At 71.5% G+C, this 56,850-nt stretch carries 50 protein-coding genes and 1 riboswitch (2 of these 51 only partly in view); of the genes, 24 read left to right on the plus strand and 26 right to left on the minus strand.

Annotated elements, in window-relative coordinates:
- A protein-coding gene (locus tag AB0K52_RS08595; RefSeq protein ID WP_363528118.1) for a hypothetical protein crosses the window boundary here: on the minus strand, nt 1-293 show its 5' portion. Its footprint begins 40 nt before the window's first position; 293 of the gene's 333 nt are visible here — the first part of the coding sequence; its start codon is at nt 291-293; its stop codon lies off the left edge, out of view.
- Nucleotides 294-456: 163 nt separating this feature from the next.
- Here AB0K52_RS08595 and AB0K52_RS08600 point away from each other — a divergent pair, with 163 nt between their 5' ends.
- Both AB0K52_RS08600 and hisS read left to right on the plus strand, forming a co-directional pair.
- On the plus strand, nt 457-1,131 hold the full coding sequence (locus AB0K52_RS08600; RefSeq protein WP_363528120.1) for an MBL fold metallo-hydrolase: 675 nt from the start codon (nt 457-459) through the stop codon (nt 1,129-1,131).
- A 52-nt stretch (nt 1,132-1,183) separates the two neighbouring features.
- The gene (gene hisS, locus AB0K52_RS08605; RefSeq protein ID WP_363528123.1) at nt 1,184-2,512 is read left to right on the plus strand and encodes a histidine--tRNA ligase; all 1,329 of its coding nucleotides are present in this window, start codon (nt 1,184-1,186) and stop codon (nt 2,510-2,512) included.
- A 59-nt stretch (nt 2,513-2,571) separates the two neighbouring features.
- On the opposite strand, the gene AB0K52_RS08610 is transcribed toward hisS, so the two are convergent.
- The 5 genes from AB0K52_RS08610 to AB0K52_RS08630 all read right to left on the minus strand — a co-directional run bounded on the left by AB0K52_RS08610 (nt 2,572) and on the right by AB0K52_RS08630 (nt 7,725).
- A complete protein-coding gene (locus AB0K52_RS08610; protein ID WP_363528125.1) occupies nt 2,572-3,417 on the minus strand; it encodes a hypothetical protein in 846 nt (281 codons plus the stop codon).
- A 123-nt stretch (nt 3,418-3,540) separates the two neighbouring features.
- Nucleotides 3,541-4,734: an FAD-dependent oxidoreductase gene (locus AB0K52_RS08615; RefSeq protein WP_363528128.1), complete on the minus strand. Its 1,194-nt coding sequence runs from the start codon at nt 4,732-4,734 to the stop codon at nt 3,541-3,543.
- Nucleotides 4,735-4,826: 92 nt separating this feature from the next.
- Nucleotides 4,827-5,774, minus strand: a complete 948-nt coding sequence (locus AB0K52_RS08620) for an RNA polymerase sigma-70 factor (protein ID WP_363528130.1) — start codon at nt 5,772-5,774, stop codon at nt 4,827-4,829.
- A 61-nt stretch (nt 5,775-5,835) separates the two neighbouring features.
- A complete protein-coding gene (locus AB0K52_RS08625; RefSeq protein ID WP_363528131.1) occupies nt 5,836-6,600 on the minus strand; it encodes a hypothetical protein in 765 nt (254 codons plus the stop codon).
- A gap of 162 nt (nt 6,601-6,762) precedes the next feature.
- On the minus strand, nt 6,763-7,725 hold the full coding sequence (locus AB0K52_RS08630) for a hypothetical protein (protein ID WP_363528133.1): 963 nt from the start codon (nt 7,723-7,725) through the stop codon (nt 6,763-6,765).
- 361 nt (nt 7,726-8,086) lie between these two features.
- On the opposite strand from AB0K52_RS08630, the gene gltB reads away from it, so the two are divergent.
- The 6 genes from gltB (at nt 8,087) to AB0K52_RS08660 (ending at nt 20,308) form a co-directional block, all read left to right on the plus strand.
- On the plus strand, nt 8,087-12,598 hold the full coding sequence (gltB, locus tag AB0K52_RS08635) for a glutamate synthase large subunit (protein WP_363528136.1): 4,512 nt from the start codon (nt 8,087-8,089) through the stop codon (nt 12,596-12,598).
- Entirely contained in the window at nt 12,591-14,060 is a 1,470-nt protein-coding gene (locus AB0K52_RS08640) for a glutamate synthase subunit beta (protein WP_363528139.1), read from the plus strand. The genes gltB and AB0K52_RS08640 overlap by 8 nt, the downstream gene beginning before the upstream one ends.
- Before the next feature lie 146 nt (nt 14,061-14,206).
- The gene (pyk, locus tag AB0K52_RS08645) at nt 14,207-15,616 is read left to right on the plus strand and encodes a pyruvate kinase (RefSeq protein ID WP_363528142.1); all 1,410 of its coding nucleotides are present in this window, start codon (nt 14,207-14,209) and stop codon (nt 15,614-15,616) included.
- Nucleotides 15,617-16,513, plus strand: coding sequence for an acyl-CoA thioesterase II (locus AB0K52_RS08650; RefSeq protein ID WP_363528145.1), 897 nt, complete (start codon nt 15,617-15,619; stop codon nt 16,511-16,513).
- A gap of 252 nt (nt 16,514-16,765) precedes the next feature.
- Nucleotides 16,766-19,006 (plus strand): acyltransferase family protein, encoded by a 2,241-nt coding sequence (locus AB0K52_RS08655; RefSeq protein ID WP_363528147.1) that lies wholly within the window; start codon nt 16,766-16,768, stop codon nt 19,004-19,006.
- 123 nt (nt 19,007-19,129) lie between these two features.
- Complete coding sequence (locus AB0K52_RS08660) at nt 19,130-20,308, plus strand: sulfotransferase (RefSeq protein ID WP_363528150.1); 1,179 nt, start codon at nt 19,130-19,132, stop codon at nt 20,306-20,308.
- On the opposite strand, the gene AB0K52_RS08665 is transcribed toward AB0K52_RS08660, so the two are convergent.
- Nucleotides 20,305-20,811, minus strand: a complete 507-nt coding sequence (locus tag AB0K52_RS08665) for a GNAT family N-acetyltransferase (RefSeq protein ID WP_363528152.1) — start codon at nt 20,809-20,811, stop codon at nt 20,305-20,307. The two genes, AB0K52_RS08660 and AB0K52_RS08665, sit on opposite strands and share 4 nt — an antisense overlap.
- 82 nt (nt 20,812-20,893) lie before the next feature.
- On the opposite strand from AB0K52_RS08665, the gene AB0K52_RS08670 reads away from it, so the two are divergent.
- Nucleotides 20,894-22,495 (plus strand): family 43 glycosylhydrolase, encoded by a 1,602-nt coding sequence (locus AB0K52_RS08670; RefSeq protein WP_363528155.1) that lies wholly within the window; start codon nt 20,894-20,896, stop codon nt 22,493-22,495.
- A 73-nt stretch (nt 22,496-22,568) separates the two neighbouring features.
- On the plus strand, nt 22,569-22,784 hold the full coding sequence (locus AB0K52_RS08675) for a CsbD family protein (RefSeq protein WP_363528158.1): 216 nt from the start codon (nt 22,569-22,571) through the stop codon (nt 22,782-22,784).
- An 81-nt stretch (nt 22,785-22,865) separates the two neighbouring features.
- Here AB0K52_RS08675 and AB0K52_RS08680 read toward each other — a convergent pair whose 3' ends face one another.
- The 3 genes from AB0K52_RS08680 to AB0K52_RS08690 form a co-directional block, all read right to left on the minus strand.
- Nucleotides 22,866-23,927, minus strand: a complete 1,062-nt coding sequence (locus AB0K52_RS08680) for a LacI family DNA-binding transcriptional regulator (protein WP_363528161.1) — start codon at nt 23,925-23,927, stop codon at nt 22,866-22,868.
- Nucleotides 23,928-24,040: 113 nt separating this feature from the next.
- Nucleotides 24,041-26,956 (minus strand): glycoside hydrolase family 2 TIM barrel-domain containing protein, encoded by a 2,916-nt coding sequence (locus AB0K52_RS08685; RefSeq protein WP_363528164.1) that lies wholly within the window; start codon nt 26,954-26,956, stop codon nt 24,041-24,043.
- 377 nt (nt 26,957-27,333) lie between these two features.
- On the minus strand, nt 27,334-28,002 hold the full coding sequence (locus AB0K52_RS08690) for a hypothetical protein (RefSeq protein WP_363528167.1): 669 nt from the start codon (nt 28,000-28,002) through the stop codon (nt 27,334-27,336).
- A gap of 239 nt (nt 28,003-28,241) precedes the next feature.
- On the opposite strand from AB0K52_RS08690, the gene AB0K52_RS08695 reads away from it, so the two are divergent.
- The 4 genes from AB0K52_RS08695 to AB0K52_RS08710 all read left to right on the plus strand — a co-directional run bounded on the left by AB0K52_RS08695 (nt 28,242) and on the right by AB0K52_RS08710 (nt 31,671).
- On the plus strand, nt 28,242-29,180 hold the full coding sequence (locus AB0K52_RS08695) for a DMT family transporter (protein ID WP_363528170.1): 939 nt from the start codon (nt 28,242-28,244) through the stop codon (nt 29,178-29,180).
- A gap of 82 nt (nt 29,181-29,262) precedes the next feature.
- A complete protein-coding gene (locus AB0K52_RS08700) occupies nt 29,263-29,541 on the plus strand; it encodes a hypothetical protein (protein WP_363528173.1) in 279 nt (92 codons plus the stop codon).
- A gap of 376 nt (nt 29,542-29,917) precedes the next feature.
- Nucleotides 29,918-30,709, plus strand: a complete 792-nt coding sequence (locus AB0K52_RS08705) for an SGNH/GDSL hydrolase family protein (RefSeq protein WP_363528176.1) — start codon at nt 29,918-29,920, stop codon at nt 30,707-30,709.
- Between the two features lie 182 nt (nt 30,710-30,891).
- On the plus strand, nt 30,892-31,671 hold the full coding sequence (locus tag AB0K52_RS08710; protein ID WP_363528179.1) for an SGNH/GDSL hydrolase family protein: 780 nt from the start codon (nt 30,892-30,894) through the stop codon (nt 31,669-31,671).
- A 61-nt stretch (nt 31,672-31,732) separates the two neighbouring features.
- Here the strand turns inward: AB0K52_RS08710 and AB0K52_RS08715 are convergent, their stop codons facing one another.
- Nucleotides 31,733-31,963: a hypothetical protein gene (locus AB0K52_RS08715; protein WP_363528182.1), complete on the minus strand. Its 231-nt coding sequence runs from the start codon at nt 31,961-31,963 to the stop codon at nt 31,733-31,735.
- A gap of 105 nt (nt 31,964-32,068) precedes the next feature.
- Entirely contained in the window at nt 32,069-34,177 is a 2,109-nt protein-coding gene (locus AB0K52_RS08720) for a DEAD/DEAH box helicase (RefSeq protein ID WP_363528184.1), read from the minus strand.
- Nucleotides 34,178-34,233: 56 nt separating this feature from the next.
- On the opposite strand from AB0K52_RS08720, the gene AB0K52_RS08725 reads away from it, so the two are divergent.
- Nucleotides 34,234-34,827, plus strand: coding sequence for a DUF1349 domain-containing protein (locus tag AB0K52_RS08725; protein WP_363528187.1), 594 nt, complete (start codon nt 34,234-34,236; stop codon nt 34,825-34,827).
- A gap of 96 nt (nt 34,828-34,923) precedes the next feature.
- On the opposite strand, the gene AB0K52_RS08730 is transcribed toward AB0K52_RS08725, so the two are convergent.
- Nucleotides 34,924-35,301: an MGMT family protein gene (locus tag AB0K52_RS08730; RefSeq protein ID WP_363528190.1), complete on the minus strand. Its 378-nt coding sequence runs from the start codon at nt 35,299-35,301 to the stop codon at nt 34,924-34,926.
- 98 nt (nt 35,302-35,399) lie between these two features.
- Nucleotides 35,400-35,502, plus strand: a riboswitch (TPP riboswitch).
- A gap of 31 nt (nt 35,503-35,533) precedes the next feature.
- Here AB0K52_RS08730 and AB0K52_RS08735 point away from each other — a divergent pair.
- The 3 genes from AB0K52_RS08735 to AB0K52_RS08745 are packed head-to-tail and all read left to right on the plus strand — an operon-like array spanning nt 35,534 to nt 38,374.
- On the plus strand, nt 35,534-36,136 hold the full coding sequence (locus AB0K52_RS08735; RefSeq protein ID WP_363528193.1) for an ECF transporter S component: 603 nt from the start codon (nt 35,534-35,536) through the stop codon (nt 36,134-36,136).
- Between the two features lie 7 nt (nt 36,137-36,143).
- Nucleotides 36,144-37,583: an ATP-binding cassette domain-containing protein gene (locus AB0K52_RS08740; protein WP_363528195.1), complete on the plus strand. Its 1,440-nt coding sequence runs from the start codon at nt 36,144-36,146 to the stop codon at nt 37,581-37,583.
- On the plus strand, nt 37,580-38,374 hold the full coding sequence (locus tag AB0K52_RS08745; RefSeq protein WP_363528198.1) for an energy-coupling factor transporter transmembrane component T: 795 nt from the start codon (nt 37,580-37,582) through the stop codon (nt 38,372-38,374). Before AB0K52_RS08740 ends, AB0K52_RS08745 begins: the two co-directional genes overlap by 4 nt.
- A gap of 89 nt (nt 38,375-38,463) precedes the next feature.
- Here the strand turns inward: AB0K52_RS08745 and AB0K52_RS08750 are convergent, their stop codons facing one another.
- Nucleotides 38,464-40,422, minus strand: coding sequence for a hypothetical protein (locus AB0K52_RS08750; protein WP_363528201.1), 1,959 nt, complete (start codon nt 40,420-40,422; stop codon nt 38,464-38,466).
- Nucleotides 40,423-40,668: 246 nt separating this feature from the next.
- On the opposite strand from AB0K52_RS08750, the gene AB0K52_RS08755 reads away from it, so the two are divergent.
- On the plus strand, nt 40,669-41,361 hold the full coding sequence (locus AB0K52_RS08755) for an MBL fold metallo-hydrolase (protein ID WP_363528203.1): 693 nt from the start codon (nt 40,669-40,671) through the stop codon (nt 41,359-41,361).
- Nucleotides 41,362-41,453: 92 nt separating this feature from the next.
- On the opposite strand, the gene AB0K52_RS08760 is transcribed toward AB0K52_RS08755, so the two are convergent.
- Entirely contained in the window at nt 41,454-43,277 is a 1,824-nt protein-coding gene (locus AB0K52_RS08760; protein WP_363528206.1) for an ABC transporter ATP-binding protein, read from the minus strand.
- Nucleotides 43,278-43,288: 11 nt separating this feature from the next.
- Nucleotides 43,289-45,088 (minus strand): ABC transporter ATP-binding protein, encoded by a 1,800-nt coding sequence (locus AB0K52_RS08765; protein ID WP_363528209.1) that lies wholly within the window; start codon nt 45,086-45,088, stop codon nt 43,289-43,291.
- A 78-nt stretch (nt 45,089-45,166) separates the two neighbouring features.
- Between AB0K52_RS08765 and AB0K52_RS08770 the strand changes: the two genes are divergently transcribed.
- Both AB0K52_RS08770 and AB0K52_RS08775 read left to right on the plus strand, forming a co-directional pair.
- Nucleotides 45,167-45,979, plus strand: coding sequence for a TetR/AcrR family transcriptional regulator (locus AB0K52_RS08770; RefSeq protein ID WP_363528212.1), 813 nt, complete (start codon nt 45,167-45,169; stop codon nt 45,977-45,979).
- Nucleotides 45,980-46,030: 51 nt separating this feature from the next.
- Nucleotides 46,031-46,651: a VOC family protein gene (locus tag AB0K52_RS08775; RefSeq protein WP_363528215.1), complete on the plus strand. Its 621-nt coding sequence runs from the start codon at nt 46,031-46,033 to the stop codon at nt 46,649-46,651.
- A 47-nt stretch (nt 46,652-46,698) separates the two neighbouring features.
- Here AB0K52_RS08775 and AB0K52_RS08780 read toward each other — a convergent pair whose 3' ends face one another.
- The 3 genes from AB0K52_RS08780 to AB0K52_RS08790 all read right to left on the minus strand — a co-directional run bounded on the left by AB0K52_RS08780 (nt 46,699) and on the right by AB0K52_RS08790 (nt 49,289).
- Nucleotides 46,699-47,655 carry an intradiol ring-cleavage dioxygenase gene (locus AB0K52_RS08780; RefSeq protein WP_363528218.1) on the minus strand — a complete coding sequence of 319 codons (957 nt, stop codon included), beginning with the start codon at nt 47,653-47,655 and terminating at the stop codon, nt 46,699-46,701.
- A 104-nt stretch (nt 47,656-47,759) separates the two neighbouring features.
- Entirely contained in the window at nt 47,760-48,590 is an 831-nt protein-coding gene (locus AB0K52_RS08785) for a class I SAM-dependent methyltransferase (RefSeq protein ID WP_363528221.1), read from the minus strand.
- A gap of 45 nt (nt 48,591-48,635) precedes the next feature.
- A complete protein-coding gene (locus tag AB0K52_RS08790; RefSeq protein ID WP_363528224.1) occupies nt 48,636-49,289 on the minus strand; it encodes a GNAT family N-acetyltransferase in 654 nt (217 codons plus the stop codon).
- A 136-nt stretch (nt 49,290-49,425) separates the two neighbouring features.
- Between AB0K52_RS08790 and AB0K52_RS08795 the strand changes: the two genes are divergently transcribed.
- Nucleotides 49,426-49,998, plus strand: coding sequence for a DNA-3-methyladenine glycosylase I (locus AB0K52_RS08795; protein ID WP_363528227.1), 573 nt, complete (start codon nt 49,426-49,428; stop codon nt 49,996-49,998).
- Here the strand turns inward: AB0K52_RS08795 and AB0K52_RS08800 are convergent.
- Both AB0K52_RS08800 and AB0K52_RS08805 read right to left on the minus strand, forming a co-directional pair.
- Entirely contained in the window at nt 49,995-51,023 is a 1,029-nt protein-coding gene (locus AB0K52_RS08800; protein ID WP_363528229.1) for a LacI family DNA-binding transcriptional regulator, read from the minus strand. The two genes, AB0K52_RS08795 and AB0K52_RS08800, sit on opposite strands and share 4 nt — an antisense overlap.
- 94 nt (nt 51,024-51,117) lie before the next feature.
- The gene (locus AB0K52_RS08805; RefSeq protein ID WP_363528232.1) at nt 51,118-51,462 is read right to left on the minus strand and encodes a hypothetical protein; all 345 of its coding nucleotides are present in this window, start codon (nt 51,460-51,462) and stop codon (nt 51,118-51,120) included.
- Between the two features lie 220 nt (nt 51,463-51,682).
- Here AB0K52_RS08805 and AB0K52_RS08810 point away from each other — a divergent pair, with 220 nt between their 5' ends.
- The gene (locus AB0K52_RS08810; protein ID WP_363528234.1) at nt 51,683-52,471 is read left to right on the plus strand and encodes an inositol monophosphatase family protein; all 789 of its coding nucleotides are present in this window, start codon (nt 51,683-51,685) and stop codon (nt 52,469-52,471) included.
- A 178-nt stretch (nt 52,472-52,649) separates the two neighbouring features.
- Here AB0K52_RS08810 and AB0K52_RS08815 read toward each other — a convergent pair whose 3' ends face one another.
- Nucleotides 52,650-53,036 carry a helix-turn-helix domain-containing protein gene (locus AB0K52_RS08815; protein ID WP_363528237.1) on the minus strand — a complete coding sequence of 129 codons (387 nt, stop codon included), beginning with the start codon at nt 53,034-53,036 and terminating at the stop codon, nt 52,650-52,652.
- 205 nt (nt 53,037-53,241) lie between these two features.
- Between AB0K52_RS08815 and AB0K52_RS08820 the strand changes: the two genes are divergently transcribed.
- Entirely contained in the window at nt 53,242-54,696 is a 1,455-nt protein-coding gene (locus AB0K52_RS08820; protein ID WP_363528240.1) for an MFS transporter, read from the plus strand.
- Nucleotides 54,697-54,755: 59 nt separating this feature from the next.
- Here AB0K52_RS08820 and AB0K52_RS08825 read toward each other — a convergent pair whose 3' ends face one another.
- From AB0K52_RS08825 to AB0K52_RS08840, 4 genes are all read right to left on the minus strand, one after another.
- Nucleotides 54,756-55,298, minus strand: coding sequence for an RNA 2'-phosphotransferase (locus tag AB0K52_RS08825; RefSeq protein ID WP_363528243.1), 543 nt, complete (start codon nt 55,296-55,298; stop codon nt 54,756-54,758).
- A 46-nt stretch (nt 55,299-55,344) separates the two neighbouring features.
- Complete coding sequence (locus AB0K52_RS08830; protein WP_363528246.1) at nt 55,345-55,725, minus strand: DUF1304 domain-containing protein; 381 nt, start codon at nt 55,723-55,725, stop codon at nt 55,345-55,347.
- A gap of 41 nt (nt 55,726-55,766) precedes the next feature.
- On the minus strand, nt 55,767-56,561 hold the full coding sequence (locus tag AB0K52_RS08835) for an FHA domain-containing protein (protein WP_363528249.1): 795 nt from the start codon (nt 56,559-56,561) through the stop codon (nt 55,767-55,769).
- 98 nt (nt 56,562-56,659) lie between these two features.
- A protein-coding gene (locus AB0K52_RS08840) for a serine/threonine-protein kinase (RefSeq protein WP_363528252.1) crosses the window boundary here: on the minus strand, nt 56,660-56,850 show its 3' portion. It continues 1,618 nt past the right edge of the window; 191 of the gene's 1,809 nt are visible here — the last part of the coding sequence; its start codon lies beyond the right edge, outside the window; the stop codon is at nt 56,660-56,662.

Below are 56,850 nucleotides of genomic sequence, written 5' to 3' on the forward strand. Positions count from 1 at the left end.
GAGGTCTCGGCGGTCGGGTCGGCCGTCGCGCTCGGGTCCACCGAGGCGCTGGGATCGAGGGGGGCGGTATCGGTGACCTCCGCGGTGGGGGTCTCCTCGGCCGCGGGCTCCTCGTCCTTGAAGAACCCCGACTGCCACAGGTAGGCGAGGGTCAGCACCGCGGCGATCGCGAGGAGTCCGCCGAGCGCCTGAAGCTGCCGGCGGCGGCGCAGCTTGCCCGCGAGGCGCGCGTTCTTCTTCGCGTTCGCGATGCGCTGCTTGCGCTGCTCCATGTGCTTGGACTTGGCGGGCACCTGGCCTCCTACGTATGACCGGTCTCGGCGGTGCCTGCGCACCGTTACGTACGCACACCGCCCGTTTCAGGGGTTACGAGTTCCGCAGTTTAGCCGGGACAAGTCAGACGCGTCACCGCAGGATGCCCGGTGTATCCTGACCCGGCGAAGGGAGGGGGAGCGGTTGCTCATCGAGACGCTGGTGGCGGATGCGTTCGGCACGAACTGCTACGTGCTGTCGGCCGGTCCCGGATCCGAGTGCGTGGTCGTGGACCCCGGCATCGGCATCGCGCCCCGCCTGGAGGACGTCCTCGCCGAGCGCGGCCTCAAACCCGTCGCCGTCGTCCTCACCCACGGGCACCTCGACCACACCTTCTCCGTCACCCCGGTGTGCGGCGCGAGCGACATCCCCGCCTACATCCACACCGACGACCGGCACCTCCTCGCCGACCCCGCCCAGGGCTTCAGCGCGAACTTGACGTCGCTCGTGGGCACCGGCCTCGAATGGACCGAACCCGACGACGTGCAGGCGCTCACCGACGGCGGCGTCTTCGAGCTCGCCGGGATGCGCTTCACCGTCGACCACGCCCCCGGGCACACCGCCGGCTCGGCCATGTTCCACACCGCCGACGCCGAAGGCCTCTACACGATCACCGGCGACGTGCTCTTCCGCGGCGCGATCGGCCGCACCGACCTGCCCGGCGGCAGCGACGCGGCCATGCAGGACACCTTGCGCGACAAGGTCCTCCCGCTCGACGACGCCACCATCGTCCTGCCCGGGCACGGCCCCAGCACCACCATCGCGGCCGAGCGCGCCCGCAACCCGTACCTCAAGCGCGCGGCCCAGCGCGCCCATTAGCCGCGCCCCGCCGCGCCGCCCTTTTCTCACCGAACAACGCTAGGAGACCGCCATGTCACGACCCCAGCCGCTCTCGGGGTTCCCCGAACTGCTGCCCCGGCAGCGGATCGTCGAGCAGCAGGTCGTCGACCACCTCCGCCGCGCCTTCGAGCTCCACGGCTTCGCGAACCTCCAGACCCGCGCCGTCGAGCCCATGGACCAGCTCCTGCGCAAGGGCGAGACCTCCAAGGAGGTCTACGTGCTGCGCCGCCTCCAGGCCGACCCGGCCGAGGCCGCCGGCGACGACGCGCTCGGCCTCCACTTCGACCTGACCGTCCCCTTCGCGCGCTACGTGCTCGAGAACGCCGGGAAGCTCAACTTCCCGTTCCGCCGCTACCAGATCCAGCCGGTCTGGCGCGGCGAGCGCCCCCAGAGCGGCCGCTACCGCGAGTTCTGGCAGGCCGACATCGACATCGTCGACGCCGGCGAACTGCCCGCGCACTACGAGGTCGAGGTCGCGCTGGTCGTCGCGGACGCCCTGCGCGGCCTGCCGATCCCGAAGCTGCGCATGCACGTCAACAACCGCAAACTCTCCCAGGGCTTCTACCAGGGCATCGGCATCGGCGACACCGAAGAGGCGCTGCGGATCATCGACAAGCTCGACAAGATCGGGCACGACGCCGTCGCGAAACTCCTCATCGACACCGTCGACGCGACCCCCGAGCAGGCCGAGGCCTGCCTCAAGCTCGCCTCGATCAGCGCCGAGGACACCTCGTTCGTCGAGGAGATCCGTGCGCTCGGCGTCAGCGACCCGCTCCTCGAGGAGGGCCTGAGCGAACTGTCCGCCGTGGTCGCCGCCGTGGCCGAGGAGGCGCCCGGCTTCGTCGTGGCGGACATGAAGATCGCCCGCGGGCTCGACTACTACACCGGCACGGTCTACGAGGTCTTCATCGAAGGCCAGGAGCACCTGGGCTCGGTCTGCTCGGGCGGCCGGTACGACAAGCTCGCCTCCGACGGCAAGCACACCTACCCCGGCGTCGGCCTCTCGATCGGCGTCTCGCGGCTCCTCGTCCCGCTCCTCCAGTCCGGCGCCCTCGACGCCACCCGCGAGGTCCCGACCTGCGTCCTCGTCGCCCTCGCCAACGAGGACGAGCGCCCCGCCGCCAACGCCCTCGCCCAGCGCCTGCGCAAGCGCGGCATCCCGGTCCAGGTCTCGCCCTCGGCCGCGAAGTTCGGCAAGCAGATCAAGTTCGCCGACAAGCGCGGCATCCCCTTCGTCCTCTTCACCAACGACGAGGGCACCCAGATCAAGGACATCCGCTCCGGCGCCCAGGAAACCGTCGACCTCGACACCTGGAACCCCCCGGCCGAAGACCTCAACCCCCGCATCATCGCCGAATAGCGAGCGAAAAGGCGGGCGGCCCTATCCGGTCCGCCCGCCTTTTGCCTGCCTGTGGAGCCTCAGCCGATGATGGCCTTGACCGAGGGGGCGATCGCTGCGAGCTTGAGCCAGGAGTTCAGCTCGCTGAGGTCCCGGCAGTTCTCGATCTTGCGGCGCTGCTCTTCAGAGAGCGCGAGCCCCCGCGACTCGATGATGATGAGCAGCGCGTTCGACTCGCCTCTGGCTTCCCGCTCCGCCAGAAGCTCGCTCTGGAACGGGTAGGTTTCTTGCTGCATCAGGGCCTCCAAGATTGAGCGGGGGTGCTCGCTGAGCTGCCCCAACATGTACTGAGTGTAGCGTTTGGCGATTGCTGCCGGGAGCGGCTCGAGTTCTGCTTGAGCGGTGGACAGCAGGCGCTCGATGTCTTCTGCTCGCTCGTGGACGAGGGTTCCGAGGACCATCTGCTCGGCAAGTTCGCCTTTCTCCGAGTTGTCGAAGAGCTTCGGGTAGTTGGCAGGGCTGAGCACCTGCATCCTGAAGGCACTCCCCGGTTGGCCGATCCTGATCGGTTCGGCCGCCCAGGCGGCCACTGACGGGACCGGGCAGACGACGATGAGCGCCACTGGAGCCTGTAGCCGGTGGCGGAAGTTCGCTTGGTATGTGGGCCAGGAGAACAACTTGTCGTCGTCTTTGCCCCTCTGGATTTCGATGATGATGCCGAGTTGGTTCGAATCGTCCTTCTTGCAGACGACCACGTTGTCGGCGTTGAGATCTCGCACTTCGATATCGGTGCCTGACTCGGAGTACGGAACGACCTCGTCATAGTCGGGGATCGGGAGGTTGAGGATGTCGCCGGCCAGTTCGACGGCGAAGCTCGGCTTCTGTTTGCAGAGCTTGATCGGATTGTCGTGGACGTTCGTTGTCACACGATCGAGGCTACGAATCACCCATACGAGGGCCAAACGCGTAGCATTTGTCATTTTCTCGTTAGAGACGCGGTTCACCTCCGCCGCGCTGGCGGTGCGGCGGAGGTGAATTCGGTTGCGCCACTAGGCAAGGGCCTTCATGGCGCTTCCTTGCGCGGTCGGCGTCTTCGTCAGGCGCTTGCGGCGGGTCGGGAGGCCGAAGGTCGGGTTGGCGACGCCCCAGGCGGCGCCTTTGCAGATGATCTCCTTGTAGCGGGCGGCGAAGCGGCCGCGGAGCGTGGCGTTGCGGGCCCGGTCGTCCTCGGTGACGTACTGGATGAGGCCGTCGGCGCGGCCGAGCGAGATGCACTGGTTGAAGTAGCCGATGCTCGCTTCGGGGACCCTGCCGCCGGTGAGGCGGGCGACGATGGCGTCGGCGGCCACCTGGGCCATGGGGACGCCCGAGGCGCACGACATGCGAAGGGGCTTGCCGTTCTTGCCCATGGCGAAGCCGGCGTCGCCGACGGCGTAGACGTCGGGGTGCGAGACCGAGCGCATGGTCCGGTCGAGCACGATCTGGCCGGTGCCGGTGACCTCGAGGGCCGTGGCGGCGGCGAGCGGGTGGACGGCGAAGCCGGCGGTCCAGACCGTCACGGCCGCAGGGATGTCGCCGGTCGCGGTGGCGATGCGTTCGGCTTCGACGCGTTCGACTGCGGCGTGCTCGTGGACGGTGATCCCGAGCCGGTCGGCGACCTTCCGCAGGTGCTCGCGGCCCTTCGGCGAGAGCCAGTCGCCGAGGCCGCCGCGGACCGCGAAGTGGACGTCGAGGTCGGGGCGGGTCTCGGCCAGTTCGGTCACGGCCTCGACGCCGGTGAGACCGCCGCCGACGACCGTGACGGCCTGCCCGGCGTCGAGGCGCGCGAGGCGCTCTCGCAGGCGCAGTGCGCCCGGTCGGCTGGCGATCTCGTAGGCGTGCTCGGCGGTCCCGGTGACGCCCTGGGCGTTCCAACCGCTGCCGAGCGCGTAGACGAGGGTGTCGTACTCGAGTTCCCCGGCCCCCTCGGCGTCGAGCACGGCGACTCGCTTCCGGTCGGCGTCCACGGCGGTGACCTGCGCGAGGCGGAACTCCACGCCGGTGCCGGCGAACATTTCCGCGAACGGCCGCGGCGTGAGGTCCTGCCCGGCCGCGAGCTGGTGCATACGGACGCGCTCGACGAAGTCGGGCTCGGCGTTGACGAGCGTGATGGCGACGTCCTCGGGGCTGAGCCGGCGGGCGAGGCGGCCTGCGGCGAACGCACCGGTGTAGCCGGCGCCGAGGACGACGATGCGGTGCTTCATGGTCATGCTCCTGTCTGGTTCGGGTCCGCCACTTGAACCGGACGGCCCCGCGATCCCTGACAGGTTTTGAGCATGAAGCGGGTCACATGACGTTAGAAGGCGGTCACCACGAGCGGTTCGCCGTGGTCGACCGCCGCCCACTGCGCGTTCGCGCGCTCGAGCTTGTCCGGGTTGACCTGGCTGCGGAACGCGGCGATGCCGTCCTCGCCCACCTCCAGGCACATGACGCCGATGACGCGGCCGTCGAGGACCGCGACCGCCGCCGGCTCGCCGTTGGCGGTCCACGCGTAGACCTCCGGCGAACCGCCCACGATGTCGCGCTTGGCCTGGGCGGGCCGGAACAGGCCCCACAGGAACTTCGCGACCGCCGCCGCGCCCTGGTACGGCTTGGCGCGGGCCGGGACCTTGCCGCCGCCGTCGCCGAAGGCCACCGCATCCTCAGTGAGGAGCCGCACCAGCGGCGCGACCGAACCGCCGGTGGCCGCGGCCAGGAACTCCTCGACGATGCGGCGCGCGTCCGCCTCGTCGATCTCCTTGCGCGGCTTGCCGTCCGCGAGATGCTTCTTGGCGCGGTGCAGGATCTGCTGGCTCGACGCCTCCGAGATGTCGAGGAACTCGGCGATCTGCCGGTGCGGGTAGTCGAACGCCTCGCGCAGCACGTACACGCCGCGCTCGACCGGCGTCAACCGCTCCATGAGCGTGAGCATCGCGAAGGACACCGACTCGCGCTGCTCGGCCGTGTCGGCCGGCCCGAGCATCGGGTCGCCCCCGAACACCGGCTCCGGCAGCCACTCGCCCACATAGGTCTCGCGGCGGGCGCGCGCCGACGTGAGCTGGTTGAGGCACAGGTTGGTGAGCACCTTCGTCAGCCACGCCTCCGGCACCTCGATGCGCCCCCGGTCGGCCGCCTGCCAGCGCAGGAAGACCTCTTGGACGGCGTCCTCGGCCTCGCTCGCCGAACCGAGCATGCGGTAGGCGATGGCCTCCAGGCGGGGCCTGGAGGCCTCGAAGCGGTCGAGCTCGGTGAGGGTGACTGCCATGGACCCGATGGTAGCCCGCGAACGGGCCGCCGTCCCCGGTCCCGATGCGGCCCTGGGCCTCCTACACTTCCCTCACGCAGTAGATCGCGGTGATCGAATCGAGCTCGGGGTCCCAGTCGCGGCCCGCCGCGATCGCCGTGTCCGTGTAGTAGTAGTTCGTGTTGTCGGTGCCCTCGCAGGCATCGGCGGCCGCCACCGAGTGCGCCGCGTCCGCGGGCTCGGGGTCCTCAGGGGACTGGACGACCTTGAGCACCTCCCAGTAGGCGAGGTCCGACTCGCAGTCGACCACGTAGAAGCCCTCCGGGTTGTTCTCGATGCACTCGCCCGCGGCCGGGACGCGGTACACCGATTCGGCCTCGCTGGTCGCCGCTTCGCTCGGCTCGGCCTCACTCGTCTCCTCGCTGCTCTCCTCGGCGGCGGCGCTGGTGGTCTCCGGGTCCGGGTCCTCGTCCCCGCCCATGTTGAGGGCCAGGACGATCCCGCCGCCGATGACGGCGATGACGACCACGACGAGGGTGATGATGAGCGGGGTGTTCGAGTTGCCGCGCGGCGGCGGCGGCGCGGCCTGCCCGGGGTGGAAGGCCCCGCCGGGCGGACCGACCGGCGGCTGCGGGTACCCGCCGGTCTGCGCGTACGCGGGGCCGGGCGAGTAGGGCTGGCCGGGCGGGGCGCTGCCGGGGTGGCTCGGGGCGGTCGGGTACGCGCCGGGCCCGTACGGGTCCGGGCGGGAGTACGGGTCCGCGTCGGTGGTGTAGTGCTGCGGGGCGGGCGAGGGCTGGCCGTACCCCTGGTTGGGGTCGTACGGGTTCGGCGGGGGATAGGTCATGGGGTTCTCCGTCGCGTGGCCGGGCTCAAGGGGCGTTGGGATGCGCTTGGGTTCCATCATATTGCGCTCCCGCGACGGGCGCTTCTCACGAACCTCGGCCGCCGCTGCCGCCCCACGCGAAAGGGCCGCCCCGAACGGGACGGCCCTTCCACTGCGTTCAGGTCAGGCGTTGTCGCTCCTGCAGTAAGCGAGGTAGACGAGCCCGTCACCGCCGGTGACCGGAGACGCGTAGTACTCCGAGTTCGGGCAGCCGCCCACCGCGGTCATCGAGTCGAACGAGAGCTCGTCGACCGGCGGCTCGTAGGTCTCGACCTCGTCGACGACATAGAGGGCCAGCGGGTTCGAGCAGTCGAAGGTCCGCAGGGTGTCGTCGGTGCAGGAACCGGTGTCGGGCGTGACCGGGCGGCCGCCGTCGGCGTCCTCCTTGTCGATCGCCTCGACGCAGTAGAGGTAGTCCACCGGGCCGCCCGTACCCGAGATCTCCTCGGTGTAGACGTACTGGAAGGACTTCCACAGCTCGCCCGGGGTCCAGCCCATGTACTCCTGGCCGCAGACCGAGGCCGCGATCGACGGGTCGGTCAGCTGGCCCGAGTAGTCCACCTCGGCGCCCGAGTCGTCGGAGACCTGGGTGATCGTCCAGTACGCGGTGGGGTCGTCGCAGGGGACGACCAGGTCGGCGTCGACGCTGGCGGCGGCGTCGGACATGCAGTCGCCGACCGCGGCCGCCTCGGCGGCGTCCATCTCCTCGTCGGAGAGGGTGGTGTCGGTGCCGGTGCTGTCCGAGTCGTTCCCGGAGTCGTTGGCGAGGGCCCGGACGATGACGATGATGACGCCGATGACCAGCACGCCGACGCCGCCGAGGATCTTGGCGACCAGGCCGCCGCCGCCACCGCCGGAGGTCGGGGGCATGGGCGGCGGGGCGCCGTAGGGGCTCCCGCCGGGCTGGGGCGGGTAGCCGGGCTGCTGGGGCGCTCCGAAGCCGGGCTGCTGCGGTGCGCCGTAACCGGGCTGGGACGGCTGGCCGTACGGCTGCTGCGGCTGGGGGGCGTACCCGCCCGGCTGCTGCGGCGGGTAGCCCGGCTGCTGCGGCTGCTGTCCGTAGCCAGGGGGCGGGGGATAGGTCATTGGTGCATTGCTCCTTGCGAACGTACTGTGGTTGGGGGTGTACCGGCACGGGGGATGGGCACCGCGCGAGAAATGTGGGTTCACTCTAACCACCGACCGCCACCGGTCGGCGCCGCCCGCCCCATCCGTGCGGCCGCGTTACACGGCCATTACGGGGCAGTTGCGCCGCGGTCGTCGCACGCGTGAGAAAAACCGCTCCACCTGCTCGGATCGTAGGACGATGGTGTCCATCAGATGAGCGATGCATTACACTCGTCTGACACTTTGCATTCTCTCGGGCCGACGTCGTCCCGTATGAAACACCGTAGTGCTCCGCGCCCCCACCTGCTGCTGGAGCCCTCGACGACGAAGGAGGCCACGGTTGCGTTCTGCCCTGAACTCAGAGCCCGGTCTTTACCGCCCCGCTTGGGAACACGACGCCTGCGGCGTCGCCTTCGTTGCGGACATGCAAGGCCGAGCGGCACATGATGTCATCGAGCACGGACTCTCCGCGCTCGTGCGCATGGAGCACCGCGGCGCCACCGCCCCCGACCCCGATTCGGGCGACGGCGCGGGCATCATGCTGCAGATCCCCGACGCCTACTACCGCGACACGGTCGAATTCAGCCTCCCCGAGGCCGGGCACTACGCCGCCGGCCTGGTCTTCACCCCCGAAGACGACGACGCGACCGCGCGCGCCCGCGCGATCGTCGAGAAGTACGCCCTCGTCGAAGGCTGTACCGTCCTCGGCTGGCGCGACGTGCCCACCGACCCGTCCGGCCTCGGCGCCGCCGCCCTGGCCTCCAAGCCCCGCGTCTCCCAGGTCTTCCTCGCCGCCGAAGGCGCCACCGCCGCCGGCCTCGAGCTCGACCGCCTCGCCTACGCCGTGCGCAAGCAGGCCGAGCGCGAGATGCGCGAGCGCCACCTCGACGGTGCCGCGATCGTGGGCCTGTCCTCGCGCACCATCGTGTACAAGGGCATGCTCACCCCCGCGCAGGTGCCGCAGTTCTACCCCGAGCTGGCCGACGAGCGCCTCAAGAGCGCCATCGCCCTCGTCCACTCCCGGTTCTCCACGAACACGTTCCCGTCGTGGCCGCTCGCCCACCCGTTCCGGATGGTCGCGCACAACGGCGAGATCAACACCATCCGAGGCAACCGCAACTGGATGACCGCCCGCCAGGCCGAGCTCGCCACCGAGCACCTGCCCGGCCGCCTCCGCCGCCTCTTCCCGATCAACACCCCGGGCGGCTCGGACTCGCTGAACTTCGACGAGGTCGTCGAGCTGCTGCACCTGGGCGGGCGAAGCCTGCCCCACGCGATGCTCATGATGATGCCGGAGGCCTGGGAGCACAACGCGACCATGGACCCCAAGCGCCGCGACTTCTACCGCTACCACGCGTCCATCATGGAGCCCTGGGACGGCCCCGCCGCGGTGTGCTTCACCGACGGCGTGCAGATCGGCGCGGTCCTCGACCGCAACGGCCTGCGCCCGGCCCGCTGGTGGCGCACCACCGACGACCTGGTCGTGCTCGCCTCCGAGTCCGGCGTGGTCGACATCGAGCCCACGAAGGTCGCCCAGAAGGGCCGCCTGGAGCCGGGCCGCATGTTCCTCGTGGACACCGGGGCCGGCCGCATCCTCGACGACGAGGAGGTGAAGGACGCGCTCGCGAAGGAGCACCCGTACGGGGACTGGCTCCACGCCGGGCTCATCCGCCTCGAGGAGCTGCCCGACCGCGAGCCGGTCGGCTGGGACGCCGAGTCCCTGCGCCGCCGCCAGCTCACCTTCGGCTACACCGACGAGGAGCTGCGGCTCATCCTGGCGCCCATGGCCGCCAAGGGCGAGGAGCCGCTGGTCTCGATGGGCTCTGACACGCCCATCGCGGGCCTCTCGAAGCGCCCGAAGCTCCTGTTCGACTACTTCACGCAGCTGTTCGCGCAGGTCACGAACCCGCCGCTGGACGCGATCCGCGAGAAGCTCGTCACCGCGCTCGGCACCACGGTCGGCCCTGAGGGCAACCTGCTCGAGCCCGGCCCGCACTCGTGCCGCCAGATCGAGCTCGCGCGCCCGATCCTGTCGGACGAGGAGCTCGCGAAGATCCTCCACATCGACGACGACGGCGACATGCCCGGCTTCAAGGCCGTGCGCGTCTCCGGCGTCTACAAGGCCCGCCACGGCTCGCGCGGCCTCAAGGACCGCCTGGTCGAGATCTGCCGCCACGTCTCGGAGGCGATCGAGGACGGCGTGCGCATCCTCGTGCTCTCCGACCGCGACTCGACCGCCGACCTCGCGCCGATCCCGTCGCTCCTGCTCACCGCCGCGGTGCACCAGCACCTCGTGCGCGAGCAGACCCGCACGAAGGTCGCGCTCCTGGTCGAGACCGGCGACTGCCGGACCGTGCACCACGCCGCAGTCCTGCTCGGCTACGGCGCGGCCGCGATCAACCCGTACCTGGCGTTCGACTCGATCGAGGAGCTGTGCGGGCAGGGCGTCGTCGACGCCGAGCCCGCCCAGGCGGTCGAGAACTACATCAAGGGCCTGTGCAACGGCGTGCTCAAGGTGATGTCGAAGATCGGCATCTCCACGGTCGCCTCGTACACGGGCGCGCAGATCTTCGAGGCCGTGGGCCTCGACGCGGACTTCGTCGACCGGTACTTCACCGGCACGGACTCCTCGATCGGCGGCATCGGCCTGCAGACCCTCGCCAAGGAGGTCGCCGAACGCCACCGCGCCGCCTACGAGCGCAAGATCGAGACCTCGGAGCCGCTGCCCCCGGGCGGCGACTTCCAGTGGCGCCGCGAAGGCGAAGTGCACCTGTTCAACCCCGAGACGGTGTTCCTGCTGCAGCACGCCACCCGCTCGGGCCAGTACGAGGTGTTCAAGCGCTACACCGAGAAGGTCAACTCGATCGCGGCCGACTCGGGGCTCCTGCGCGGCATGCTCGGCTTCGACGACAGCCGCGAGGCGGTGCCGCTCGACGAGGTCGAGCCGGTCGAGTCGATCGTCAAGCGCTTCCACACCGGCGCGATGTCGTACGGCGCGCTCTCGGCGGAGTCGCACGAGACCCTGGCGATCGCCATGAACCGCCTCGGCGGCCGCTCGAACTCCGGCGAGGGCGGCGAAGCCGTCGACCGGCTGTACGACCCGCTTCGGCGCAGTGCGATCAAGCAGGTCGCCTCGGGCCGCTTCGGCGTGACCTCCGAGTACCTGGCCACCGCCGACGCCATCCAGATCAAGATGGCGCAGGGCGCGAAGCCCGGCGAGGGCGGCCAGCTGCCCGGCTACAAGGTGTACCCGTGGATCGCCGACACCCGGAACGCCACGCCCGGCGTGGGCCTCATCAGCCCGCCCCCGCACCACGACATCTACTCGATCGAGGACCTGGCGCAGCTCATCCACGACCTCAAGCACGCCGGCGGCGGCGACGCCGAGGTCCACGTGAAGCTCGTCTCGGAGACCGGCGTCGGCACCGTCGCCGCGGGCGTCTCCAAGGCCAAGGCCGACACGATCCTCATCTCCGGCTACGACGGGGGCACCGGCGCCTCCCCGGCGAACTCGATCAAGCACGCGGGCACCCCGTGGGAGATCGGCCTCGCCGAGGCCCAGCAGACCCTGATCCGCAACGGCCTGCGCGACCGCGTGAAGCTCGAAGTGGACGGCGCCATGAAGACCGGCCGGGACGTCATCGTCGCCGCGCTGCTCGGCGCCGAGGGCTTCGGGTTCGCGACGGCCCCGCTCGTCGTGACCGGCTGCGTCATGATGCGCGTCTGCCACCTCGACACCTGCCCGGTCGGCGTCGCCACGCAGGACCCGCGCCTGCGCGAGCGCTACACGGGCGAGCCCGAGTTCGTGGAGAACTTCTTCCGCTACATCGCCGAAGAGGTCCGCGAGCTCCTCGCCGAGCTCGGATACCGGTCCCTCGAAGAGGCGATCGGCGAGGTCGAGCGCCTGCAGCAGATCCCCGGCCCCGGCCGCAAGGCCGCCCGCGTGGACCTGTCGAAGGTCATCGCCGCCCCGGTCGAGGGCCCGCGCACGCAGGCCACCGTCCAGGACCACGGCGTGGAGTCGACCCTCGGCGCCCGCATCGTCGAGATCGCCCGCCCCGCCATCGAGCAGGGCGAGCGGGTCACCGCCGAGCTCGAGATCCGCAACACCGACCGCTCGGTCGGCGCGCTCCTGGGCGCCGCGGTCTCCCGCGCCCACCGCGAGGGCCTGACCGAGGACACCGTGAACCTCACGTTCCGCGGCACCGCCGGGCAGTCGTTCGGCGCGTTCCTCACCCGGGGCGCGAGCTTCAAGCTCGTGGGCGACGCCAACGACTACGTCGGCAAGGGCCTCTCGGGCGGCCGCCTCGTGCTCACCCCCGACGCGGGGGCGCCGTTCAAGGCCGAGGAGAACGTCATCGCCGGCAACACGCTCCTGTACGGGGCGACCTCCGGCGAGGTGTACATCCGCGGCAAGGTCGGCGAGCGCTTCGCGGTCCGCAACTCCGGCGCGGTCGCCGTCGTCGAAGGCGTGGGCGACCACGGCTGCGAGTACATGACCGGCGGCACCGTCCTCGTCCTCGGCCCGACCGGCCGCAACTTCGCGGCCGGCATGTCCGGCGGCGTCGCCTACGTGTGGCGCCTGGACGAGTCCCGTACCAACACCGCGATGTCGGACCTCGACCCGCTGTCGGCCTCCGACATCGACCTGGTCCACTCGCTGCTGCTGCGCCACGGCCGGGCCACCGGCTCGGCGGTCGCGGCGGACCTGCTGGCCGAGTGGCCGCGGGCCGCGAGCGGCTTCACGAAGGTCATCCCCCGCGAGTACAAGGCCGTCCTCGCCCGTCAAGCCATTGACACGATCACGACCCGCACGCTCGTCCTGACCGAGAAGGAGGCCGCCAATGCCTGACCCGAGCGGATTCCTCGAGCACGGCCGCGAAGTGCCGAAGAAGCGCCCCGTGCCGGTGCGCATCCTCGACAACCGCGAGGTGTACACCCGCACCACCAAGGAACTGGTGACGGCGCAGGCCTCGCGCTGCATGGACTGCGGCATCCCGTTCTGCCACAACGGCTGCCCGCTGGGCAACCGGATCCCCGAGTGGAACGACCTGGCCCGCACGGGCCGGTGGGGCGCGGCGATCGAGCAACTGCACGCGACGAACAACTTCCCGGAGTTCACCGGGCGGCTGTGCCCGGCGCCGTGCGAGGCGGCCTGCGTGCTGGGCATCGGGGACGACCCGGTGACCATCAAGAACATCGAGGTCGAGATCATCGACCGCGCGTTCGACGACGCGAACGTGCGGCCGCAGCCGGCCGCGTCCTCCAGCGGCAAGTCCGTCGCGGTGGTCGGCTCCGGCCCCGCCGGTTTGGCCGCGGCCCAGCAGCTGGCCCGCGCGGGCCACGCGGTGACGGTGTACGAGCGCGACGACGCCCCCGGCGGCCTGCTGCGCTACGGCATCCCGGACTTCAAGCTGGAGAAGCACCAGATCGACCGCCGCGTCGAGCAGATGCGCGCCGAGGGCGTCGAGTTCGCGTGCAACGTGAACGTCGGCGTCGACATCACCGCCGAGGACCTGCGCGAGCGCCACGACGCGGTCATCTTGGCCGTCGGCGCCCTCGAGGGCCGCGAGACGGAGCAGCCGGGCCGCGAGCTCGCCGGCATCCACCAGGCGATGGAGCACCTGGTGGGCGCCAACCAGGTCGTGGCGGGCAAGGCCCCGTTCGCCCCGATCGACGCCAAGGGCAAGCACGTCGTCATCATCGGCGGCGGCGACACCGGCGCGGACTGCCTGGGCGTGGCCCACCGGCAGGGCGCGGCCTCGGTGCGCCAGCTCGACTTGTACCCGACGCCGCCGGAGCTGCGGAACGGCGCGAAGGACCCGTGGCCGACCTGGCCGGTCATCGTGCGCAACTACCCGGCGCACGAGGAGGGCGGGGAGCGCAACTACGCATCCGCGGCCGCCGAGTTCATCGGCGACGAGCACGGGCACGTGCGCCAGATGCGCTTCAGCGAGGTCCGGGTCGACAAGTCCCAGGGCCGCCGCGACATCCTCCCCGTCGAGGGCACCGAGCAGATCGTCCCGGCCGACCTCGTCCTGCTCGCGATCGGCTTCGCGGGCACCGAGGACCAGCCGCTGCTGCGCCAGTTCGGCATCGAGCGCAACCGCCGCAACGTGATCGACTGCGGCGAGGACTGGCAGACGGACGCGCCCGGCGTGTTCGTCGCGGGCGACGCCCACCGTGGAGCGTCGCTCATCGTGTGGGCGATCGCCGAAGGGCGCGCCGCCGCGGCGGCCGCGCACAAGTTCCTCGGCGGCCAGACGGCGCTCCCGGCGCCGGTCGAATCGAACGCACAGGCGCTCGTCGCATAAGTGCAATAGGCGGAATTGAGCCCGGTGAATATTCGCACGGGCTCAATTCCGCCTATCGTTCTTTTGCATTCCGGCACCGGTGAATTCCACCTCTCAACTGCGGAGACCCTGCGAGTGCGAGTAGGCGTCCGATATAAGCTCGCAGGGTGACTCGTAGAGCAAAAATCGTCTGCACCATCGGGCCTGCCACGGCCACGCCCGAGCGTATGGCCGGCCTGATCGACGCCGGCATGAACGTCGCCCGCATGAACTTCTCCCACGGCGCCCAGGCCGACCACGAGGCCGTCTACCAGATGGTCCGCGAGGCCGCCGAGGCCGCCGGGAAGCCCGTCGCCATCCTGGCCGACATGCAGGGCCCCAAGATCCGCCTGGGCACCTTCGCCAACGGCGTCGAGCAGTGGGACGCGGGCGACCGCATCAAGATCACCTCCGACGACGTCGAGGGCACCCACGACCGCGTCTCGTGCACCTACAAGAAGCTGCCGGCCGAGGTCTCCAAGGGCGACCGCCTCCTGGTCGACGACGGCAAGCTGGCGCTCGAGGTGCTCAGCGCCGACGACACCGACGTCGAGTGCCTGGTCGTCGAGGGCGGCCCGGTCTCGAACAACAAGGGCCTGTCGCTGCCGAACGTGAACATCTCCGTGCCGGCGCTGTCCGAGAAGGACGTCTCCGACATGAAGTTCGCGCTGAACCTCGGCGTGGACCTCATCGCGATGTCGTTCGTGCGCAGCCCCGACGACGTCCGCTTGGGCCACAAGGTGATGGACGAGGTCGGCGTGCGCCGCCCGATCATCGCGAAGGTCGAGAAGCCCGAGGCCGTCGCGCGCCTCGAGGAGATCGTCCTGGCCTTCGACGGCGTCATGGTCGCCCGCGGCGACCTGGGCGTCGAGATGCCCCTCGACGAGGTCCCGATCGTGCAGAAGGAGATCGTGCGCCTCTGCCGCGAGAACGCCAAGCCCGTCATCGTGGCCACCCAGATGCTCGACTCGATGATCGAGAACGCCCGGCCCACCCGCGCCGAGGTCTCCGACGTCGCCAACGCCGTCCTCGACGGCACCGACGCCGTGATGCTCTCCGGCGAGACCTCGGTCGGCAAGTACCCGATCGGGACCGTGCGCACCATGTCCAAGATCGTGGAGACCACCGAGAACGGCCCGATCGGCCTGCGCGAGCTGCTGCACGACCCGCGCACCAAGTCCGGTGCGGTGACCCACGCGGCGGCCGAGATCGCCGACGCGATCGGCGCGAAGGCCCTCGTGGCCTTCACCCAGACCGGCGACACCGTCAAGCGCCTCGCCCGCCTGAAGCCGAACCGCCCGATCTACGGCCTGACCCCGATCGAGAGCGTCCGCAACCAGATGGCGCTCTCCTGGGGCACCGACTCCTACCTGGTCGAGCACGTGGACCACACCGACGACATGTTCCTGCTGGTCGACAAGACCCTGCAGGAGCACCACCTGGCGGAGCCGGGCGACCTCGTCCTCATCGTCGCGGGCACCCCCGCCGGGACCCCCGGTTCGACGAACACCGTCCGGGTCCACAAGATCGGCTCCTAGATGAGGGAAGTCCTCGTAGGACAGGACGCCGTGGACTCCCTCCTCGGCGTCCTCGACCTCGAAGAGATCGACAAGGGCCTGTTCCGGGGCCCGCGCGCCGAGGTGGGGCTCCAGCGCGTGTTCGGCGGCCAGGTCGCCGGCCAGGCGCTGGTGGCCGCCGGGCGCACCGTCCCGGCCGACCGGCGGGTGCATTCGCTGCACGGCTACTTCGTGCGCCCCGGCGACTCGACGAAGCCGATCGTCTACCAGGTCGAGAACATCCGCGACGGCCGCTCCTTCTCCGTACGACGTACGGTGGCGCTGCAGAACGGGCAGACGATCTTCTTCATGTCCGCCTCGTTCCACACCGGCGAGCGCGGCCTGGAGCACTCCGACCCGGCCCCTGAGGGCCTGGCCCGGCCCGAGGACATCGCGCCGCTCGGCGAGCAGCTGAAGGCGCACCCGGACCGGCTCGGCATCTGGGCGCGCGTGCCGCGCCCGATCGACGTGCGCTACGCGGGCGGCGGCTCGGGCTTCTCGGCCTCGGGCGAACGCCCGGCGCAGGAGCACCAGCGGGTGTGGATGAAGGCCGACGGGCGGCTCCCGGACGACCCGCTCATCCACGTGTGCGTGCTCACGTACGCCTCGGACCTGACGCTGCTGGACTCGGTCCTGTCGCGCCACGGCGAGGTGTGGGGCCCCGGCGGCTACCTCGGGACGAGCCTCGACCACGCGCTGTGGTTCCACCGGCCGTTCCGCTTCGACGACTGGATCCTCTACGACTCGATGTCGCCGACCGCCGCCGACGGCCGCGGACTGGCCCAGGGCCGGTTCTTCGACGAGCGCGGCGTGCACCTGGCCTCGGCCACCCAGGAGGGCCTGCTGCGCCAGACCCCCGAACCGCCCGGCGTCCCCTAAGGGTCACCGAACGAGTGACGCCGAGGGCGCATCCGGTCCCACCGGGTGCGCCCTCGCCGCGTCCCGGGCGGCGAGCACGCTCGGTTACGTGGTGATTGAGTGATATATCACCGCATTAGAGGGGGTAGATCCCATTCACCGGGCAATGTTATGGTCTGCACTCGTCCCCGGTAAGACCCCCGACCCCCAGTCCGCCCAGCCTTGCCCGGCTGGGAGTCCGATGCCCGGTGAACCGTTCGGAGACCGAGATCCATGCGTCTGACCAACGCACCAGAACCGGCGAAGACGTCCAGTGACGCCGCCGCCCGCATAGCACCCAAGCGGGACCCCGAGACCCTCGCGATCAAGCGGAGTGCTCGGGTCGACCAGCAGACCGAAACGCCGACCAGTGCGCGCCCCAGCCACTGGCGGCCCGACATCGAAGGCCTCCGGGCCCTCGCCGTGGGCGCCGTCATCGCCGCCCACATCGGCTTCCCTTACATGGCAGGGGGATTCGTCGGCGTCGACGTCTTCTTCGTCATCTCCGGCTTCCTCATCACCTCGCTGCTGCTGCGCGAGATCGACACGACCGGCACCGTCTCGATCGCGGGCTTCTACGCCCGGCGCGCCGTGCGGCTCCTCCCGGCCGCCGCCACGGTCCTGCTCGCAACGCTCGGGGCGGCATGGCTCTGGCTGCCGCGCACCAGGCTCGGCGAGATCGCCGCCGACGCGGCCGCCGCCGCGCTCAACATCATCAACCTCCGCCTGGCGCAAGAAGGCACGGACTACCTCAACGCCGAGGTCCCCCCGTCCCCGTTGCAGCACTTCTGGTCCCTCGCGGTGGAAGAGCAGTTCTACATCGTCTGGCCGCTCGTCCTCCTCGCGATCGCGTCCCTGGGCGCCAAATTCGGCCGCCCCGGCAAGTTCACCGCGGCACGCCACCGCAACCGGGGACCGGGACGAACGCTCGCCATCACCGCGTTCCTCGTGATCGCAGGAGGCGTCTCGTTCTGGATGAGCGCCGCCTGGACCGCCGGCGACCCCGTCTGGTCCTACTTCGGCATCCACACGCGCGCATGGGAACTCGCCGTCGGCGCGCTCATCGCCGTCGCCGCCGGCGGCATCCGCGGCCGCGCCCCGGAATGGGCCGCCGCGCTCGCCTCCTGGGCCGGACTCGCGCTCATCACCGCCTCCGTGTTCGTCCTCGACGAGCACACCGTCTTCCCCGGCACCGCGGCACTCCTGCCCGTCGCCGGCTGCGCGCTCGTCATCGCCGCCGGCTGCGCCCCGCACCGCTTCGGCGCCCAGCGCCTCCTGGGGATCCGCCCGGCCCAGTTCGTCGGCAAGATCTCCTACGGCCTCTACCTCTGGCACTGGCCGCTCATCATGATCGGCCCCGCCGTCATGGGCCTCGAAGACGTGCGCCTGCGCCACTACCTGCTGCTCATGGCCGTGGCGTTCCTGCTCACGATCGCCACGTACTACCTCGTGGAGAACCCGATCCGCACCAAGCGGCCGCTCGTGCAGGTGCCCTCCCGGGCCCTCGCCATGGGCGGCGGGCTCATCACCGCCATGCTCGCGGTCTCACTCCTGATGGTGCAGCAGCCCATGCCCGCCGAGGAGAACGGCGAAGCCGCCGAGATCACCGGCGACGACTCCACCGTCTGGGAGATGATCGGCGAATCCTCCGATGTGGAATCGGTGCCCGCCAACATCACCCCCTCGCTCGACGACGCCGGCACCGACGAGCCCGCGCTCTACGCCGACGGCTGCGTCTCCGGCCGCGAAGGCACCGACCTCGCCGAGGACTGCGTGTTCGGCGACCCCGAAGGCTCCAAGACCATCGTCCTGTTCGGCGACTCCCACGCCGCCCAGTGGTTCCCCGCCTTCAACCAGCTCGCCGAAGCCTCCGGCTGGCAGCTCCTGCCCTTCGCCAAGGCCAACTGCAGCGTCTCCGCCGCCATCGAGCACGACAACCAGCTCGGCCGCCGCTACACCGAATGCGAAGCGTGGAAGGAGAAGGCGTTCGCCGAGATCGAGCGGATCGAACCCGACGTCGTCGTCACCTCCGCCTACGACAACAAGGAGATCCTCGCCGACGACCCCGACGCCGCCTGGGCCGACGGCTGGGCCGAGAGCCTCGACCGCCTCGACGCCGCCGCCGACGAGGTCTACTACCTGGCCGACTCCGCCAACCCGCCCGGCGACACGCCCGCGTGCCTCGCCGAGCACTCCGACAACGTCACCGCCTGCGTCGTCGACGTCGAACAGGCCACCACCCGGCCCGAACGCCGCGCCCTCGCCATCGACACGATCGAGGCCGAGACCGACGCCACCGTCGTCGACCCCATCCCCTGGATGTGCGACATGGAGAACGACACCTGCCCCGTCGTCGTCGGCAACCTCCTCGTCTACCGCGACGCCAACCACCTGTCCCCGCGCTTCGTCGCCGAACTCACCCCCCAAGTGGCCGCGGCGATCCCGCTCGAGGCCCAGCACGCCGACGCCCGATAGCCCGGACACACTCCACGCCCTGAGGTGGGCCCGCCGTCCTACCCGACGGTAGGCTCACCTCAGCTCCGCCGGGCCCGATCCCCAAGCGGCGCATCGTAACCGGCATACGAGGAATGGCACACGATGAAACCCGTCTCGCCCTGGCTGAAAGCCGTCAACACGGTCCTCACCCCCGCCATCGCGGGACGCCGCAAGAAGGTCGACCGACTCCTCGACCGCGCCGTCCGCGAAGCCGAGGACCGCACCGGCTCCACCGCCCACGGCGAAGAGGCCTTCATCGAGGACATGCGCGTCCTCCTCGCCGGCTACGCCGACATCCACGGCCTCACCCTCACCGGCTGGGTCGCCGTCCAGCACGAGATCGCCGACCGCCTCGAGAACCGCCTCCGCACCCGCAAACTCCACGCCCTCAACCCCGAGATCGCCGACGAGCCCATCAGCCGACCCATCGTCATCACCGGCGCCCCCCGCACCGGCACCACTATGCTCCAGCGCCTCCTCGCCGTCCCCGCCACCCACCGCTCCCCGCTCATGCACGAGCTCATGCACGCCGACCTCGAAGGCGGCGACCACCTCCGCCGCGCCGAACGCGCCACCGACTTCCTCGCCAGAGCCCTCCCCGCCTTCGGCGCCGTCTACGACATGCACCCGCAGAAGCCCGACGCGGACATCTGGGTCCTCCCGCACGGCGTCGGCCACCTCGTGCGCGCCCAACCACCCGGCTACGTCCAGTGGATGCTCGAACGCGACTACACCGCCGACTACCGCTACCTCAAGCAGACCCTCCAGGTCCTCCAGCACGGCCGCCCCCGCCGCCGCTGGGTCATCCGCGCCGCCGCCCACCTGTGGAACCTCGGCGCCCTCGTCAAGACCTTCCCCGACGCCCAGATCCTCTGGACCCACCGCGAACCCGCCGAAGCCCTCGCCTCGCTCTGCTCCATGACCGAGACCGCCTCCGGCATGAACACCAGCGAACTCGACCCACGCGAGATCGGCCGCACCTGGCTGGGGCTCTTCGCGACCGGCCTCGACCGCGCCCGCGCCGCCCGCGCCCGCATGCCCGCCTACGCCGTCGTCGACGTCCCCTACCGCGACCTCACCGACCACGCCCGCGAACGCCTCCCGCAGCTCTTCGAGCACCTCGGAGCCCCTTGGGGCCGAACGGAAGCGGACGCGCTCGAGACGGCCCTCGCCAACCGCCCCACCGACCACAAGTACGACCTGGCCCGGTACGGCCTCACCGAGAGCGAGGTCGACCGGGCGCTGGCCGACTACAAGCGGACGTTCGGAGCATTCCTCTAAAGGACGAGCTGGAAGCCCCACAGCAGCACCTCGGGCAGCGGGTACCAGTCGAGCTCCGGCGCGCGCTCGAAACCGAGGCGGGCGTAGACGCGGTGCGCGGTCGTCATGGCCTGCTGCGAGCAGAGCACGACCCGCTTCGTGCCGTCCTCGGCGCGGGCGCGCTCGACGCACGCGGCGGCGAGGGCCGACCCGACGCCGCGCCCCTGCGCGCCCGGGTCGACCGCGAGCATCCGGATCTCGGCCTCGCCCGGACCCGCCAGTTGCGCCATGGCGCTCCCGTGGAACGCGAGGGTCACTCCGCCCAGGATCGCGCCCGTGTCGCCGTCCACGGCGACGAGAACGGTCGCTGAGGCGGCCCGGAGCGCGACGTCGCGCAGGTTCGGTGCGTACGGGTCGTCGAGGCCGCCGAGGAGCAGCCCGCCTTCGAGATACGAGCGGATCGACACCTCGCCGAGCGCGTCGTGCTCGGCGGGCGAAACGGGGCGGATGCGGAAACCGGTCACCAGAAGATTCTGCCCCGCGTCGGCGACATTGGCACTGGATAGCGCTTGCACATGGGTTGCGGGACCGGTTGAATCGACCCTTGTGAGCGACGTGATCCGCAACCCCATCCTGCCCGGCTTCCACCCCGACCCCTCGATCGTCCGGGTCGGCGAGGACTACTACCTGGCCACCTCGACCTTCGAGTGGTGCCCCGGCGTCCGCATCCACCATTCGCGGGACCTGCAGCACTGGCGGCCGCTCGGCGGCCTGCTCGACACGCCGGGGCTGCTCGACCTGACCGGCGTCCCCGACTCCGGTGGCGTGTGGGCGCCCGACCTCACCTACGCGAACGGCCGCTTCCACCTGGTCTTCTCGGTCCTCGACAACTACGCGTACGGCTACAAGGACTGCGCGAACTACCTGACCACCGCCGCGTCGATCGAAGGGCCCTGGACGGACCCGGTGCGGCTCCCCGGGCGCGGCTTCGACGCCGCCCTCTTCCACGAGGACGACGGCTCGACCTGGCTGCTCAACATGATCATGGGCTTCAAGGGGGTCGAGATCCAGCGGCTCGAGGACGGCGAGGCGGTCGGCGAGCCGGTCCTGCTCCTCGACTCGAGCCCGGCGGGCGTCACCGAGGGCCCGCACCTTTACCGGCACGACGGCCGGTACTACCTGCTGTGCGCCGAGGGCGGCACCGGCTTCAACCACGGCGCGATCGTCGCCCGCTCCCGAAACCTCCTGGGCCCCTACGAGATCGACCCGAACGGGCCGCTCCTCACCACCCGCGACAAGCTCGACCTGCCGCTCCAGAAGGCCGGCCACGGCTGCTTCACCACGACCCCGGCGGGGGAGTGGTACATGACCTACCTGACCTCGCGGCCTTACACCGAGGTCGAGGACGGCCTGCCCCAGGACGCCCGCGAGCGCGACGCGACCGGCCGCTGCGTCCTCGGCCGCGAGACCGCCATCGCGGCCGTCTCCTGGACCGACGGCTGGCCCCGCATCGAGGGGGCCGCACCGGCGCTGGAGGTCCCGGCCCCGTCCGGGCCCGTGCTCGCGGCGCCCGCGGCGCCCGCCCGCGACGACTTCGACGAACCGGCCCTCGACCCGCGCTGGAGCACCCTCCGCCGCCACGCCGACCCGTCCTGGCTCAGTCTCGCCGACCGTTCCTCGCACCTGCGCGTCACCGGAGGCCAGTCCCCGCACGGGAAGCGCACGCCCAGCCTTGTCGCGCAGCGAGTGACCGCCAAGCACGGCGTCTTCGAGGCCGGTCTCGACTTCGACCCGCGGACCGCGGACCAGACCGCCGGGATCACCGCCTACTACAACGGCTTCAACTGGCACTGCCTGCAGGTCGGCCTCGACCAGGGCCGCCGCTTGCTCAGCCTCGTCACCTGCGACCGCGGCCGGCGCGCCACCACGCAGGTCGCCGCCGTCGGGACCCGGCTCGACCTGCGCATCGCCTTCGACGGCCCGACCCTGCGGTTCGCCTACCGCGACAGCGGCCCGTGGCAGGACCTCGCGGTCACCGCCGACGCCACGGTCCTCTCGGACGAGCACGCCACGTGGAGCGAGAACGGCCTCCTCCACGCCTTCGGCTTCACCGGCGCGTTCGTGGGCCTCTGGGTCCAGGACCTGGCAGCCGAAGGCGGCTTCGCCGACTTCGACTACGCCGAGTACCGCACCGCGCCCCGGGCCTGACCAGCGGAGGTGTGACCGGGCCGGGAGCGGGTACCCATGCCGCAATCACCGTTCGAGAAAGGACGGCAACGCCATGGGTGGATTCGACAAGGCCAAGGACAAGACCGACCAGCTCGTCGGCAAGGCCAAGGAGAAGGTCGGCGACGCGACCGACAACGAGAGCCTCGCCAATGAGGGGCGCGCGCAGGAGCTGAAGGGCAAGGCGAAGGAGGAGTGGCACGACCTTCGCGACAGGGGCGAAGAGGAACTCCGCGACGCCAAGAGAGACCTCACCGGCGACGACAAGTGACGACCGGCGCCGACCGGACGCACACTGCGAACGAACGGGGCCGGGCCGCTGTGAAGCGGCCCGGCCCCGAAACGTCTGCCCTCAGCGGCGCGGCGGCGGGGCCACCGTCTCGCGCACCACGATGTGGGTGCCGAGCACGACCTGGTCGGACGCCGTCGCCTCGCGGCGCAGCCCCAGCCGCACCGCCTCGCGCCCCAGCTCCTCGTGCGGCACGTGCACCGTGGTCAGCGCGGGCGTGAGGTCCGAGGCCAGCGGGATGTCGTCGAAGCCGACCACCGACATGTCCTTGGGAACCTCGATCCCGGCCTCCCGCAACGCTTTCAGCACGCCCGCCGCGACCATGTCGGTCGCCCCGAAGACCGCGGTCACATCGTCGCGCTTTCCCACGAGATCCCGGGTCAGGTCGTACCCGCTCTGCTTCGAGAACTCGCCCGGGATGATCAGCGACTCGTCGACCTCGACGCCGTAATCGGCGTGCGCCCGCCGGAACCCCCGCACCCGCTCGTCCGTAGTGGACAGTCCGACGCCCATGCCCATGTACGCGATCGTCTTGTGCCCGGCCGACAGCAAGTGCGAGGTCATCGCGTACGACCCGCCCTCGTTGTCGTAGTGCACCACCGTCGCCGGGACGTCCTCGCCCAGCGACGGCCGCCCGCACAGCACCAGGCGCGACCCCGAGCGGTCCAGCGCCGAGGCGAAGTAGCGCATCCGCTCGTTGTACTTCCCGTCGTCCCACGCGCCGCCCACGACGATCACGGCCTCGGCGTGCTGCTCGCGCATGAGCTCCACGACCGCCAGCTCCCGCTCCGGGTCGCCGTGCGTCGTGCACAGCAGGCACAGCCGCCCTTCTGAGGCGGCCTGCTGCTCGACACCGCGCGCGATGTACGCGTAGAACGGCCCCGTCACGTCGTCGACCACGAACGCCACGGTCTTCGTCGTCGCCCCGGCCAGCGCGCGGGCGTGCGCGTTGACCACGTAGTCGAGTTCGCGCATGGCGCGCAGCACCTTCGCGCGGGTCGCGGGTGCCACCGGGTAGTTCCCGGCGAGGACCCGCGAGACCGTCGGCACCGACACGCCGGCCCGGGCGGCCACGTCCCTGATCGTGGGGCGCTTGCCGGTCTCGGCATTCGACTTCTTGGGCACTGGGGGCCTTCTCTCACCGTTCTCGGGGATGCGACGGGTCCGCACCCAGGGTATTGCACGCTCGCATATTCCTTTGTGCCCACGTCATGGTGAGCGGACCCGTCGCATGGCGCCTACTCGGTCGCTTCGAAGCCGAGCGTGAACGCCGCGGCCTGCGGGAGCAGCCGGTGCAGGGGCAGGACGCCGGGGCCGCACGCGGCCGAGCCCATGCCGTGCAGGCCGGCGTCGAGGTTGACGTAGACCCGGTCGCGCTCGACGAGCTCGTGCGTGTGCCTGGCGGCCTCGATGTCCTCGCTCGTCCACGGCCGCACGGTGAACGCGAACTCGGGCGCGCCGAACACCTTGAGGGTCTTGCCCTCGCCGGACAGGGTCGCCCAGCGGACGTCGATGCGGGAGCCGTTCTCCTGCGGGAACACGTACGGGGTCTGCATCGCGGCCACGGTCGACCGGAAGCGGCCGACGCGGGCGGCCGCGCGGGTGTCGGCGTAGGCCTCGCCGGGCCCGCCGCCGAACCACTCGACCTCGTCGAGGCCCTTGGGCAGGGCGGCGCGCACGCCCAGGCGGGGGAGCGGGAAGTCCCACTCGCCCTCCGGGTTCACCTCGACGGTGAGCCAGAGCCGAGCGCCGTCGAGGCGCCACCGGTAGACGGTGCCCATGGCGATCTCGGCCCCGGCGGCGCCGACGCGGGTCGACACGGTGAGACCGTCCGCGGTGGACTCGATGTCGAGGACCTTGTGCTCGAGCCGGTACAGGGCGACGTTGCGGTCGCGCCACTGCTGCACGAGCGGGGCGTGCCAGCCCAGCAGGTCGTTGTCGGTGGGGGCCCGCCACAGGTCGAGCCGGGGGCCTTCGATCTCGAGCCCCCCGATGGCGGTGAGGCGCCCGAGCGCGTCGAACGCGGCGCCGCCGAGGCGGTAGCCGCGGTCTCCGGCGACGGCGGCGGTGCCGCCGTTCGCGGACACGGGCGCGCTGGCGACGAGTTGCGCTTGGCCCCAGGCGATCTCGTGGCCGGCCTCGGCCCACGCCTCGTCCTTGGCGAGGACGGCGCGGACGGTGAGCCAGCGTTCGCCCTCGGCTCGGCCGAGGGCGGCGACGCCGGCGGGGAAGGCGACGACGGCGGACTCGCCGGCGGCGATGCTCCGCACTTCGAGCTCGCCTTCGGCGACGATGACGCCTTCGTCTTCGACGGCCCAGGTGAACGCGAGGTCGCCGGTGTCGGCGAAGTCGCGGAGGTTCGCGACGGCGACGGCGCGCGAGCCGGGCTGGACGGTGATGCGGACGGGCTCGATCACCTTCTTGAACTCGACGAGGCCGGGGGAGGGCTCGCGGTCGGGGAAGACGAGCCCGTCGACGACGAAGTTGCCGTCGTGGAGGGACTCGTCGAAGTCGCCGCCGTAGGCGAACCACTCGCGGCCGCCCGCGTCGTGCATGCGCACGCCGTGGTCGATCCACTCCCAGATGAACCCGCCCTGGCAGCGCTCGTGCTGCTCGAAGAGGCGCTGGTACTCGCTCATGCCGCCGGGGCCGTTGCCCATGGCGTGGGCGTACTCGCACAGGACGAACGGGATGTTGCGGCGGTGCTCGTCGAGCGCGGGGTCCTTGGTGCGGTCCTCGGTCCTGTGCCCGATGCGGTCGGTCTCGGCGTGGTCGGCGTACATGCGGCTGTACATGTCGACGTAGCCGGAGTCCCAGTCGCCTTCATAGTGGATGGGGCGGCCGGGGTCGCGCTGCTTGGCCCACTGGGACATGGCGGCGAGGTTGTCGCCGGTGTGGGACTCGTTGCCGAGGGACCAGATGATGACCGAGGCGTGGTTCTTGTCGCGTTCGACCATGCGGGCCATGCGGTCGAGGTAGGCGTCCCTCCACATGGGCTCGTCGCTGGGGTTGTTCCGCCACTCGTGGTGGACGAAGCCGTGGGTTTCGAGGTCGCATTCGTCGATGACCCAGACGCCGATCTCGTCGCACAGGTCGAGGAAGCGGCGGTCCGGGGGGTAGTGGCTGGTGCGGACGGCGTTGACGTTGTGCCGCTTCATGATCTCGAGGTCGGCGCGCATGGTCTCGACGGTGAGGGTGCGGCCGGTGTCGGGGTCCCACTCGTGGCGGTTGACCCCGCGCAGGAGGATCCGCTTGCCGTTGACCTTGAGCAGGCCGTCCTCGATCGCGACGGTGCGGAAGCCGATGCGCAGGCTCACGCGCTCGGTGGCGGTGGCGACCTCGGCGTCGTACAGGCGCGGGGTCTCGGCCGTCCACGGCTCGACCGCGACGGTGGCGCTCTCGCCGGCGGCGATGTCGATGCCGAGCTCGGGCACGGTGACGCGGGCGTCGGCGGCGGTGGTCTCGACGCGGAGGGTGCCCCGGCCGGTGGCGTGGTCGTAGTCGGCGTGGGCGAAGACGTCCTCGATGCCGTGCTCGGGGCGGTGGAGGAGGGCGACGGGCCGGAAGATGCCCGACAGCCACCACATGTCCTGGTCCTCCAGGTACGACGCGGCCGACCACTGATGCACCCGGACGGCGACGGTGTTCTCACCGGCCACGAGGTGGTCGGTGGCGTCGAACTCGGTGGGGAGGCGGCTGCCCTTGCCGTCGCCGAGGAGGGTCCCGTTGACCCACACGGCGAACGCGGAGTCGACGCCCTCGAAGCGGAGGACGGTGCGGCCGGTGGCGGGCCACTCCGCCGGGAGGGTGAAGGTGCGGCGGTACTCGCCGGTGGGGTTGGCGTCGGGGACGCGGGGCGGGTCGACCGGGAAGGGGTAGACCGTGTTGGTGTACTGCGGCTTGCCGTAGGGGGCGTCGCCGTCGAGGTCGGTCATCTGCCACATCGACGGCACGGCGAGCGTGTCCCAGCCGCTGCTGTCGAACGCGGGGGCCTCGAAGCCCTCGGTGGTGTCGTGGAGGCCCGCGGCCAGGTTGAAGCGCCACTCGCCGTCGAGGCTGAGCGCGGCGGCGTCGGAGGCCAGCGCCGCCCGCGGATCGCGCCGCCCGTTCCCAGGGCTAACGCTTTCCACGTAGGTGAAATCGGTTCGGCTCATCGCCAGGGTTCCCTTTCCAGTATGCGATCGGCCCGGTCGGCGCAGGGCCGACCGGACTTCCGGCCCGACCGCCGAGCTGCCGCGCGTCTGCGCGGCCGCCTCGTCTCGGTTCGGCGATGCGGGCCCGCTCATTGTCCGCCATGGCGCGGACGCGTCTACCCCGCCCGGGTCTGCCGTCCCAAACAGCAGGCCGCCCGGGTAGATACCGTTTTCTATCTTAAGGGCGCCAGGTGAGGTGTCAATACCCGGGAGACGTTCATGTTCCCGAAGTGAACACGTTTCGGGGCTTGTTCGAAGGAAGAGTGTCGGGACCCCGAGCTATTTTTGTGCCAGGGGTCCCTTAAGGGGGATTTATCGCGATAAAGCGTGATTCGATGCTATTCGACCGGTTTCAGCATCGAAGAGAACACCACCGTGTCCGCCGGGTAGTGCTCCTCCGCGTACGCCTCCAGCTCGGGTGTGACCAGGAGCGCATCGATGATCGCGACGCCGTTCTGGTCGTCGGCCCAGCCGCCGTAGACGTACCGCGGGAATGCCGCCGTGATCTCGTCGGCGATCGCCTGCAGCTCGGCCGCGTCCAAGTCCTCGGCCGGGTCGCCGATCTCCGGCTCCTGGTACTGCAGCTCCGGGTAGTCCGCCATGTCGATCTCCGCCGTCGACACCGGGTCCTCGGTGAGCACGAACGACTTCCCGTCGAACGTCCCCGTCACCAGGTACGAACCCCACCGCACCCCCTCGGCCTCCTCGTGCTCGACCGCGTCCCAGTCCCAGCCCGTCACCGGCAGCCCGCCGCACTGCGGCGGGTACGACTCCGCCACCGCGCCGCACAGCTCCGCCGCGTCCCGCTCGACCCCCTGGAGCACCGTCAGCGCCCCCCGGTAGACCACCGCGTCGGGCGGCGTCGGCTCGCCCGACTGCTGGTCCGACTGCGAACCGACGTCCGAACCGGTCCCGTCCGCACCCGCGTCGCCCTCGCCCTGACCGCACGCCGCCAGCACCAGCAGCGCGGCGAGCGGAATGAACCGCTGCAAAACCTTGTGTCCCATCATGTCCTTTCGACGCCGCCCACCCCGAAGGGGTTCCCGCCGAGCCCCGGGCAAAGCGGAAACCCGCGAGCTTCAGGAGACGACCGGTGGGAAGACGCGGTCGGTAAAACACAGTCGAATAACGGATAACCGAAACCCGGCCCCGATGCTAGGTTGAGCGCGGCGCCACCAGCGCCCCCCGGCAGGAGCGCCCGCCCACCAAAGCCGCCCGCCAGCCCCACCATGAGGAGCCGCCCCCCGTGAGCGACAAATTCCACCCCCGCGCCGCCATCGCCATCGGCATCACCGTCCTGTGCTGGGCCTCGGCCTTCGTCTCCATCCGCGACGCCGGCCGCCACCTCGACCCCGGCCCCCTGACCCTCGGCCGCGCCGGCGTCGCCGCCGTCGTCCTCCTCGCCGTCTGGGCCCTCCGCCGCGAAGGCCTCCCCAAACGCGCCGCCTGGCCCGGCATCCTCACCGCCGGCGTCCTCTGGTTCGGCCTCTACATGGTCGCCCTCAACTGGGGCGAGCAGCTCGTCGACGCCGGCACCGCCGCGCTCATCGTCAACATCGGGCCGATCCTCATCGCCCTGCTCGGCGGCTGGCTCCTCAAAGAAGGCTTCCCGCCCCGCCTCTTCCTCGGCATCGCCGTCTCCTTCGCGGGCGTCGCCGTCGTCAGCCTCTCCATGTCACGCGACGGCGCCTCCTCGGTCCTCGGCGTCCTCCTGTGCCTCGTCTCCGCGATCACCTACGCCGTCAGCGTCGTCGTCCAGAAACCCACCCTGAAGCACTGCACCTCGCTCCAGTTCACCGCCTTCGGCAACGCCGTCGCCGCGGTCCTGTGCCTGCCCTTCGCCCCGCTCCTGTTCTCCCAGTTGGGATCGGCCCCGGCCTCGGCCACGCTCCACGTGCTCTACCTCGGCCTGTTCCCGACCGCGCTGGCATTCCTCACCTGGGGCTACGCCCTGCGCTTCACCACCGCGGGCAAGCTCGGCGCCACGACCTACGTCGTCCCGGCGATCGTGGTCGGACTCTCGTGGCTGTTCCTCTCCGAGATCCCGACCTGGCTGACCCTCGGCGGCGGCGCGCTGGCGCTCGTCGGCGTGGCGATCTCGCGCTCGCGCGGCAAGGCGTCGGACACGGCTCCGAAGCCGCCGGTCGAGGCGACCGACACCGCGGCCCCGGCGGCGAAGGCCTAACGCCTCCGAGCGCTCCGCGAGGCGGTCGAGGCGGGCCTTCCAGTCGGCCTTGGCGGCCGCGACCTCCTCGGCGGAGCCGAGCTTGGCGATCTCGACCTGCACGGCGGTCTTGGCCTCGGCCTTCGCGGTGAGGTTCGCCAGGACGCGGCTGCCGTCCGAGGCGTCGAACCGCACCGACTTCGGCGGGGACGCGCTGCGCTGGGTCAGCGTGAGGTCGTCGAGCCAGCCGGCCTGCGCGACCGGGTCCGCCAGCTGTTCGAACACGGCCGCTATCGAGGCGGACACGGTCTTGGAGGCGTTGGCGCTGAACGTCCCGTCGGGGCGCTCGCCCGGTTCGCGCAGGCCGCGCTCCTGCTCGTAGCCGACGGTGATGGACTGCGCCCACCAGCCGTCGACCTCGAACTCGCTCACCAGCATCCGCGCGATCGCGGTGTGGTCGAGCTCGGCCGCGCCGCGCTCGTCGAGGAGGGCCAGCCAGGTTCGCCAGTCCGCTCCGGTCCCCTCGATGAGGGCCTGGTCGGACATGGTCTGGCGGCGCGGCGACGTCGGTGCACCCATGGCTCCAGCGTAGGGGAGGACTGCGGCGCGGGCGCCGCAGTCCCGCGAGAATCGCGGCCCGGCGCCGGGTCCCGCTCCCACCGTCGCGTCACTTTTCACCATCTCTGGCGGTTTACGACGTGATTCGTATTGTTCGGGCGTTACCGTTCCTCGACGATCCCGATCGGAACGGAGTCCGCATGATCCCTGCCCGCCTCGCGGCCGCGGCCCTCGCCGCCACCGCCGCATTCGCCCTCCTGCCCGCCGCCGCGGCCCACGCCGAGTTCGACCCCGTCCGCTATGTCGCGCTGGGGGACTCGTACTCTTCGGGCACCGGCACGGGCGACTACTTCGACCCGGCTTGCCGCCGCTCGGCCAAGGCCTACCCGCAGCTGCTCGCGGACGGGCTCAACGCCGAGTTCACGTTCGAGGCATGCTCGGGCGCGAGGACCGCGGACCTCCTCTCGACGCAGCTCGGCTCGCTCGACGCGGAGACCGACATCGTCACGGTCACGATCGGCGGCAACGACATCGGATGGGCCGAGGCCGTCAAGGCCTGCCTCACGCCGCTCGCGGACTGCACTGACGAGATCGAGGACTCCGAACGGCTCGTCCAGCTCCACCTGCCCGGGCTCCTCGACGGCGCGTACGGCGCGATCGCGAACCGCGCGCCGAACGCGGACGTCTACGTGCTGGGCTACCCGCGCCTGTTCAACGGCGCGAGCGCCTGCGGCGCGCTCAGGCAGCCGAGCGTCACCGAGCAGCTGCTCATGAACGAGGCCGCCGATCGCCTCGCCGGGGTCATCCGGAACAAGGCCGAGGAGCACGACTTCACCTATGTGGACGTGCGCCGCGCCTTCGAAGGGCATGCCGTCTGCGACGACGTCGCCTACCTCAACGGCCTGGCCTACCCGCCGTCCGAGTCCTACCATCCGAACGCGATGGGCCACCAGAACGGCTACTACCCGGCGGTCGCCCGCGCGATCCTCTAAAAAGGCATGTCGGCGGGGCGGCGCGACCGCCCCGCCGACCGGTTGCGACACTTGCGATCATGGCCTGATATAGAACGAGATATGTAAAGTTCCCGATTTGTGATGGTGAAGGGGTTCCCTTCAAGTTACTGGCGAGTTCACAATGAGCGGCAAGTCAACGACGACTCGCAAAGGAACTCCCCATGCACCGACTTCCCCGGGCGGTCCTCACCGCCGCCGCGACCCTCGCCCTCCTCGCCGCCCCCGCCGCGGCCCAAGCGCAGGAACCCGTCGACTACGTCGCCCTCGGCGACTCCTACTCGTCGGGCTCGGGCGCCGGCCCCTACACCGACGCCGCCTGCCAGCGCTCGACCAAGGCCCACCCCTCGCTCCTCGCCGGGGAGCTCGGGGCCGAGCTGACCTTCGTCGCCTGCGGCGGCGCGACCACCGACGACGTGCTCGCCGGGCAGGTCCAGGCGCTCGACGCCGGGACCGACCTGGTGACGATCGGCATCGGCGGCAACGACATCGGCTGGACCGAGGCGATCACGGCGTGCATCACCCCGTTCCAGAACTGCCACCCGGCGATCGAGGAGGCCGAGCGCAAGGCCACTGAGGAGCTGCCGGCGAAGCTCGACGCGGTGTACACCGAGATCGAGACCCGCGCGCCCGACGCGGAGGTGCTCGTGACGGGGTACCCGCGGCTGTTCGCGGCGCGGAACACCTGCGACGCGTTCGGTTCGATCAGCGTCGCGGAGCAGCAGCGCATGAACGCGGGCGCGGACCTGCTCTCGGCGGTGATCCAGGAGGCGGCCGCCGCGCACGGGTTCGCCTATGTGGACGTGCGCGACGAGTTCACCGGGCACGAGGTGTGCTCGGCGGCGCCGTGGCTGCACGGCTTCACGGTGACGGACGTGCCGTACCACCCGAAGGCGTCGGGCCACAGCGGCGGCTACCTGCCGGCGCTGCTCGGCGCGCTCTAGCGGCTCGCACACGGGTCCGGCGGACATCGCCGGACCCGTTGCGCGCGTGGGAGGCGGTCGGTCAGACCCAGTACGTCAGGTAGAGGTCCCAGCCGGCTTCCTGCTGCTCGCAGTAGTAGCCGTCGGCGTTGCCGCTGCCGACTGTCGTCTTGCCGACCGAGTGGCACTCCGCCTTCGTCGTGTAGGTGTCGTGGTAGACCGGGTAGCCGTCAGCGGCCGCGGCGGCGGGCGCCGCGCCCGCGGCGAGCGCCAGGCCCGCGAACGCGGCTGCCGTGATGGTGCGAATCTTCATGTGCGCCTGCTTCCTTGATAGGAGTCCTCCACTGCTGCACCCGATGTTCGACCATCACGGCCCGAATGTCCAGATCCCTTGCGGCCCTGAGTCCTCCAGTGGTGCTCAGGCCTGCAGTGCGAGCACGAGCGGGTACACCGCGGCCGCCCCGGCCTCGCGCAGCCGCATCGCCGCCACGGTCATCGACCAGCCGCTGTCGCGGAGGTCGTCGACGAGGAGCACGCTCGAGGCCGGCACGGGGAAGTCCACCGTGAACGCGTGCAGCACCTGCTGGAGCCGCTGGGCGCTGTTGGCGCGGTGCATGCCCGCGCCGGTGTCCGAGGCGCGGCCGAGCGCGCCCAGGTACTCCATGCGGCCGAGGCGCGCGATGCGCTCGGCGAGCCCGTCGACCAGCCGCGGGCGCGAGAGCGAGCCCATCGAGACGACCGCGGTGGGCCGGTCGGCCCAGTCCCAGGACGCCAGCACCTGCACCACCGCTTTGAACACGTCCTCGGGGACCTCCCGGTCCGCGCCGTCGGCCAGGAGTTCGCGCAGCGGGCCGCCCCAGCCGATGTCGGAGAGCCGCGCGAGCGCCCGGCCCGGCTCGGCGCCCGACCCGACCGGGATCTTCCCCTTCAGATCGATGCCGATGGCCTGCAATCCGGTGGGCCACATTCGCTTCGGCTCGAACGGCACGCCCGGCTTCGACAGCGCCGCCGCCGCGCCCGCGGCGGCCTCGTCCGAGACGCCCGCCTCGGTGCGGGTGCCGGTGCAGTTGTCGCAGCGGCCGCACGGCGCGGCCTCGGCGTCGTCGAGCTCCCGGCGCAGGAACTCGAGCCGGCATTCGGGCGTGGCCTCGTAGGCGAGCATCCGCCGCTGCTCGTGCTTGCGGGCCGCCTCGACCTTCGCGTACCGCTCGGCGTCGTAGGCCCACGGCTGCCCGGTGGCCTCCCAGCCGCCCTTGACGCGGCGCACCGCGCCGTCCACGTCGAGCACTTTGAGCATCATCTCGAGCCGGGTGCGGCGCAGGTCGACCCGCGTCTCGAGCGCCGCGGTCGACAGCGCCCGGCCCTCGGCGGCGAGCACGTCGAGCGTGCGGCGCACCGCCTCCTCGGACGGGAAGGCGAGCGACCCGAAGTAGTCCCAGATCGCGCGGTCCTCGCTGCCGGGCAGGAGGACCACCTCGGCGCGGTCGCGGGCGCGGCCGGCGCGGCCGATCTGCTGGTAGTACGCGACGGGGGAGGAGGGCGCTCCCAAGTGGACGACGAAGCCGAGGTCGGGCTTGTCGAAGCCCATGCCGAGGGCGCTGGTGGCCACCAGCGCTTTGATGCGGTTGCCGAGCAGTTCCTCCTCGCGCTCAAGGCGTTCGGCGTTCTCGGTGCGGCCGGTGTAGGAGGCGACGGCGTGGCCGCGCGAGGCGAGGTAGTCGCTGACCTCCTCGGCGGCGGCCACGGTGAGCGTGTAGACGATGCCCGAGCCGTCCATGCGGGGCAGCTGCTCGTCGAGCCAGGCGAGGCGGTGGGCGTTGTCGGGCATGTCCGCCACCGAGAGGCGCAGGGACTCGCGGTCGAGGCTGCCGCGCAGGACGAGCGTCGCCGAGTCCTGCTTGTCGAGCTGCTCGGCGATGTCGTCTGAGACGCGGGCGTTCGCGGTGGCGGTGGTGGCAAGGACCGGGACGCTGCCGGGCAGGTCGTCGATGAAGGTGGCGATGCGCCGGTAGTCGGGGCGGAAGTCGTGGCCCCAGTCGGAGATGCAGTGGGCCTCGTCGACGACGAGGAGGCCGCACCCGGCGGCGAGTTTCGGCAGCTGGTAGTCGCGGAAGGCGGGGTTGTTGAGGCGTTCGGGACTGATGAGGAGCACGTCGACGGCGTCCTCGGCGATGGCCTCGGCGATCGCGTCCCAGTCCTCGGGGTTGGCCGAGTTGATGGTGCGGGCGCGCACCCCCGCGCGCTCGGCGGCCTCGATCTGGTTGCGCATGAGCGCGAGCAGCGGCGAGACGATCACGGTGGGGCCGGCGCCGCGGCGGCGCAGGAGCGAGGTGGCCGTGAAGTACACCGCGGACTTGCCGAACCCGGTGCGCTGCACCAGGAGCACGCGGCTGCCGGTGCCGTCGGGCCGCTTCTCGCAGAGGGCCTCGATGGCCCGCCACTGGTCCGGGCGCAGCCGCGCCTGCTCGCCCGCGAGAGCGCGCAGCAGTGTCTCGGCTTCGTCTCTGAGCGTCGCTGTTCCTGCCATAAGGACCGTTGTACCGCACTGGTGTGACGGCCCGCGGCGGCAGTAGGCTCGGGGCGATGGACATTGCGGCACCGATCGAGATCATGTGGAAGTCCGGCGCCTGGACGGCGCTGCCGGTCGCGGCGGAGGAGTCGGGTGGCAGACTGCTCGTCACCGCCGCCGAGGGCAGCGACGCGTGGCGGCACACCGGTTACGGCTTCGTCCACGAGGACGAGCACGCGCTCCTGGAGGGCTGGGACCGCGCCCGCGCGGTCGAAGTGAGCTTCATCGCCTCGTTCGAGGCGCAGTTCGACCAGGCGGGGCTCATGGTCCGCGTCGACGCCGAGCACTGGATCAAGGCCGGGGTCGAGTTCGCCGACGGCGCACCGCAAGTGGGCGCCGTGGTCACGGCGGGCAAGTCGGACTGGTCGGTCGCGCCCGTGCCCGAGTGGGCGGGCCGCGAGGTCACCATCCGCGCCAGCCGCTTCGAGGACGCGGTCGTCATCCGGGCCCGTGTCGAAGACGAGCCCTGGCGGCTCGTCCGCCTCGCCCCCCTCGCCCCCGAGGCCGAAGTGCAGGCGGGACCGTACTGCTGCGCGCCGAGTCGAGCGGGCCTCACGGTCGCGTTCACCTCGTGGCGGCTCACCGAACCGGACGCGGCGCTGCACTGAGGCCGACTCACGTCTTGTGCGAGGCGGCGATGTCATACCCGGCGGGTATTTTTGCGCCAGGGGTCCCTTAGGCCGGAAATATGCTGATTTAGCGGGTTATTTCCAGTCTTCTTCGTCATCGGGTGCCGGCTCGTCCTCGTCGAGTTCGGCGGCGAGGAGCTTGAGGTCGTAGACCGACATGCGCTGGGACTGGTCGGCGCGGCCCTTGGCGGTCACGGTCACGCCGTCGGCGCGGAGGAGGTCGGGCACGTCGCGCCCCGTGCGGCCGTCGGCCCAGCGGAAGCCCTCCGAGACCGTGCCGCCCGCCGTGAGGACCCGGTAGGCCCGGGTGACGTTCCCGTCCCGCATGTAGGCGCCGACCTGCCGCGGGCCCGTGCCGATCAGCTCCGCGAGGTCGCCGTAGGAGGTCCAGGTGCCCTCCGGCAGCGCCTCGACGACCCGCCGCACCCGCTCCCAATCCCGTTCAGTCGTCACCACGGCAATCTACAAGCCCCGCACCGGCGCGCCCGGAGGCGTCCGGCGCCACCAGGCGGGATCGCTTCGGATAACGACCCGTCGCCTGGTGTTAACGTCGAAGTTGACAGGGGAGCCGATGGGCTGAGAGTGCGGAACCGACCGCAGACCCTCACACCTGATCCGGGTAATACCGGCGTAGGAAGTCGTCGCCGCTGTCGCGCAATGCCCGCACCACCCGAAAGGCAAGCCCATGCCCGACAGCCCCGCCCTCGCCGACCCGCGCCGCTGGCGCACCGTCGACATCCTCACCTGCGCCGTCCTCGCCGTCGCCTTCGGCGTCGTCTTCTGGGCCTGGAACTTCGCCTGGGCCGGACTCGAGCCCGCCCTCGCGTTCCTGCCCCCGCTCAAGGGCATCCTGTACGGCGTCTGGCTCATCCCCGCCGTCCTCGCCCCGCTCATCGTCCGCCGCGCCGGCGCCGGACTGCTCACCGAAGGCCTCGCCGCGACCGTCTCCATGCTCCTCGGCTCCTTCTGGGGACTCCTCATCGTCTTCCAGGGCCTCGTGCAGGGCCTCGGCGGCGAACTCGCCTTCGCCGCCGGACGCTACCGCCGCTTCGGCACCCTGACCGCCGTCGCCTCCGGCGCGCTCGCCGCGCTCGGCGCGACCCTCTTCGACGTCATCGCCTACTACCCGACCTTCGACCTGTGGGCCTACAAGGTCCCCTACATCGCGTCCGCCATGGTCTCGGGCGGCATCGTCGCCGGGCTCGGCTCCCAGGCCCTCGTCAAGGCCATGCTGCCCACCGGCGTCCTCGACCGCTTCCCGTCCGGACGCGAACGCCAGCGGGTCTGACGCCGCCATGGTCCCGGTCGAGTTCCGCGGCTTCGCCTGGCGCCACGCCGGACGCCGCGCCCAGGCGGTCGCGGACGTCGACCTCCGCATCGAAGCCGGCGAGCGGGTGCTCCTGCTCGGCCCCTCCGGGTCGGGCAAGTCCACCCTGCTCGCCGCGCTCGCCGGACTCCTCACCGAGGACTCCGGCGAGCAGGACGGCGACGTCCTCGTCGACGGCAAGCCCGCCGCCGAGCAGCAGGGCCGCGTCGGCATCCTCTTCCAGGACCCCGAGACGCAGCTCGTCATGGCCCGCAGCGGCGACGACGTCGCCTTCGGCCTCGAGAACCAGGCCGTGCCCCGCGACCGGATCTGGCCCCGCGTCCGCGAAGCCCTCGCATCCGTGGGCTTCCCCTACGGCCCCGAACGCCCCACCCACGCCCTCTCCGGCGGCGAGCAGCAGCGCCTCGCCCTCGCCGGCGTCCTCGCCCGCAGGCCCGAGCTGATCCTCCTCGACGAGCCCACCGCGAACCTCGACCCCGAAGGCGCGCAAGAGGTCCGCCGAGCCCTGCGGGCCGCCCTCGCCGACACCGAAGCCACCCTCGTCGTCGTCGAGCACCGCGTCGCCGACATCCTCGACCTGGTCGACCGCGTCATCGCCCTCGGACCTGGCGGCGTTCTCATCGCAGACGGGCCCGCCGAGGCCGTCCTCACCCGGCACGGCGACCACCTCGCCGCCCAAGGCGTCTGGGTCCCCGGCGTGCCCCTCCCCACCCGGCCCGCCCCCGCCCCGGGGGACACCGCGCTGCGCGGCGAATCGCTCGCGCTCCTCCACCCCGGCGCCGCCCGGCCCGCCCTCGACGACGTCTCCTTCGAACTGCGCCAAGGCGAACTGCTCGCCGTCACCGGACCCAACGGCTCCGGCAAGTCCACCCTCGCGCTCCTCGCCGGCGGCCTCGCCAAGCCCACGAGCGGCCGCGCCACCGTCCCCGGCGAGACCCGGCCCCTCCACCGGCTCCCCGCCCGCCGCCTCGCCACCCGCGTCGGCTCCGTCTTCCAGGACCCCGAGCACCAGTTCGTCACCGCCACGGTCCGCGACGAACTCGCCTTCGGCCCCCGCCAAGCGGGCTGGCCGAAAGACCGGATCGACGCCCGCGTCGACGAACTCCTCGAACGACTCCGCCTGGCGCCCTTGGCGAACGCCAACCCCCACACCCTCTCCGGCGGCGAGGCCCGCCGCCTCTCCGTCGCCGGTGCCCTCGCCGCCGCGCCCGGCGTGCTCCTGCTCGACGAACCCACCTTCGGCCAGGATCGCCGCACCTGGGGCGAACTCGTCGACCTCACCGCCGACATCCGCGACGAAGGCACCGCGATCCTCGCCGTCACCCACGACCGCGACTTCGCCGCCGCCCTCGCCGGACGCGAACTCGTCCTCACCGCCGGCCGCATCGCCGAGGAGCGCCGACCGTGACCCTCACCCTCGCACCCGTCTGCGACGCCCGCGCCCCCATCGCCCGCGCCAATCCCGTCGCGAAGCTCGCCGCCGCGTTCGCCGTCTCCGTCACCGCGCTCGTCGCCGCCGACTGGCTCACCCCGCTGCTCCTGCTCGCCGCCCTCCTCGCGGTCCTCCCGTTCACCGGCATCCGCCCCGCCGAACTCGCCCGCCGCCTGCGCTGGCTCTGGTTCGCCGCCGCCGCGGTCGTCCTCGTCAACGCCGTCTTCGCCGCCGAGCAGACCGGCCGGATCCTCATCGACTACGGCCCCTTGGAGATCAGCACCGGCGCGCTCCTCGGCGGCACCGCCATCGGACTGCGCGTCTGCGTCGCCGCCACCGCCGGCGTCCTCGGCTTCGCCACCACCGACCCCACCGACCTCGCCGACGCCCTCACCCAGCAGCTCCGCGCCCCCGCCCGGTTCACGATCGGCGCGCTGGCCGCCCTGCGCCTGCTGCCGCTCCTCGCCGCCGAATGGCGGCAGATCACCAGCGCCCGCCGCGCCCGCGGCCTCGAAGGCGGCCGCAACCCCGTGCGACGCGCGCGCCTGTTCGCCTCGACCATGTTCGCGCTGCTCGTCGGCGCGATCCGCCGGGCGGGCCGGCTCGCCGCCGCCATGGACGCGCGGGGATTCGACGCCGGGATCCCGCGGACCCACGCCCGCGAGCAGCGCATGCGACCCGCCGACTGGACGCTCATCGCGCTGGCCGCCGTCGCAGCGGGCGCGGCCGTCGCGGTCAGCGCCGCAGCCGGGGTCTTCACGGTCTGAAGCGCCGCCGACGGACAACACCCTGTCCGTCGGCGGCGCGCCTCACCGGGAGGCGGCGGGGAATGGTCGCCCCGCCCTGGCGAGGGGTCCTACCGCAGGCCCCACGCCCGGATCGTCGTCAGCGCGAACTCCGTTCCGGCCGTGTCGGTCCCGGTGAACCGGGTGGAGACGGACTCGGCGCCCTCGGGGTGGTCGAGGGTGGCGGTGAACGCGGTGCCGTCACCGTCGATCGCGACCTCGGTCCAGGTCGCGCCGTCGTCGTAGGACACCGCGAACGCCAGCTCCTCCACCGCGACCTCGGCGAGCCCGTACCCGGCCACGGCCAGCGCGACCTCTTGCGCCGCAGCCGCATCGGCGGCCCCGTTCGCCACGCCCTCGGCCTCCAGCAGGACCGCCGGCAGCATGACGCCGCTGTCCTCGCCCGGAGCCGAGTCGAAGGTCCAGCTCATCGCGGACTCGGTGGCGTACAGTCCCGTGTCCGTGCCGCGGGACGCCTGCACGTCGAGGGTGTACCGCGCCGATTCGCCCGCGGGCAGGTCGAAACCGAAGCCGGTGAAGAGGTCGGACTCGCCGAGCGCTTCGCCGTCCCGGCTCAGCGTCACCGAACCGGTGTAGCCGGTCCACTGGAGTTCGCCGCCCGCGTACGTCGCCGCCGGGAACACGCCGCCGCTGAGGTTGTCGAACTCCTCGTCGATGTTGAACCGGTCCACGCTCGGCACGCCCGCGGCCAGGGCCGCGCCGCCCACGGTTCGGTCGCTCTCGCCCGCCGGCAGCGCGATCGTGTCCTCCCACATGGAGAAGCCTTCGACGAGGTCGTAGTTCTCGGTGAGGCCGACTTTGAGGTCGCGGGTCCACACCGCCGGTTCGGCCGTGTAGAGCATGGTCCGCTGGGAGGGCGCGGTGAACTCCTCGGCGATGCAGAACAAGGCGCCCTGCTCTTCGGAGAGCTCCGGGTAGTCGCACTGGCGGGCGGGGACGTCGACGCCCCAGCCCTGGTAGTCGGTGTGCTCGATCGCGAGTTCGGCGTCGCTCACGGCGAACTGCGTCGCCGCCGGGTACCCGCTGCCGCCGAAGGCCAGGTGGTAGGTGTACGGGTCCTCGGCGCCGCCGCCGGTGAGTTCGGGTTGGTACAGGAACTCGTACTCGTAGCCGTCGGTCTCGGGTTCGGGCAGCAGGTAGGCGTCGGTGGAGCCGTCGAACCATTCGAACTGGCCCGAGTGCTGGTGCTCGTTCTCGGCGTCGGCCGCGACGACGAATTCGCTCACCTCGGCGTCGGCGCGGTCGACCTCGACGCCGATCGGCTCGGCCGCGGCGGCGTCCACGGAGACCCGGACCGCCTTGGAGCCGACGGTGAACGCGGTGTACCCGAACGTCGCCTCGCCGCGCGCGTCCTCTCCTGCGGCGTTCCAGGCCAGGGTGGAGAGCAGGTAGTCCCCGGCGGGGAGTTCGACCGTGGCGGTGCCGTTCTCGTCGAGGACGATCTCGCCGTAGTCCTCGCTGTCGGCGCTGGCCCACTCGATGAGGGCGTTCTCGGGCGCGTCGCCGGACCGGTCGCGCACGGTCACGGTCACCGTCTGGGTCGCCGCGGCCGCGTCCACGAGCGCGCCGGCCGCATCGCCCGCGGGTGCGAGCGCCTCGTAGGCCCGGCCGTCAAGGCCGTCCAGCTCGGACTCGGTCAGGGCGGCGGCGTCGGCGACGCCGTGTTCGAGGAGCCGCGTGACGTTGTAGCGGCGCGCGTCCTCCTCACCGGACTGGAGGGCCGCGGCCTGGTCGGCGGGGACGACCACGACGTCGCCGGAGCCGTCGCGGGCGGTGCGGCCGATGAAGCCGACGTGCTCGCGGCCTTCAGCCGGGACGATCTCCAGCGCGCCGCCCGCCCACTGCCGCACGGTGTCGCCGGTCGGGAGGGTCACCGACTCGACCGCGAGGGCCGTCTCGGGTGCCGCGCCGGGCTCTGGGGTCGCGTTGGCGAAGGTGGTCGCCGCGGCGGCCGCGCCCGCCGCGAGGGCTGCCGCCGCAGCCGCCGCGACGTAGCGTCGCTTTCTCATGTTCGCTCCTTTTGCAAGGGTTCGACCGGATCGGTTGACCCGTCGTATGCATCGACGCGGCCGCCGGATCGCCCGGTTGCCGATCCGCGAACGTGAGGTTTTGACCGCTTTCTGCATCGGCCGATCGACCTGCACAGCACTGCCCGAACGGATGAAGTTCCTTGGTCAGAAGGGGGACCGGCCGCTTGCACGGTCCATCGCCCGAACGGTGCGCGCCGCAGCGGCCGCGGGTTCCACGGTGGCCCCATGCGATTCACCGAGTCCGGCCACTCCTGCATCCGCCTCGACACCGGCCGGGGCGTCATCGTCGTCGACCCCGGCGTTTTCTCCGACCCGGCGGCCCTCGACGGGGCCGACGCCGTCTTCATCACCCACGAGCACCCCGACCACTGCGACGCCGACGCCGTCCGGGCCCTTCGCCGCGCCCGCCCTGACGTCCCCGTCTACGGGCCGGCCGCCATCGCCTCGGCCCTCGGCGACCTGTCCTTCACCGCCGTCAACGCCGGCGACGCGATCCCGGCGGCGGGCACCGAGGTCAAGGTCTTCGGCGAACGCCACGCCGTCATCCACCCCGACCTCCCGCTCGTGCAGAACGTCGCGTTCTTCGTCGACGGCCTCTACCACCCCGGCGACTCCCTCACCGTCCCCGACCAGCCGGTGCGAACCCTCCTCGTGCCCGTCGCCGCGCCCTGGCTCAAGCTCGCCGAGGCGATCGACTTCGCCCGCGGCATCGACGCTCCCGCCGTCCATCCCGTCCACGACGCCGTCCTCAGCGACATAGGCCGCGCCCTGCCCGGCCGCCTGTTCCCGCTCCTGGTCGGCGACGCTCACCGCCGCATCGAGAACGGCGACACCGCCACCGTCTTAGCACCGTTCCGGGACTGCCCGGGCGCGACCTGGCGTTGCCCTGAACTGTCCGCAAAGTCCGGAATCAAATAGGACTTTCGACCGCAGGCGCGCGGCGGCGCCCCGAGCGCATCACTCGGGACGCCGCCGCGTTTCTCGGGCCCTGGTCTAGTTCCTTGCTCCGGTCAGCGCGTCCGTCCTGCGCGCGCCTCCTCCTCGATGGCGGGCTGCGCGAACTGGGCCTCGTAGAGCCGCGCGTACGCCCCGCCCGAGGCGAGCAGCGCGTCGTGGTCGCCCTGCTCCACGACCCGGCCGTGCTCCATCACCACGATCACGTCGGCGTCGCGGATCGTCGAGAGCCGGTGGGCGATAACGAAACTCGTGCGCCCCTGCCGCAGTGCGACCATGCCCTGCTGCACCAGCATCTCGGTGCGGGTGTCGACCGAGCTCGTGGCCTCGTCGAGGATGAGGATCGACGGGTCGATCAGGAACGCCCGCGCGATCGTCACCAGCTGCCGCTCACCGGCGCTCAAGCTCCCCTCCTCCGCGCCGACCACCGTGTCGTAGCCGTCCGGGAGCGTCCGGATGAAGTGGTCCGCGTGCGCCGCCGACGCGGCCGCCACCACCTCCTCGCGGGTGGCCTCGGGCCTGCCGTACGCGATGTTCTCGGCGATCGTGCCGTCGAACAGCCACGTGTCCTGCAGGACCATGCCGATGCGCCGCCGCATCCGCTCGCGCTCGACCGTCGAGACGTCGACCCCGTCGACCGTGATCCGGCCCGCGTCCAGGTCGTAGAAGCGCATGAGCAGGTTGACGAGCGTGGTCTTGCCCGCGCCCGTGGGGCCCACGATCGCCACCGTCTGGCCCGGCTCGGCCGAGAGCCACAGGTGCTCGATCAGGGGCTCGTCCTCCAGATACCGGAACGACACGTCCTCGAACGCGACCCTGCCCCGCACCGACTCCAGCGCGCCGCCCGGGCCGACCGGGTCCGGCCGCTGCTCCTCGGCGTCGAGGAACTCGAACACCCGCTCGCCCGAGGCGACCGCGGACTGGATCTGCCCGAACATGCCCGCGAGCATGTTGAGCGGGTTCGAGAACTGCCCGGTGTACTGGATGAACGCCTGGATCTGCCCGAAGGTGAGCACCGCCGCCGCGACCTGCAGCCCGCCGACCACGGCCACGAGCACGTACGTGACCGAGCCGAGGAACGCCATCGCCGGGCCGAGCAGGCCCGCCACCCACTGGGCGCGCACCGTGTTCTCGTACAGCTCCTCGTTGTGCGCCTTGAACTTCGCCGCGCCCTGGGCCTGGCGGCCGAAGAGCGTCACCAGCTGGTGCCCGGTGATCATCTCCTCCACGTGCCCGTTGAGCCTGCCCGTCGTCGCCCACTGCTTCGCGAACCGCGGCTGGCTCCGCTTGCCGATCACCCGCGCCGCCAGCACCGTGAGCGGCATCGTCAGCAGCACGACCACCGTCAGCAGCGGGGAGATCGTGAGCATCATGATCGGCACGCCGACGAGGAACAGCAGCCCCTGCACGATCCGCTGGGTCACCTGCCCCACGGTCTGCGTCAGGTTGTCGATGTCGTTCGTGACCCGCGAGAGCACCTCGCCGCGCGAACGGGAGTCGAAGTACCCCAGCGGGAGCGCCGTGATCTTCCGGTCGGCCTCCGCGCGCAGCTCGAACGCCATCTCCTGCGCGAGCTTCGCGATCGTGCGGCCGTTGGCCACGGTGATGGCGAACGTCGCCAGCGCCAGCGCCACCGCGAGACCGAGCATTCGGGCCAGCGCCGAGAAGTCGAGGCCCTCGCCGGAGGCGGCCCCGTCGATCACGAGGTCCGTGGCGCGACCGAGCACGGTCGGGATCGAGAGCATCCCGGCGACCATGAGCACCCCGAACCCGATCACCGAGGCGAGGCGGAAGGGGTTGCGCCGCAGCAGGTCGAGGATGCGGCGGACGGTGCCGCGGAAGTCCGCGGCCTTCGTGGAGCCCGGTCCCCCCGGCCTCATGCCCATCATGGTCACAGCGCCTCCTGAAGGGTGAGTTGGGAGTTGACGATCTCGGCGTATACGGCGTTGGTCGCCAGGAGCTCCTCGTGGGTGCCGGTGCCGGCGACGCGGCCGGCGTCGAGCACGACGATCCGGTCGGCGTCGCGGATGGTCGAGACCCGCTGGGCCACGATCACCTGCGCGGCATCGGCGATGTCGTGGGCGAGCGCGGCCCGCAGGGCGGCGTCGGTCGCGGTGTCGAGCGCGGAGAAGGAGTCGTCGAAGAGGTAGACCTTGGGGCGCGCCACCAGGGTGCGGGCGATGGCGAGGCGCTGGCGCTGGCCGCCGGAGACGGTGGTGCCGCCCTGGCCGATGACGGTCTCGAGGCCGTCGGGCATGGCGCGCACGAACTCGGCGGCCTGGGCGGTCTCGAGGGCGCGCCAGAGGTCGGCGTCGCTCGCGTCGGGGTCGCCGTAGCGGAGGTTGGAGGCGACGGTGCCGGAGAACAGGTAGGCGCGCTGGGGGACGAGTCCGATGGTGCGGGCGATGAGCGCGCGGTCCATCTCGCGGACGTCGACGCCGTCGACGCGCACCGATCCGGCGTCGACGTCGAAGAGGCGGGGGATGAGGTGGAGGAGGGTGGTCTTGCCCGCGCCGGTGGAGCCGATGACGGCGGTGGTCTGGCCGGGCCGGGCGATGAGGTCGACGCCGCGGAGGACGGCCTCTTCGGCGCCGGCGTACCGGAAGGTGACGCCCTTGACCTCGAGTTCGCCGAGGCCGGCGAGTTCGGTGACGGGGGCGGCGGGGTCCGCGATGCCCGGGGCGGTGTCGAGGACTTCGCGGATGCGCCCGGCGGCGACCTTGGCGCGCGGGGCCATCATGAACACGCCCATGGACATCATGACCGCGCCGAGGATCATGCCGGCGTAGGTGAGGAAGGCGATGAGGTCGCCGATCTGCATGGTGCCGTTGGCGATGCGTCCGGCGCCGATCCAGACGATGGCGATCGAGGTGAGGTTGCCGGCCATCATCGCGGTGGCGCCGAAGAAGGCCTGGACGCGCCCGACTCGGAGGGACGCCTCGGTGAGTTCGGTGTTGGCCTCGTTGAAGCGGCGCTGCTCGTGGTCGTCGCGGACGAAGGCGCGGATGACGCGGATGCCGGTGATGTGCTCGCGCATGACGCGGTTGATGCCGTCGATGCACCGCTGCATGACGCGGCTGGCGGGGACCATCGCGATGACGATGAAGGCGATGGCGACGGCCACGACCGGGATGGCGGCGAGGAGCACGCCGGTCATGGGCACGTCGAGGCTGAGGGCGAGCGCGAGGCCGCCGAAGGCGGCGATGGGCGCGGTGAGCAGCAGGGTGAGGGCCATGACGAGCATGGTCACGACCTGGGTGATGTCGTTGGTGGCGCGGGTGATGAGGGAGGGAGCGCCGAAGCGGTCCATTTCGGCGGCGGAGAACCGCTGCACCTGGGTGAAGAGGTCGGCGCGGAGGTCGCGGCCGAGGCCCATGGCGGTGCGGGCGCCGTAGTAGACGGCGAAGCCGGAGGCGGTGATCTGGACGAGGGTGACGGCGAGCATGAACGCGCCGTGGCGCAGCACGTAGCCGGTGTCGCCGGTGGCGACGCCGTGGTTGACCAGGTCGGCGTTGAGGGTCGGCACGTAGAGGGACGCGACGGTGCCGATGATCTGGAGGACGACGGTGAGGGCGAGGGTGCGGCGGTGGGGGCGCAGGTATTCGGCGAGGAGCCGGACGACCGAGGCCTCGGGTGAGGCCTCCTCGTCCGGCTTCCCGGGTGCTGGGGGTGCGGGTGGTCTTCCTGTCATGTCGTCGAGGATAGCAGTAGAATTTGACCGGGTACAAGTTTTTTCTCGGCTCACATTTTGATCTGGTACAGTAAAGGAGTGGAGCACAAGGCCGGACTGCGCGAGCGCAAGAAGAACGCGACCTGGGAGCTGTTGCGCAAGACCGCCCTCGACCTGTTCGAGGCGAGCGGCTTCGAGGACGTGTCCGTCGCCGAGATCGCGGCCGCCGCCGAGGTCTCCAAGGCCACGGTCTTCAACTACTTCCCCGCGAAGGAAGACCTCGTCATCGGCGGCATGAAGCACCACACCGGCGACGCCGCCCGGATCGTGCGCGAACGCCCCAAGGGCCAGACCCCGCACGAGGCCCTCTGCGGCCACTACCTCCGCCTGCTCGAGCGCCGCGCGCCCCAGGTGGGGCTCTCGGACCACCCGGTGTTCCTGCGCGTCCAGCGCCTCCTGGCCGCCACCCCGTCCCTGTTCATCAAGGCCATGGACTACCGCCGCCAGGCTGCGGTCCAGCTCGCCGAGGCGCTGATGGAGGAGGGCCACACGCCGCTCACCTCGCGCCTGGTCGCCTCCCAGCTCCTGCACACCCAGCACATCCTCGTCGAGGGCAACGTCCGGCGGCTGCTCGCCGGCGACCCGGTCGAGGCGATCCACGAGGAGGCCGTGACCGCCGCCGAGCACGCGTTCGGGCTCCTCGAGCACGGCATCGGCGACCTCATGCGCCGCGAGAGCGACCCGCCCGCGCCCGACCCCGCGTACGGCCCGGACGGCTGCCGCCTGGAGTACCACATGCACCGCGCCGAGTCGGAAGTGCGCGAAGCCGTCGAGAGGGTCATGAACAGGCCCGCCGACCCTGAACCCCTCAACGACGCGCTGCAGACCCTCGTCGATCCGCAGCGCCCCTGAGCCGCGACGCACCCGTTACGCCAGTGGCGCACGGTGACTAAACTGCGGCCTATGTCCTCACTCGACCACCTCGTCCTCGCCACGCCCGACCTCGCGGCCACGGTCGCCGAAGTCACGCGCCTCACCGGGACCCGACCGGTCCCCGGCGGCGTGCACCCGGGCCTGGGCACCAGGAACTTCCTGCTCGGCCTCGGCGAGGGCGCCTACCTCGAGATCATCGGCCCCGACCCCGAGCAGGGCGCGCCCGAGGGGCCGCGCCCCTTCGGGATCGACGGTCTCAGCGAGGCCCGCCTCGCGACCTGGGCGATCCGCGTCGAGGACATCGACGCCGCCGTCGCCGCCTCCCGCCAGGCCGGGTACGACCCGGGCGAGCCGCGCGACATGTCGCGCCGGACCCCCGGCGGCGAGCAGCTCTCGTGGCGCCTCACCATGGACGCCGAGCGCGGCCAGACCGGGCTCGTCCCCTTCCTCATCGACTGGGGCCGCGCCGCCCACCCCGCGGCGAACCTGCCGGTGGTGCCGCTCGTCGGCCTCGAAGCCCTCCACCCGCACCCCGAGCGCATCGAACCGCACCTCACCGCCGTCGGCGCGAAACTCCCCGTCAAGGCCGGCAACCGGCCCTCGCTGGCGGCCACCGTCTTCGGCCAGTCCGGACTCGTCGTCCTGCACTGACGCGAACGACGACGAAGGCCGCCCCCGCCACGGGAGCGGCCTCTCTCCTAGTCGCCGGACGGCGGCTCCCCGCCCGGGGCCTCGCCGCCGCCGCCCCCGCTGCCGGACGGCGCTGCACCGCCGCCGCCCGCCTCCGTGGACGTGTCGACACCGATCGCCAGTGTGATCGTGTACCCGCCCGCCACATCGCCGCTCACGGTCCCCATCTGGGACTCGCCGCCGTCGTCGCTGAAGACGTTGTCCGACTCCAGGGAGATCCGCGCCAGGTGCTCCACCGAGGCCTCATACCCCTCCTCCCGGTACACCGTGTCGCACACGTCCTCGGGGAACGCCAGCTGCGAGGTCGCGATCGCGTTCGCGCTGTCGGCGATCGACGCCTCGTCCGGGTACACCTCGAAGTGCACGTGCGGCCACCGGCCCGAGTAGCAGCCCGGGAAGACCGTCGTGAACGACACGACCCCGTCGGCGTCCGCGACCTGCACGCCCCGCAGGAAGTTCTCGCTCTCCAGGCCCTCGCCGTACATCGAGTACTCGCCCTCGCGCGTGCAGTGCCACGCGTAGACCGCCACCCCCTCGAACGGCGTGTTCCCGTTCGCCATGTCGTACACCGTGAACTGCATCGTCAGCGGCACCCCCTCCGCCGTCGCGCTGCCGGTGCCGAAGCTCGACCTGATGTCCTCGCGCACGATCCCGCTCTCCTCGAGCACGTCGGGACCGTTCGAGCCGTCGCCCGGATACGGGCCCGCGGTCTCCTCGGGTATCTCGGTGAGCTCCCCGGCCGCACCCGTGCCCGCGCTGGTCGTGCTCTCGCTCGTGGTCCCGCCGTTCGAGGTCGTGCACGCCGCCAGCCCCAGCGCCGCCGCGCCGGCCCCGGCGAAGAGCACCCCGCGCCGGCTCAGCAGGGTCCCGATGTCGAATCGCAGGCCCTGATCGACCAGCTCCTCGTCCGGCTTCGCCAGCGGGCGGCCCTCGTACGTCGGCGTTCCCTCGTGCTTCGCGGTCACAACCCGCTCCTCTCACCTTGTCGTCCCGCCATTCTTCAGACGGAACATCTCCGCACCGCTGGGAACGGGATGAGAGAAGCCTCGGAAACCGGAGCGCGACAGTCTTAGGGCCGGGACGCCTTCAGCGAGTACATCAGCGGCAGCCGCGGCCGCCCCTCGGGCAGCCGGAACATCCCGTCCTCGCCCCGCACGAGCTCGGGGAACTGCTGGAACACCGTCACATCGTGCTCGTGCAGGAACTCCAGCCGCAGCCCGGTCGCGCAGATCGCCGAGACGATGTCGCCCATCGTGTGCAGCCGGGCGAAGCTCAGGTTGTCGACCGTCTCCGCCTCGATATCGACGTACGAGCCCGGCTCGTCCGTCACCAGCGGCTCGGGTCGGAAGTAGTCCTCCACGACCTCCGTCGTGCTGTGCCACCCGAAGACCTGCAGGAACGGGTGGAACTCCGCCAGGTACAGGAACCCGCCCGGCGCGACCAGCGACGCGGCCGTCTCGGCCCAGCGCCAGAGGTCCGGCAGCCAGTACAGCGCCCCGATCCCGGTGTAGACGATGTCGTAGTCCTCGTCGGGCAGCGAGGCGGCGGCCTCGTACACGTCCGAGACCACGAACTCGGCGCGGTCGGCGAGCCCGACGTCGGCCGCCAGGTCCCGGGCGACGTCGATCGCGGGCTTCGAGAAGTCGAGCCCCACCACCTTCGACGCGCCCCGCCGCGCCCATGAGAGCGTGTCCTGCCCCATGTGGCACTGCAGGTGCACGAGCCGCTTCCCGGTCACGTCGCCGACCTCGGCGGCCTCGAAGCCCCGGATCTCGTCGCGCCCCGCGCGGAACCCCGCCTGGTCGTAGAGGGCGCTCGCCGCGTGGATCGGGACGCGCTCGTCCCACATGGCCCGGTTGGCCTCGATCCACTGCTCCCGGTCCGCCGATTCGCTCGTCATGGGCACACTCTCGCAGCGGAACCGGGCGCCCGCAAGCGAATTGGCTCAGGCGCCCTTGCTGCGCGCGCCGGGGAAGTCGGACACGAACGACCAGCCCAGGTGCTCGTAGAGCGCCCGGCCCGCGTCGCTGCCGACGAGGAGCCCGAACCGCATGCCCTGCGCGTGCCCGCTCGCGGTCAGCGCGCGCATCATGAGCGAGCCGATGCCGCGGCGCTGGTGGGCGGGGGCGGTGACGACCTTGTCGAAGACGCCGAAGTCGCCGTCGCGGCCCATGCGGGCCGACCCGGCGAGGTCGCCGTTGCGGTGGAAGACGCGGGCGACGGTGAGCGGGCCGTCGGTCTCGATGACGAGGCGGTAATCCGCGGCGACCGCGTAGGACGCTGGGGCGAACACGGCGGTCATGAGGTGGCCGGCGTCGTCCATCGTCCACGACGAAGGCACGATGGAAGCGAGGAGATCGCCGGGTCCGGCGATCATGACCTGGTGGCCCGGCTCGTCGAGCCGCGCCGCGGCGGCGGCCAGGGACTCGGGCGTGTAGGTGTGGAAGACCTTGCGGACCTCGGCGCTCGGAGGCCCGACCGCGACCCGGAAGCCGCCCTCGATCTGCTCGGGCGGGGCGGTGACCCGCGAGTGGGCGCGCCCGCGTCCCCAGGCCATGACGAGTTCGGGCAGGGCGTGGCCGGTGGGTGAGGCGGGCATGGGGGCTCCTTCGCAGCGGGGACGCCCACGACTCTATTGCAAGTACTTTGCAATAAGAGGGTCGGGGTCGGCGGGACGGGATTGTCGGTGGCGGCGCGTACGCTCGGGGCGATCGGCAGAGGGACGGGAGTGAGCGGTGGGCGATGCGGTTGCCGGTGAGGTCGACGGGCTGGCGAGGTGCCCTTGGGGCGCGGCCCCGGAGATCTACCGGGAGTACCACGACCAGGAGTGGGGGCGCCCGGTCAGGGGCGATGACGCCCTGTTCGAGCGGGTGAGCCTGGAGGCCTTCCAGTCGGGGCTCTCGTGGCTGGTGATCCTGCGCAAGCGCGAGGCCTTCCGGAAGGCCTTCGAGGGCTTCGCGATCGTGAAGGTCGCCGCGTTCACCGAGGCCGACGCGGAGCGGCTCCTCGCCGACGAGGGCATCGTGCGCAACCGCCTCAAGATCGACGCCACCATCGCGAACGCCAAGGCCGCCGCGGACCTTGACGGCGGGCTCAGCGACCTCGTGTGGTCGTTCGCGCCCGAGCGGCGTGCGCGGCCGAAGCGGATCGCGGACGTGCCCGCGGTGACGCCCGAGTCGACCGCGCTCTCCAAGGCGCTCAAGAAGCGCGGCTTCAAGTTCGTGGGACCGACCACGGCGTACGCGATGATGCAGGCCGTCGGCATGGTCGACGACCACCTCGCCGACTGCCACGTGCCCGCGGCCTAACCGGCCGAGGCGGTGGAGCCCCTGACGACGACCCGGCACTGCACGGTGCGGACGCCGCGGCCGTGCTCGGCGTCGATCGCCTCGAACAGGGCCCTGGCCGCCGCGCGGCCGAGCTCCTCGAGGTTCTGGTCCACGCTGGTCAGCTGCGGTCGCGCGCCCGTGGCGAGCACGTCCCAGTTGTCGAAGCCCATCACCGCCACGTCCTCGGGGACGCGGCGGCCGCGTTCGCGCAGCGTGTCCAGCACGCCGCGGGCCACCTGGTCCGAGCCGCACAGGACCGCGTCCACCTCGGGCTCGCGGTCGAGCAGCATCCCGGCCGCCGCGCGGCCCCAGCCCTCTTCCCAAGCGCCGTAGGCGACTTCGCCGACGAGTTCGAGCCCGGCCGCGTCGAGCGCGGCCTGCGCGCCCGCTGCGCGGTCGAGCGCGGCGCTGAAGTGCCGGTCGCCGGTGATGTGCGCGATCCTGGTGCGCCCGCAGGCGATCAGGTGCTCGACGGCCATGCGGCCGGCGCTCACGTTGTCGGGCACGATCGAGAGGTCCCCGGGCGCTTCGGAAGGCGCGTACGCGTACACCACCGGCACGTCCACGGCGGCGGCCAGCGGCGGCCGCGGGTTCGTGGAGGAGCCCACCACGATGAGCCCGTCCACGCGGCGGCTCAACAGGGCCTGCACGTGGTGGCGCTCCCGAATGGCGTCGCCCCGCGCGTCGCACAGGAACACCGAGACCTGGCCCGCGCCGAACGCGTCCTCCGCGCCCATGAGGATCGGGAGGCTGAAGCGGCCCACCAGGTCCGAGGTGAGGAGCCCGACCGTGCCGGTGCGCCCGGCGAGGAGCCCGCGGGCGAGCGAGTTGGGGGAGAACGAGAGTTGCGCGGCCGCCTCGAGGACCCGCTCGCGGGTCTGGGCGTGCACGTGGTTGCGGCCGTTGAGCGCCTTTGAGGCCGTGGCCACCGAGACACCCGCCAGGCGGGCCACATCGGACAGCGTGGCGGCGCGCGTGCCGCGCGGCGCGGGGGTTCGGGCCACTCGTCCTCCTTCTACCGGAGCCCGGGCCGGGACCGCCGCCGCGGCGGCCGGCGCTGCTGCGGGCTGCCCCGACTGTAGCCGACCTGCTGAAATCTCATCGGATCGGCTTTCGGGCACCAGCCCGGCTCGGATTCATTTCGATCAGTGCATCGGCATTGCCGTGGCGCGTTTCGATGGCTTCGGTGGCGGTGCGGTGCCGAAAAGCTTTTCTGATCATTTCGGCGTCACGGCACGCCCCGCCTCCTTCCCCGGGGCAGGCAATGGGCATGCCGAGGACGTGGCGGAACTCACGGTGGAGGCTTTGGTGGCGATAGTCGAGCGGGACGGCCGGAAATTCGTGTCCGCGCAGGTCCGCGCCCGCGACGACGGCTGGCCGCACGGTCCCGCCGCGGCCCAGGCGGAGGGCGAGTCCGCCGAGGTCGCGCTCATTCCGTTCCACCGCAGGGCTACTCGCGGCCCCGCTCCGACGCGGGTGTGGCCCCCGACCGGCTGACCGGATTGGGCCGGTGTACCCCGGAATGCGGGGACACCGGCCCGTCTCGTGCGGCGCTTCGGAAATTTCCGGCGGATCGTCGCACCGGGAGTCCAAGTGCCGCATGGCCTTGCACCTTTAGGATGAGGTCCGTCGGGTGGGTCGGACGGAGACGAGGAACCGAATAATGAGCGAGCTGCTGGAATTCCTGGGCACGGCCGAGCAGGCGGCCGAGACGGCGGTGGCGGTGATCCGGGCGGGGATCGGACGCGAGCGCTCGATCAGCGGCAAGGGCGACCGCGATTTCGCGACGGACCTCGACTACGCCGCGGAAGACGCGGTCCGCGCGTTCCTCGAACGTGAGACGCCGGAGATCCCGCTGCTGGGAGAGGAGCGGGGCCGCACGGGCGACACCGAATCGCATTACGAATGGGTGCTCGACCCGATCGACGGGACCATCAACTTCGCGCACGGCTCGCCGATGTTCGGCGTCTCGCTCGCACTGGTGCGCAACGGCATGCCGGTCGTGGGCGTCGTCCACGCCCCCGTGTCCGAAGAGCGGTTCAGCGCCGCCCTCGGCCACGGCGCGGCCCTGAACAAGCAGGCGCTGCACACCACCGGACCGTCCCGGCTCTCCGAGGCCGTGGTCGCCATGGGGGACTTCTCGGTCGGCCCCGACGCGGACAAGCGCAATCTCCGCCGCCTCGCCACCCTGCAGCGGCTCGTGCCGAAGGTGCAGCGCATCCGGATGCTCGGCACGGCTGCACTCGACATGTGCTGGCTCGCGGCGGGCCGCGTGGACGCGGTCTTCCACGAGCGCGTGAACCTCTGGGACGTGGCCGCCGGGACCGTGATCTGCCGCGAGGCCGGCGTGCTCGTCACCGACCTCGACGGCGTGGACTACGGCGACGGCGCCCTCTCGGTGCTCGCCGCCGTCCCCCCGATCCACCGGGCGCTGCTCGCCGAACTGGCGTAACCCCCAAGACACGCCGGCGCCCGCCTCCTGAGACCTGGAGGCGGGCGTCTTGCCGTGCAACGCCTACGAGCGAGCGCCTGCTCGCCCGTCCTCACGCGGCGAGCACCCGCTCGCCTGTCTTCATGCGGCGAGCACCCGCTCGCCTGTCTTCATGCGGCGAGCACCCGCTCGCCTGTCCTCATGCCGCGAGCGCTTGCTCGTCGTATGCCTTCCGGGCCTCGATGATGTCGGGCTGGTGCCGCTCGGCCCAGGCGAGCAGGCCCGTCAAGTGCCCGTAGAGCTCGCGCGCGCTCGGCGTAGCCGAGTACTCCACCTTCGGCGGCACCGTCGGGTAGACCGTGCGCTCGAGGAGCCCGTCGCGCTCGAGGTTCCGCAGCGTCAAGGTCAGCATCCGCCGGGAGATGCCGGGCACCGAGCGCTCGAGCTCGGTGTAGCGCACCGGGTTGCGGATCGCCGCGACCAGGATCGACACCGACCACTTGCCCGCGACCCGGTCGATGATCTGCACGATCGGGCAGGCCTCGGCCTGCACGTCGGACTTCGGCAGCACGCAGTCGTCGCTCATCGGTCCTCCTCAGCGGCGCCGCGACGGCACCTATGTCGCACATCACAACCAGGGAAACGGCCGGTCGACCTGGACAGGAACATTCCTGTACCCCCTGGCACATGAAAGTGCCTTCTTACGGATCGCTCCATTGGAACACATGATTACCCCAGGAACAAAACGTTCCCCATGTGCTACCGAAACCGCCCCCCAGAAGGAGCTTCCGATGTCACCCATTGCAGCCCAGAGCCTTCGCACCCGCTGGCTCGCCGTGGTCGCCCTCGTGGCCGCCCAGTTCATGATCGTGCTCGACCAGAACATCGTCAGCATCGCCCTCCCGGCCATCCGCGACGACCTCGCGTTCAGCCAGGCGAACCTCGTGTGGACCGTCAACGCCTATGTGATCCCCTTCGGCGGCCTGCTGCTCCTCGCCGGCCGCCTCGGCGACCTCGTGAGCCGCAAGCAGGTGTTCCTCACCGGCCTGGCCCTGTTCACCCTCGCCTCCGTCGCGGCGGCGCTGGCCGACTCGCAGGGCTTCCTGCTCGGCGCCCGCTTCGTGCAGGGCATCGGCGGCGCCATCACCGCCGCCGGGCTGCTGGGCATGATCGTCACGATCTTTCCCGAACCGCAGCACCAGGTGAAGGCCATCGGCGTCTACGGTTTCGCCTCCGCCAGCGGCGGCGCCGCCGGCAGCGTCATCGGCGGCGTGCTCACCGAGACGCTCGGCTGGGAATCGGTGTTCTACGTGAACCTGCCCATCGGACTCATCGTCGCCGCCATGGCCTGGAAGCTCCTGCCCACCGACCGCGGCATCGGCATCAAGGCCGGAGCCGACATCATCGGCGCGGCCCTCGTCACCGCCGGCCTCATGCTCGGGGTCTACACCCTCATCGAGACCGAGCGCTACGGCCTCACCTCGGCCCGCACCCTCGGCTTCGGCGCCCTCGCGGTCGCACTCCTCGCCGGGTTCTTCGTCCGCCAGGCGAAGGCCGCCGCCCCGCTGGTCCCGCTCCGCATCCTGTTCTCCCGCAACGTCGCCGGCGCGAACCTCTCGCAGGCGCTCATGGTCGGCTCGGCCTTCGGGTTCATGTTCTTCACCGTCCTGTACCTGCAGCAGGTCCTCGAGTTCGCGCCGCTGGCCGCGGGCCTGGCGTTCCTGCCCGCCCCGATCGTGATCGCGGTCGTCTCGATGGCGCTGGCGCCGCGGCTGCTCACCCGCTTCGGCGCCCGTCCGCTGGTGCTGACCGGCCTGACGCTCATGGTCGCGGGCTTCGTCCTCTTCGCCCAGATGCGGGCCGACGGGAACTACCTGGTGGACGTGCTGCCGGGCATGGTGACCGCGCCGCTGGGCTTCGGCCTGGCGATGCCCGCCCTGATGACGCTCGGCATGGCCGACTCGAAGCCCGAGGACGCCGGTGTCACGTCGGGCCTGTTCAACACGGCGCAGCAGGTCGGCGGCGCAGTCGGCCTCGCGGTGATCAGCACCGCCGTCTCGGCCCGCACCGGGAACCTTCTCGAGGCCGGCACAGTGCAGCCCGAAGCGCTGACGGCCGGGTTCCGCCTCGGCTACTGGGTCGCGGCGGGCCTCGCGGCGGCGGCCCTGCTCATCGCGGTCACGGTCATCAAGGCCCGCAAGGGCGCCGAGGCCCAGGCCGAGCAGGCGCCCGTCGCCGTCGGCTAGGTCGGGAGCAACGCCCGGGGCCGCCGTCCATTGCGGACGGCGGCCCCGGGCGTTCGCGCTCATCCCGGGAACATGATGGCCCAGGCCGGGACGTACTCGGTGAGCCAGACGCCGTTCTCGGACTTGTAGAACGTGTGCCCCTCGCCGACCATGCGGTGGGCGTCGATCGCGAGGACGACGGGCTTGCCGCGGCGCGAGCCCACCTTGACGGCCGTCTCCCGGTCGGGGGAGAGGTGCACGTGGTGCCGGTCCATCGGCTTGAGGCCCTCGTCGCGGATCGTGGCGACGAAGCCGCCCGCGGTGCCGTGGTAGAGCACCGGCGGGGGCACGACCGGGGTGAGGTCGAGGTCCACGTCCACGGTGTGGCCCTGGTTGGCGCGGATCCTCCCCTCCCGCAAGGCGAACCGCTGCTTGTCGTTGCGGGCCACGACTTCTTCGAGCTCCTCGCGCGTGACCTGGAAGTTCCGGTCGGCGAGGGCCTTGAGCAGCACGTCGACCTCGACCCAGCCGTGCTCGTCGAGTTCGATGCCGATCCGGCCGGGGTCATGGCGCAGATGGCGGGAGAGGTACTTCGAGACCTTCACCATCCGTTTGTCGTCCACTTCGGTCTCCGTTCGTGCTGAGGGCAGGCCAGACTACCGCGTCGGCCTAGAACTGGGTCAACGCGAATGCGAGCGCCAGGGCCGGGAGCAGGCCCTGCTTGAGCGCGGCCGAGGCCATCGACCGGTCCTTGAGCACGAGCACGAGCGCGGCGCCGAGCATGGAGCCGCACGCGAACCAGATCAGGGTCATGCCGACCGTGTGCTCGGCGCGCACGACGGCGACGCCGACGAGGGCCCCGACGGCGAGGAACAGGTTGTACCAGCCCTGGTTGTAGGCCCAGGAGCGGACGGTCTCGACGTGTTCGGTGGGGGTGCGGAACACGCCGCGGTGCACGGTGGGGTCGGTGAAGCGCAGGGACTCCATGACCCAGATGTAGACGTGCACGAGCCCGGCGAGGGCGGCGAGGATCTGGACGGCGATGAGCATGGACCGATTGTCCCCGACGCGGCCCGGTCGCGTCTCGGAGTTCAGTTCTCGCCGAGGACGAGCAGGTCGGGCGGGACGAGGGTGCGGGTGCGCAGGAGCTCGCCGACGAGGTTGTGGTTGAGCATGTTGCCCACCGGCTCACCGACCTCTTCGCGGGTGAGGCCGGGGACACCGGCGGCGGAGAGGCGCTTGCGGACCCCGGCGACGAGGTGCTCGGCCTTCTTGGGCCGCCAGCCGCCGCCGGGACGCAGCTCGGCGAGTTCGGCCGCGACCTGCTTCCACGACACCGGCTGCGGGTAGGCGTCGTGGAGGAGGTACCGCTGGGCGAGGCACACGAGCGCGAGCCGCTCGTCGGCGTCGAGCTTCCAGGGCCGGTCCTTCAGTGTGGACGCCTCGGGCGCGGGCGTCGGCAGGCGCCCGTCGACGCCCGCCACGTACAGCTCCACGAGGTGCCGCCGCCGCGAGGTGCCGCTGATGAACACCGGCGTGTACCCGGTCTCGAGCGGGTAGGCGTCGTCCTCGGGGAAGAGCATGCGCGCACCCGGCAGCTGGAGCGGCAGGTGGCCGGTGTTGGCGAGCCACCAGTGGTCGCCGCGGCGGGCCAGGCGGCCGTGGCTGCGGCTGACCCGGCGGTCGTCCTCGCCCACGCACACGTGCACGTCGGGTCGGTTGCGCCCGAACAGGACGACACGCTCCTCCTTGGGCCGGAACCGGACCCCGCCGGAGACGGAGAGCGCGTAGATGGTGCCCGGTTCGGACTCGGGCACGCCGAACGCGAGGCTGGCATGGTTCGCCGGCAGCGGTTCGACCCCTTCGACCTGGGGGATGTCGGACATGGCGGGCTCCTTTCTCGGTCCAGCCTGGCACGTCCGCTCGGGACAGGTCCCGAGCCGCGTCGAACACCACGGACGAGGCACGGAACCCGAAGCGGCCCTTACTGGTCCGGCAGGGCCTCGGCGGCGGGCCCGGCCATGGCGACGGCCAGGTCGCACAGGTCCTCGACCTCGTCGTCCTCGTTGCCGATCACCCAGATCCGGACGTATTCGGCGGTGATCTCACGGTCGGGGCCGGCGCTGGTGAACTGGCGGTAGATGACGCTGACGAGACACGACTCGTCCTCGCCCC

It is taken from the genome of Glycomyces sp. NPDC049804 (assembly GCF_040674615.1).
Taxonomy (GTDB): domain Bacteria; phylum Actinomycetota; class Actinomycetes; order Mycobacteriales; family Micromonosporaceae; genus Glycomyces; species Glycomyces niveus.

Bases quoted from the DNA above. Each gene is read 5' to 3' on its own strand.
- hisS (WP_363528123.1), top strand. From the start codon at position 1,184: ATGTCACGACCCCAGCCGCTCTCGGGGTTCCCCGAACTGCTGCCCCGG.
- AB0K52_RS08615 (WP_363528128.1), bottom strand. From the start codon at position 4,734: ATGAAGCACCGCATCGTCGTCCTCGGCGCCGGCTACACCGGTGCGTTC.
- AB0K52_RS08620 (WP_363528130.1), bottom strand. From the start codon at position 5,774: ATGGCAGTCACCCTCACCGAGCTCGACCGCTTCGAGGCCTCCAGGCCC.
- AB0K52_RS08625 (WP_363528131.1), bottom strand. From the start codon at position 6,600: ATGACCTATCCCCCGCCGAACCCGTACGACCCCAACCAGGGGTACGGC.
- AB0K52_RS08630 (WP_363528133.1), bottom strand. From the start codon at position 7,725: ATGACCTATCCCCCGCCCCCTGGCTACGGACAGCAGCCGCAGCAGCCG.
- AB0K52_RS08640 (WP_363528139.1), top strand. From the start codon at position 12,591: ATGCCTGACCCGAGCGGATTCCTCGAGCACGGCCGCGAAGTGCCGAAG.
- AB0K52_RS08650 (WP_363528145.1), top strand. From the start codon at position 15,617: ATGAGGGAAGTCCTCGTAGGACAGGACGCCGTGGACTCCCTCCTCGGC.
- AB0K52_RS08655 (WP_363528147.1), top strand. From the start codon at position 16,766: ATGCGTCTGACCAACGCACCAGAACCGGCGAAGACGTCCAGTGACGCC.
- AB0K52_RS08660 (WP_363528150.1), top strand. From the start codon at position 19,130: ATGAAACCCGTCTCGCCCTGGCTGAAAGCCGTCAACACGGTCCTCACC.
- AB0K52_RS08675 (WP_363528158.1), top strand. From the start codon at position 22,569: ATGGGTGGATTCGACAAGGCCAAGGACAAGACCGACCAGCTCGTCGGC.
- AB0K52_RS08685 (WP_363528164.1), bottom strand. From the start codon at position 26,956: ATGAGCCGAACCGATTTCACCTACGTGGAAAGCGTTAGCCCTGGGAAC.
- AB0K52_RS08690 (WP_363528167.1), bottom strand. From the start codon at position 28,002: ATGGGACACAAGGTTTTGCAGCGGTTCATTCCGCTCGCCGCGCTGCTG.
- AB0K52_RS08705 (WP_363528176.1), top strand. From the start codon at position 29,918: ATGATCCCTGCCCGCCTCGCGGCCGCGGCCCTCGCCGCCACCGCCGCA.
- AB0K52_RS08710 (WP_363528179.1), top strand. From the start codon at position 30,892: ATGCACCGACTTCCCCGGGCGGTCCTCACCGCCGCCGCGACCCTCGCC.
- AB0K52_RS08715 (WP_363528182.1), bottom strand. From the start codon at position 31,963: ATGAAGATTCGCACCATCACGGCAGCCGCGTTCGCGGGCCTGGCGCTC.
- AB0K52_RS08720 (WP_363528184.1), bottom strand. From the start codon at position 34,177: ATGGCAGGAACAGCGACGCTCAGAGACGAAGCCGAGACACTGCTGCGC.
- AB0K52_RS08725 (WP_363528187.1), top strand. From the start codon at position 34,234: ATGGACATTGCGGCACCGATCGAGATCATGTGGAAGTCCGGCGCCTGG.
- AB0K52_RS08735 (WP_363528193.1), top strand. From the start codon at position 35,534: ATGCCCGACAGCCCCGCCCTCGCCGACCCGCGCCGCTGGCGCACCGTC.
- AB0K52_RS08740 (WP_363528195.1), top strand. From the start codon at position 36,144: ATGGTCCCGGTCGAGTTCCGCGGCTTCGCCTGGCGCCACGCCGGACGC.
- AB0K52_RS08750 (WP_363528201.1), bottom strand. From the start codon at position 40,422: ATGAGAAAGCGACGCTACGTCGCGGCGGCTGCGGCGGCAGCCCTCGCG.
- AB0K52_RS08755 (WP_363528203.1), top strand. From the start codon at position 40,669: ATGCGATTCACCGAGTCCGGCCACTCCTGCATCCGCCTCGACACCGGC.
- AB0K52_RS08760 (WP_363528206.1), bottom strand. From the start codon at position 43,277: ATGAGGCCGGGGGGACCGGGCTCCACGAAGGCCGCGGACTTCCGCGGC.
- AB0K52_RS08765 (WP_363528209.1), bottom strand. From the start codon at position 45,088: ATGACAGGAAGACCACCCGCACCCCCAGCACCCGGGAAGCCGGACGAG.
- AB0K52_RS08775 (WP_363528215.1), top strand. From the start codon at position 46,031: ATGTCCTCACTCGACCACCTCGTCCTCGCCACGCCCGACCTCGCGGCC.
- AB0K52_RS08785 (WP_363528221.1), bottom strand. From the start codon at position 48,590: ATGACGAGCGAATCGGCGGACCGGGAGCAGTGGATCGAGGCCAACCGG.
- AB0K52_RS08790 (WP_363528224.1), bottom strand. From the start codon at position 49,289: ATGCCCGCCTCACCCACCGGCCACGCCCTGCCCGAACTCGTCATGGCC.
- AB0K52_RS08810 (WP_363528234.1), top strand. From the start codon at position 51,683: ATGAGCGAGCTGCTGGAATTCCTGGGCACGGCCGAGCAGGCGGCCGAG.
- AB0K52_RS08815 (WP_363528237.1), bottom strand. From the start codon at position 53,036: ATGAGCGACGACTGCGTGCTGCCGAAGTCCGACGTGCAGGCCGAGGCC.
- AB0K52_RS08820 (WP_363528240.1), top strand. From the start codon at position 53,242: ATGTCACCCATTGCAGCCCAGAGCCTTCGCACCCGCTGGCTCGCCGTG.
- AB0K52_RS08830 (WP_363528246.1), bottom strand. From the start codon at position 55,725: ATGCTCATCGCCGTCCAGATCCTCGCCGCCCTCGCCGGGCTCGTGCAC.
- AB0K52_RS08835 (WP_363528249.1), bottom strand. From the start codon at position 56,561: ATGTCCGACATCCCCCAGGTCGAAGGGGTCGAACCGCTGCCGGCGAAC.